This is a genomic window from Agrobacterium sp. fls2-241-TYG-188a (assembly GCF_030209845.1).
Map to the genome: position 1 here is coordinate 1,025,580 of NZ_JARVRD010000002.1, position 57,348 is coordinate 1,082,927.

55 protein-coding genes and 1 riboswitch (1 of these 56 cut by a window edge) are annotated in these 57,348 nt (G+C 56.4%); of the genes, 33 read left to right on the forward strand and 22 right to left on the reverse strand.

Translation table 11 applies throughout. The features are described from left to right. Positions 1–205 precede the first annotated feature (205 nt). From rpiA to QRN85_RS11740, 4 genes are all read left to right on the forward strand, one after another. Positions 206–904: a ribose-5-phosphate isomerase RpiA gene (gene rpiA, locus QRN85_RS11725; RefSeq protein ID WP_284758154.1), complete on the forward strand. Its 699-nt coding sequence runs from the start codon at positions 206–208 to the stop codon at positions 902–904. A gap of 17 nt (positions 905–921) precedes the next feature. Next, the gene (locus tag QRN85_RS11730; RefSeq protein WP_062589830.1) at positions 922–1,524 is read left to right on the forward strand and encodes a DUF2059 domain-containing protein; all 603 of its coding nucleotides are present in this window, start codon (positions 922–924) and stop codon (positions 1,522–1,524) included. 128 nt (positions 1,525–1,652) lie between these two features. Continuing rightward, positions 1,653–3,041 (forward strand): glutathione-disulfide reductase, encoded by a 1,389-nt coding sequence (gene gor / locus QRN85_RS11735; RefSeq protein WP_284758157.1) that lies wholly within the window; start codon positions 1,653–1,655, stop codon positions 3,039–3,041. A gap of 199 nt (positions 3,042–3,240) precedes the next feature. Then, positions 3,241–4,617, forward strand: a complete 1,377-nt coding sequence (locus QRN85_RS11740) for a class II 3-deoxy-7-phosphoheptulonate synthase (RefSeq protein ID WP_062589829.1) — start codon at positions 3,241–3,243, stop codon at positions 4,615–4,617. A 74-nt stretch (positions 4,618–4,691) separates the two neighbouring features. Here QRN85_RS11740 and QRN85_RS11745 read toward each other — a convergent pair whose 3' ends face one another. The 6 genes from QRN85_RS11745 to QRN85_RS11770 all read right to left on the reverse strand — a co-directional run bounded on the left by QRN85_RS11745 (position 4,692) and on the right by QRN85_RS11770 (position 11,319). Beyond that, on the reverse strand, positions 4,692–6,422 hold the full coding sequence (locus tag QRN85_RS11745; protein WP_284758160.1) for a pilus assembly protein TadG-related protein: 1,731 nt from the start codon (positions 6,420–6,422) through the stop codon (positions 4,692–4,694). Between the two features lies 1 nt (position 6,423). Next, entirely contained in the window at positions 6,424–6,843 is a 420-nt protein-coding gene (locus QRN85_RS11750) for a TadE family protein (protein WP_062589827.1), read from the reverse strand. Positions 6,844–7,000: 157 nt separating this feature from the next. Continuing rightward, positions 7,001–7,840 (reverse strand): RadC family protein, encoded by an 840-nt coding sequence (gene radC, locus QRN85_RS11755; RefSeq protein ID WP_062589826.1) that lies wholly within the window; start codon positions 7,838–7,840, stop codon positions 7,001–7,003. Positions 7,841–7,859: 19 nt separating this feature from the next. Then, on the reverse strand, positions 7,860–8,690 hold the full coding sequence (map, locus tag QRN85_RS11760; protein WP_162726772.1) for a type I methionyl aminopeptidase: 831 nt from the start codon (positions 8,688–8,690) through the stop codon (positions 7,860–7,862). Between the two features lie 32 nt (positions 8,691–8,722). Next, the gene (gene sfsA, locus QRN85_RS11765) at positions 8,723–9,442 is read right to left on the reverse strand and encodes a DNA/RNA nuclease SfsA (protein WP_284758163.1); all 720 of its coding nucleotides are present in this window, start codon (positions 9,440–9,442) and stop codon (positions 8,723–8,725) included. A 26-nt stretch (positions 9,443–9,468) separates the two neighbouring features. Next, entirely contained in the window at positions 9,469–11,319 is a 1,851-nt protein-coding gene (locus QRN85_RS11770) for a PHA/PHB synthase family protein (protein ID WP_284758166.1), read from the reverse strand. A gap of 127 nt (positions 11,320–11,446) precedes the next feature. Here QRN85_RS11770 and QRN85_RS11775 point away from each other — a divergent pair, with 127 nt between their 5' ends. Beyond that, positions 11,447–11,848 (forward strand): hypothetical protein, encoded by a 402-nt coding sequence (locus QRN85_RS11775; RefSeq protein WP_112963449.1) that lies wholly within the window; start codon positions 11,447–11,449, stop codon positions 11,846–11,848. 272 nt (positions 11,849–12,120) lie between these two features. Here QRN85_RS11775 and fnrN read toward each other — a convergent pair whose 3' ends face one another. Beyond that, positions 12,121–12,846, reverse strand: a complete 726-nt coding sequence (gene fnrN / locus QRN85_RS11780; RefSeq protein WP_112963450.1) for a transcriptional regulator FnrN — start codon at positions 12,844–12,846, stop codon at positions 12,121–12,123. A gap of 201 nt (positions 12,847–13,047) precedes the next feature. On the opposite strand from fnrN, the gene hemN reads away from it, so the two are divergent. The 9 genes from hemN (at position 13,048) to QRN85_RS11825 (ending at position 22,428) form a co-directional block, all read left to right on the forward strand. Then, a complete protein-coding gene (gene hemN / locus QRN85_RS11785; protein WP_113098605.1) occupies positions 13,048–14,397 on the forward strand; it encodes an oxygen-independent coproporphyrinogen III oxidase in 1,350 nt (449 codons plus the stop codon). Positions 14,398–14,511: 114 nt separating this feature from the next. Then, positions 14,512–14,796: an acyl carrier protein gene (locus tag QRN85_RS11790; RefSeq protein WP_112963452.1), complete on the forward strand. Its 285-nt coding sequence runs from the start codon at positions 14,512–14,514 to the stop codon at positions 14,794–14,796. Positions 14,797–15,004: 208 nt separating this feature from the next. Then, positions 15,005–15,484, forward strand: a complete 480-nt coding sequence (locus QRN85_RS11795) for a 3-hydroxyacyl-ACP dehydratase FabZ family protein (protein WP_062589921.1) — start codon at positions 15,005–15,007, stop codon at positions 15,482–15,484. A 228-nt stretch (positions 15,485–15,712) separates the two neighbouring features. Further along, the gene (locus QRN85_RS11800) at positions 15,713–16,909 is read left to right on the forward strand and encodes a beta-ketoacyl-ACP synthase (RefSeq protein WP_284758168.1); all 1,197 of its coding nucleotides are present in this window, start codon (positions 15,713–15,715) and stop codon (positions 16,907–16,909) included. Positions 16,910–16,921: 12 nt separating this feature from the next. Then, positions 16,922–18,208, forward strand: coding sequence for a beta-ketoacyl-ACP synthase (locus QRN85_RS11805; RefSeq protein ID WP_113170627.1), 1,287 nt, complete (start codon positions 16,922–16,924; stop codon positions 18,206–18,208). 53 nt (positions 18,209–18,261) lie between these two features. Further along, positions 18,262–19,290 (forward strand): zinc-binding dehydrogenase, encoded by a 1,029-nt coding sequence (locus tag QRN85_RS11810; RefSeq protein ID WP_113093237.1) that lies wholly within the window; start codon positions 18,262–18,264, stop codon positions 19,288–19,290. A gap of 11 nt (positions 19,291–19,301) precedes the next feature. Then, the gene (locus tag QRN85_RS11815; protein ID WP_502870779.1) at positions 19,302–20,225 is read left to right on the forward strand and encodes a lipid A biosynthesis lauroyl acyltransferase; all 924 of its coding nucleotides are present in this window, start codon (positions 19,302–19,304) and stop codon (positions 20,223–20,225) included. A 254-nt stretch (positions 20,226–20,479) separates the two neighbouring features. After that, on the forward strand, positions 20,480–21,172 hold the full coding sequence (locus QRN85_RS11820) for a PAS domain-containing protein (RefSeq protein WP_113093238.1): 693 nt from the start codon (positions 20,480–20,482) through the stop codon (positions 21,170–21,172). A 479-nt stretch (positions 21,173–21,651) separates the two neighbouring features. Continuing rightward, positions 21,652–22,428, forward strand: coding sequence for a PAS domain-containing protein (locus QRN85_RS11825; protein ID WP_284758171.1), 777 nt, complete (start codon positions 21,652–21,654; stop codon positions 22,426–22,428). Positions 22,429–22,430: 2 nt separating this feature from the next. Here the strand turns inward: QRN85_RS11825 and QRN85_RS11830 are convergent, their stop codons facing one another. Beyond that, positions 22,431–23,225 (reverse strand): TSUP family transporter, encoded by a 795-nt coding sequence (locus QRN85_RS11830; protein WP_284758852.1) that lies wholly within the window; start codon positions 23,223–23,225, stop codon positions 22,431–22,433. Positions 23,226–23,432: 207 nt separating this feature from the next. On the opposite strand from QRN85_RS11830, the gene QRN85_RS11835 reads away from it, so the two are divergent. From QRN85_RS11835 to QRN85_RS11850, 4 genes are all read left to right on the forward strand, one after another. Beyond that, complete coding sequence (locus tag QRN85_RS11835; RefSeq protein ID WP_284758173.1) at positions 23,433–24,392, forward strand: nucleoside hydrolase; 960 nt, start codon at positions 23,433–23,435, stop codon at positions 24,390–24,392. Between the two features lie 290 nt (positions 24,393–24,682). Next, a complete protein-coding gene (locus QRN85_RS11840; RefSeq protein WP_062589809.1) occupies positions 24,683–25,903 on the forward strand; it encodes an LL-diaminopimelate aminotransferase in 1,221 nt (406 codons plus the stop codon). Between the two features lie 63 nt (positions 25,904–25,966). Then, complete coding sequence (locus tag QRN85_RS11845) at positions 25,967–27,277, forward strand: homoserine dehydrogenase (protein ID WP_284758175.1); 1,311 nt, start codon at positions 25,967–25,969, stop codon at positions 27,275–27,277. Positions 27,278–27,473: 196 nt separating this feature from the next. Then, positions 27,474–27,983: a GNAT family N-acetyltransferase gene (locus QRN85_RS11850; protein ID WP_284758177.1), complete on the forward strand. Its 510-nt coding sequence runs from the start codon at positions 27,474–27,476 to the stop codon at positions 27,981–27,983. Here the strand turns inward: QRN85_RS11850 and QRN85_RS11855 are convergent. Next, on the reverse strand, positions 27,980–28,330 hold the full coding sequence (locus tag QRN85_RS11855; RefSeq protein WP_284758179.1) for a DUF1294 domain-containing protein: 351 nt from the start codon (positions 28,328–28,330) through the stop codon (positions 27,980–27,982). The genes QRN85_RS11850 and QRN85_RS11855 overlap by 4 nt on opposite strands. 120 nt (positions 28,331–28,450) lie before the next feature. Here QRN85_RS11855 and gatB point away from each other — a divergent pair, with 120 nt between their 5' ends. The 5 genes from gatB (at position 28,451) to QRN85_RS11880 (ending at position 32,176) form a co-directional block, all read left to right on the forward strand. Continuing rightward, positions 28,451–29,953, forward strand: coding sequence for an Asp-tRNA(Asn)/Glu-tRNA(Gln) amidotransferase subunit GatB (gene gatB / locus QRN85_RS11860; protein ID WP_284758181.1), 1,503 nt, complete (start codon positions 28,451–28,453; stop codon positions 29,951–29,953). A gap of 156 nt (positions 29,954–30,109) precedes the next feature. Beyond that, a complete protein-coding gene (locus tag QRN85_RS11865; RefSeq protein ID WP_284758853.1) occupies positions 30,110–30,607 on the forward strand; it encodes a GNAT family N-acetyltransferase in 498 nt (165 codons plus the stop codon). After that, positions 30,604–31,077 (forward strand): GNAT family N-acetyltransferase, encoded by a 474-nt coding sequence (locus QRN85_RS11870; protein ID WP_284758183.1) that lies wholly within the window; start codon positions 30,604–30,606, stop codon positions 31,075–31,077. Before QRN85_RS11865 ends, QRN85_RS11870 begins: the two co-directional genes overlap by 4 nt. A gap of 109 nt (positions 31,078–31,186) precedes the next feature. Then, positions 31,187–31,585: an NADH:ubiquinone oxidoreductase subunit NDUFA12 gene (locus QRN85_RS11875; protein ID WP_062589804.1), complete on the forward strand. Its 399-nt coding sequence runs from the start codon at positions 31,187–31,189 to the stop codon at positions 31,583–31,585. A gap of 147 nt (positions 31,586–31,732) precedes the next feature. Further along, positions 31,733–32,176, forward strand: coding sequence for a DUF2155 domain-containing protein (locus QRN85_RS11880; RefSeq protein WP_062589803.1), 444 nt, complete (start codon positions 31,733–31,735; stop codon positions 32,174–32,176). 60 nt (positions 32,177–32,236) lie between these two features. Here the strand turns inward: QRN85_RS11880 and aat are convergent, their stop codons facing one another. From aat to QRN85_RS11905, 5 genes are all read right to left on the reverse strand, one after another. Further along, positions 32,237–32,848, reverse strand: a complete 612-nt coding sequence (gene aat, locus QRN85_RS11885) for a leucyl/phenylalanyl-tRNA--protein transferase (protein WP_284758185.1) — start codon at positions 32,846–32,848, stop codon at positions 32,237–32,239. Between the two features lie 3 nt (positions 32,849–32,851). Then, positions 32,852–34,195, reverse strand: a complete 1,344-nt coding sequence (gene accC / locus QRN85_RS11890) for an acetyl-CoA carboxylase biotin carboxylase subunit (RefSeq protein ID WP_062589801.1) — start codon at positions 34,193–34,195, stop codon at positions 32,852–32,854. Between the two features lie 12 nt (positions 34,196–34,207). Beyond that, positions 34,208–34,693 (reverse strand): acetyl-CoA carboxylase biotin carboxyl carrier protein, encoded by a 486-nt coding sequence (accB, locus tag QRN85_RS11895; protein WP_062589800.1) that lies wholly within the window; start codon positions 34,691–34,693, stop codon positions 34,208–34,210. A gap of 27 nt (positions 34,694–34,720) precedes the next feature. Beyond that, complete coding sequence (gene aroQ, locus QRN85_RS11900) at positions 34,721–35,158, reverse strand: type II 3-dehydroquinate dehydratase (protein ID WP_062589799.1); 438 nt, start codon at positions 35,156–35,158, stop codon at positions 34,721–34,723. A gap of 127 nt (positions 35,159–35,285) precedes the next feature. Next, complete coding sequence (locus QRN85_RS11905; RefSeq protein ID WP_062589798.1) at positions 35,286–36,053, reverse strand: DsbA family protein; 768 nt, start codon at positions 36,051–36,053, stop codon at positions 35,286–35,288. A 169-nt stretch (positions 36,054–36,222) separates the two neighbouring features. On the opposite strand from QRN85_RS11905, the gene QRN85_RS11910 reads away from it, so the two are divergent. The 4 genes from QRN85_RS11910 to QRN85_RS11925 all read left to right on the forward strand — a co-directional run bounded on the left by QRN85_RS11910 (position 36,223) and on the right by QRN85_RS11925 (position 39,637). Next, entirely contained in the window at positions 36,223–37,380 is a 1,158-nt protein-coding gene (locus QRN85_RS11910; protein WP_062589917.1) for a pyridoxal phosphate-dependent aminotransferase, read from the forward strand. Between the two features lie 36 nt (positions 37,381–37,416). Beyond that, positions 37,417–38,121 (forward strand): SDR family oxidoreductase, encoded by a 705-nt coding sequence (locus QRN85_RS11915; protein ID WP_284758191.1) that lies wholly within the window; start codon positions 37,417–37,419, stop codon positions 38,119–38,121. 175 nt (positions 38,122–38,296) lie between these two features. Further along, entirely contained in the window at positions 38,297–38,674 is a 378-nt protein-coding gene (locus QRN85_RS11920) for a response regulator (protein ID WP_062589796.1), read from the forward strand. A 129-nt stretch (positions 38,675–38,803) separates the two neighbouring features. Then, positions 38,804–39,637: a response regulator gene (locus tag QRN85_RS11925; RefSeq protein ID WP_062589795.1), complete on the forward strand. Its 834-nt coding sequence runs from the start codon at positions 38,804–38,806 to the stop codon at positions 39,635–39,637. Positions 39,638–39,643: 6 nt separating this feature from the next. Here the strand turns inward: QRN85_RS11925 and QRN85_RS11930 are convergent, their stop codons facing one another. The 3 genes from QRN85_RS11930 to QRN85_RS11940 form a co-directional block, all read right to left on the reverse strand. Then, positions 39,644–40,249 carry a carboxymuconolactone decarboxylase family protein gene (locus QRN85_RS11930; protein ID WP_284758194.1) on the reverse strand — a complete coding sequence of 202 codons (606 nt, stop codon included), beginning with the start codon at positions 40,247–40,249 and terminating at the stop codon, positions 39,644–39,646. Positions 40,250–40,321: 72 nt separating this feature from the next. After that, entirely contained in the window at positions 40,322–41,878 is a 1,557-nt protein-coding gene (locus QRN85_RS11935; RefSeq protein WP_284758196.1) for a phospholipase D family protein, read from the reverse strand. Positions 41,879–41,919: 41 nt separating this feature from the next. Continuing rightward, complete coding sequence (locus tag QRN85_RS11940) at positions 41,920–42,108, reverse strand: hypothetical protein (protein WP_062589792.1); 189 nt, start codon at positions 42,106–42,108, stop codon at positions 41,920–41,922. A 99-nt stretch (positions 42,109–42,207) separates the two neighbouring features. Further along, a riboswitch (cobalamin riboswitch) is annotated at positions 42,208–42,387 on the forward strand. 71 nt (positions 42,388–42,458) lie between these two features. Between QRN85_RS11940 and bluB the strand changes: the two genes are divergently transcribed. Further along, complete coding sequence (gene bluB, locus QRN85_RS11945) at positions 42,459–43,145, forward strand: 5,6-dimethylbenzimidazole synthase (RefSeq protein WP_284758198.1); 687 nt, start codon at positions 42,459–42,461, stop codon at positions 43,143–43,145. A gap of 7 nt (positions 43,146–43,152) precedes the next feature. Here the strand turns inward: bluB and QRN85_RS11950 are convergent, their stop codons facing one another. Together QRN85_RS11950 and QRN85_RS11955 are read right to left on the reverse strand one after the other, a co-directional pair. Continuing rightward, a complete protein-coding gene (locus QRN85_RS11950) occupies positions 43,153–44,259 on the reverse strand; it encodes a DUF2865 domain-containing protein (protein WP_062589790.1) in 1,107 nt (368 codons plus the stop codon). 149 nt (positions 44,260–44,408) lie between these two features. Continuing rightward, positions 44,409–46,724, reverse strand: coding sequence for an NADP-dependent malic enzyme (locus tag QRN85_RS11955; protein WP_284758199.1), 2,316 nt, complete (start codon positions 46,722–46,724; stop codon positions 44,409–44,411). 216 nt (positions 46,725–46,940) lie between these two features. On the opposite strand from QRN85_RS11955, the gene QRN85_RS11960 reads away from it, so the two are divergent. Further along, complete coding sequence (locus QRN85_RS11960) at positions 46,941–47,771, forward strand: UDP-2,3-diacylglucosamine diphosphatase (RefSeq protein WP_062589788.1); 831 nt, start codon at positions 46,941–46,943, stop codon at positions 47,769–47,771. Positions 47,772–47,785: 14 nt separating this feature from the next. Here the strand turns inward: QRN85_RS11960 and dgcA are convergent, their stop codons facing one another. Next, on the reverse strand, positions 47,786–48,769 hold the full coding sequence (dgcA, locus tag QRN85_RS11965) for an N-acetyl-D-Glu racemase DgcA (RefSeq protein ID WP_284758200.1): 984 nt from the start codon (positions 48,767–48,769) through the stop codon (positions 47,786–47,788). Positions 48,770–48,911: 142 nt separating this feature from the next. Between dgcA and QRN85_RS11970 the strand changes: the two genes are divergently transcribed. From QRN85_RS11970 to QRN85_RS11985, 4 genes are all read left to right on the forward strand, one after another. Next, positions 48,912–50,072, forward strand: a complete 1,161-nt coding sequence (locus QRN85_RS11970) for an ABC transporter permease (RefSeq protein WP_284758202.1) — start codon at positions 48,912–48,914, stop codon at positions 50,070–50,072. A gap of 9 nt (positions 50,073–50,081) precedes the next feature. Continuing rightward, positions 50,082–50,915, forward strand: coding sequence for an ABC transporter ATP-binding protein (locus tag QRN85_RS11975; RefSeq protein ID WP_062589785.1), 834 nt, complete (start codon positions 50,082–50,084; stop codon positions 50,913–50,915). A gap of 2 nt (positions 50,916–50,917) precedes the next feature. Continuing rightward, positions 50,918–52,288: an MCE family protein gene (locus QRN85_RS11980; protein WP_112963469.1), complete on the forward strand. Its 1,371-nt coding sequence runs from the start codon at positions 50,918–50,920 to the stop codon at positions 52,286–52,288. A gap of 86 nt (positions 52,289–52,374) precedes the next feature. Then, entirely contained in the window at positions 52,375–52,926 is a 552-nt protein-coding gene (locus QRN85_RS11985; RefSeq protein WP_502870780.1) for an ABC-type transport auxiliary lipoprotein family protein, read from the forward strand. 62 nt (positions 52,927–52,988) lie between these two features. Here QRN85_RS11985 and QRN85_RS11990 read toward each other — a convergent pair whose 3' ends face one another. Together QRN85_RS11990 and QRN85_RS11995 are read right to left on the reverse strand one after the other, a co-directional pair. Next, positions 52,989–53,426, reverse strand: a complete 438-nt coding sequence (locus tag QRN85_RS11990) for a PACE efflux transporter (RefSeq protein WP_284758205.1) — start codon at positions 53,424–53,426, stop codon at positions 52,989–52,991. A 171-nt stretch (positions 53,427–53,597) separates the two neighbouring features. Further along, positions 53,598–57,348, reverse strand: partial view of an apolipoprotein A-IV repeat region-like domain-containing protein gene (locus QRN85_RS11995; RefSeq protein ID WP_284758206.1) — the 3' portion only. The gene runs 2,939 nt beyond the window's last position; 3,751 of the gene's 6,690 nt are visible here — the last part of the coding sequence; the start codon falls outside the window, past its right edge — the gene reads right to left on this strand; it ends in the stop codon at positions 53,598–53,600.

Sequence of the window (57,348 nt, forward strand, 5' to 3'; positions counted from 1 at the left end):
AATGCCTCACAATGAGAAGGGTAGGTCTCTCCAAGGCTAAGCATTGACACGAAGATTTGCAATGAAACCTTTGGATCGTCACCTCATGCATTCCGAGGGGGCTTTTGTTTGGCAGTCGACCCGTGTAAACAGCACGCCAGCGTCCGGCTCCGAGAGTGGACCCGACGCGGATTGAGTTGTTGTTACACCCGGAGTTTGCAGCCGCATGGATGCCCGCCAAATGAAGATCAAGGCCGCAGAAGCGGCGTTGTCCCATGTCGAAGACGGAATGCGTCTTGGAATTGGTACCGGGTCTACGGCAGAAGAATTCGTCCGGCTTCTGGCGGAAAAAGTATCGGCAGGGCTGCGGGTTCAGGGCGTTCCAACATCCGAGCGGACGGCTCGTCTTTGTGTGGAACTTGGCGTGCCCCTCCAGTCCCTCGATGACCTTCCGGAACTGGATCTCACGATCGACGGTGCCGATGAGGTCGACCACGCCTTGCGGCTGGTGAAGGGTGGCGGCGGCGCGCTGCTTCGCGAAAAGATCGTTGCCGCAGCATCGACACGCGTCATCGTGATTGCAGATCAGAGCAAGGTCGTCGACACACTGGGCGCGTTTCCGCTACCAATAGAGATCAACATATTCGGTCAGGTCGCAACCCGCATTGCAATTGAAAAAGTGGCGTCGAGGCTTGGCCTTTCCGGCGTTATGACATTGCGTTCGCTGGAGGATGGACCCTTTAAAACCGACGGCGGACACCTTATTCTCGACGCATCTTTTGGCCGTATTCCTGATGCAGAAGCACTGGCACGCGAGCTGAACGCCATACCGGGTGTTGTCGAGCACGGACTTTTCATTAATCTGGCATCGCTTGCCATTATCGCCGGGCCGGATGGCGCGCGCGTGATGCAGGCGAAAATATAACAGGAGCGAGAGATTTCATGATCAACCTTGCGGGACTCGGCAAAGCTGCCGCTGCTTCGATCCTCATTTCCGGTATCGTCTTCGGTACCACAGTTCGGGCGCAGGAAATTTCCGAAGAGCATGTTGCCGCTGCCAAGCAGGCTATCGCCGCTCTAGGCGTCACGGATCGTTTTGACAACATCCTGCCGGGCCTTGCCGAGCGACTGAAGGCTGAACTCATCCAGGCCTCGCCAAACGTCCAGGACGCAATCACCGAGACTGTCGATGCGAAGGCTTTGGAGCTTGCGCCTCGCCGTGCCGACCTTGAGCGCGAAGCTGCCCTGACCTATGCGCGAGCTTTCTCGCTGGAAGAACTCAAGGCTATCTCGACATTCTACGGTAGTGAAACCGGCAAGAAGCTCTTGAAGGATGGTCCGATTGCAACGCGCGAACTGATGAAGGCTGCTGATATCTGGGCTGCGGGCATCAACCGCGATCTGAACACATCGAGCATGAGCGAGCTTCAGAAGGTTGCCGGTGCTGATCTTCAGCCTCTGCCAGCCAACAGCGCCAATGTCGGTGGCGCGCCCGGCGCACCTGCTGCTGCAGGCGCTGCACCTGCAGCCAAGCCAAAGCAGTAAGACTTTTCCCAAGGTCAGAATTTTTCAAAGCCCGGATGACAGTCCGGGCTTTTCATTTGTGTGCGGCAACACCTATATGAATGCCCAACGATATGGCCTGCGCCACCATCTCTTTCAGAGGCTTTTCCATGACATCCTATGACTATGATCTCTTCGTTATTGGCGGCGGTTCCGGCGGCGTCCGGAGTGCCCGCGTAGCCGCGTCGCTCGGCAAGCGCGTTGGTATCGCGGAAGAATATCGCTATGGCGGAACCTGCGTCATCAGAGGCTGTGTGCCGAAGAAGCTGTTCGTCTGTGCCTCGCAATTTCCCGAGCATTTCGAAGACTCCGCCGGCTTCGGCTGGACTGTGGGCGAGAGCAGCTTCGACTGGAAAAAGCTGGTCGCTGCAAAGGACAAGGAAATCGAGCGTTTAGAGGGGCTTTATCGCAAGGGCCTGGAGAATGCCAAGGCAGAGATATTCAACAGCCGTGCCGAACTTGTCGATGCGCATACCGTCAAACTCGTGCAAACGGGGAAAACCGTGACGGCGGAACGCATCGTCATCGCCGTGGGCGGCACACCGAATCCGCACGTGTCACTGCCTGGGCATGAGCTTACAATTTCTTCCAATGAGGCCTTCGACCTTCAGGAATTGCCAAGTTCGATCTTGATTGCCGGCGGTGGTTATATCGCTGTCGAATTCGCCAATATCTTCCACGGTCTCGGCGTCGAGACGACGCTGATTTATCGCGGCAAGGAGATACTTTCCCGCTTCGACAACGACATGCGGCAGGGTCTGCATGCGGCAATGGTCGAAAAGGGTATCCGCATCATCCTGGAAGATGTGATCCACGAGGTGAAGGAAGACGAAGCCGGTGGACTTGTGGCGCACACCAAGCAGGGACATTCCCTGAATGTGGGGCAGGTGATGCTGGCGCTTGGCCGCGATCCCAACACGCAAGGGCTTGGCTTGGAGAATGCGGGCGTTGCCATCAATGATCGGGGCGCGATCATCGTTGACGAATACTCCCGCACCAACGTACCCAGCATCTTCGCACTCGGTGATGTCACCGATCGGGTACAGCTGACGCCGGTCGCCATTCATGAAGCGATGTGCTTTATTGAGACCGAGTTCAAGAACAACCCCACCAAGCCTGATCACCACCTCATCGCGACCGCGGTGTTCTCGCAGCCTGAAATTGGCACCGTCGGCATTTCCGAGGAGGAAGCCGCTGCCAAATTCGAGGAAATCGAAGTCTACCGCGCACAGTTCCGGCCAATGAAGGCAACGCTTTCCGGTCGCTCGGAAAAGACGATCATGAAGCTCATCGTCAATGCAGCGGATCGCAAGGTCGTCGGCGCCCATATCCTTGGTCATGAGGCAGGCGAAATGGCCCAGCTTCTTGGCATCATCCTCAAGGCCGGCTGCACCAAGGACGACTTCGACGCCACCATGGCCGTCCACCCGACCGCATCCGAAGAACTGGTAACGATGTATTCGCCGAGCTACCGGATCAAGAACGGGGAAAGAATCTAGGTTCGCAACTTCTGACGGGATTTGAGTGCGAAAATTAAATCGGTTAGATTCGTTTTTCTCACTCGAATTGGCGGAAAATCCGGCTAAACGGCGCGGCGCTTCAAGGATCGGCTTTGCAAAGGTCGCCCTTGAAGCTATAAGCCGCGCAACTTTAGAGATCGCCAATAACGACAGAGTTGGCCTTAACCAGGTGGAAGACATGGCACAGAATTGGACGCCCGGTAGCTGGAGACACAAACCGATCCAGCAGGTTCCCGAATATCCGGATGCGGCAGCACTTTCGGCAACGGAAGCGACGCTTGCAACCTATCCGCCGCTGGTTTTTGCGGGTGAAGCGCGGCGCCTGAAAAAGCAGCTTGCCAGTGTTGCCGAAGGCGAAGCCTTCCTGCTTCAGGGTGGGGATTGCGCAGAGAGCTTCCTTGAGCACGGCGCTGACAATATTCGTGACTTCTTCCGCGCGTTTTTGCAGATGGCGGTCGTTCTGACCTATGGCGCGCAGCTTCCCGTGGTGAAGGTTGGCCGTATCGCTGGCCAGTTTGCCAAGCCACGCTCGTCGAACATCGAAACACTGGATGGCGTCAGCCTTCCGTCTTACCGTGGTGACATCATCAACGGTATCGAGTTCAACGAAGCATCGCGCATTCCAAGCCCTGAGCGCCAGCTGGACGCATACCGCCAGTCGGCTGCTACACTGAACCTTCTGCGCGCCTTCGCTATGGGTGGTTATGCCAATCTCGAAAACGTGCACCAGTGGATGCTCGGTTTCGTCAAGGATAGCCCGCAGGCGGACCGTTATCGCAAGCTTGCCAGCCGCATTTCCGAAACCATGGACTTCATGAAGGCCATCGGCATCACTGCGGAAAACCAGCCCAGCCTGCGCGAAACCGATTTCTTCACCAGCCACGAAGCGTTGCTGCTCGGCTATGAAGAAGCCTTGACCCGTATCGACTCGACATCGGGCGACTGGTACGCGACATCGGGCCACATGCTGTGGATTGGTGATCGTACGCGCCAGCTTGACCACGCCCATGTGGAATATTTCCGTGGCATCAAGAACCCGATCGGTCTGAAGTGCGGCCCGTCCTTGCAGCCGGACAATCTGATCGAGCTCATCGATGCGCTGAACCCATCCAACGAAGCCGGCCGTCTGACGCTTATCTGCCGCTTTGGTCATGACAAGGTTGCCGAGAGCCTACCGAAGTTGATCCGTGCCGTGGAAAAGGAAGGGCGCAAGGTCGTCTGGTCCTGTGATCCTATGCATGGCAACACGATCACGCTCAATCACTACAAGACGCGTCCATTCGAGCGCATTCTGTCGGAAGTCGAAAGCTTCTTCCAGATCCACCGCGCCGAAGGCACCCATCCAGGTGGCATCCACATCGAGATGACCGGCAAGGACGTGACCGAATGCACCGGTGGTGCGCGTACCGTTACTGCCGATTCGCTATCTGACCGCTACCACACGCATTGTGACCCGCGTCTCAACGCCGACCAGGCGCTGGAACTGGCCTTCCTGCTGTCCGAGCGCATGAAAAGCGGCCGTGACGAAAAGCGTATGGCTGTCGTCAACGGCTGATCGAGATCAATGAAAGCGAAAAGCCGTCGGAGCGATCCGGCGGCTTTTTTACGTTTTGGCAGAAACGCAAATGTTTATTGGACAAGGGCAGGATGCATACAGCGAAGATCAGTGACGCGAACATCTGCCGCGCCGAGCTTTACGCCCAGAACAAGCAAAGTGTTGTAAAGCAGGGTATCGATCGGCGTCGTCGCGGCTGAGAGTGTTTCCGAGAGTGCCGCCTGGACGGTCGCGTTGGAGCCGAGCGAGATAAAGAGAAGGTTGATATCAAGATCAGCATTTTTGAGAAGCGTCTTAATCAGTGAAGTCGAAGCGTCTTTTGTCGATATTGTCTTCGACAAGGCTTGGTCAATCTCACTTTGCCGGAAGGTAAGTTTCGTCTTTGTCAGGTTGGCGCTGTCCACATGGGACAATCCGCTCACCTTGAGAACGAGAGAGTCGACGATGGCCGTTCTGGTTACCCTTGGATCTTTGCCAAAATTGTTGAAGGCTGCCATATCCACCTGACCGAGGGAGAGTTCTGCGATGCCCGGCACCACCTCCACATCCACTGAGCCTGTGCCATTGGCACTGCAGCGAACGTCAGACAATTTCGCTTCGCCTGTCGCAACTTCCACATAAAGGGGAATATTGACGGTAAGCCCCAGCAGCGCCTTCAAGCCATCGACCTTGGTGTTGATGGACAGGCGCGTTTGAGCCGTTCTGACGATGGTGCCTGTTGCGCCCACGGCAAGCGGGGGCGTGCCAACCGGGGGCTCACCGATTGCCAGCGTCAGCTGGGTTGAGGCAAGTCCCGGTACAGTGATGCCAGTGTCGAGTGAAAGCTGCTTACCGCCATTGGCAGCCGTGGCCGCGGCGGAAATGAGATCGAAAACGCCGGCTTGCAGGTTGAGATTTTCTGCAGTCCCTATCTTCTTATCGAGAATGGGTTCCAACGCCATCAACCGTTCAAGCCGAAGCTTGACCGTTGTCTTGTTGACCAGCTTTTCGAGAGACTTTAGCGCAGTGTTGACAGCAGGTTTTCCCCCAGACGCCTTGTTCAGTGCAGCCAGAAATTTGCTGTAGGTAATCTCGGTTTGAAGAACATCTCGGTAGGTGCCCGCCGTCAGGTTGATATCGCTAGCCAGCGCGTCGACAACGGCCAGTGCGTTCACGTCAGCGGAAACCAGTGCCTGATAGTCCATCAGATTTAACGATATGTCTGTTCCCAAGAGCCCGCCGAGCAGGCCGTTCAGGAGACCGTTGTTCAAGCTTGCCAGGCGCGTGCCTATCGAAAAGGCTGCCAGCTTCTGGGCTGCAGCCGTGCCTGTCGCGCTGATCGTTGGTGATTGTGCGAAACTGCTGGCAAAATAGATGCGGCCCTTTTCAACGATGTTGACCTTCACAGCATTGTAGGGTGTCGCATTGGGAACGAAGCGTTGCCCCACAGCTATGCTGGCGTCGGGATAATATCGGCCTTTGACTATTTCGGCATAGCCATCGGTCGTTGAGAAAACGGTGTCTGGATCGAATGTGACGGTTCCGCTTGTCGTCAAGAGGGTGGAGTTCAACTTGACGCCCAAATTCTCATTGTTGATCTGAAAAAACTGCAGCACGGCCCGTTCGGGGTTGATTGCTGACGCCGCCGATACCGCCGCAAGATCAGCGGTGTTTTGCAACTGCCGCTTTTGCAGGGTGAGCGAACCATAATCCACACCCAGGGCCAGAACCCCCATGATGAGCGGGGAGGTGATGGCCGCCATGACAGCTATATTTCCGGAGCGATCCGAGGCGAGATGCCTGAACAAGGTCGTCCATTTCGGCATGTCATACTCCCCCGATACGGATTGTCGAAAAGCGGCGGATTGTCTTGTCAGGAAGGGCGTAGGTATAGAGGCTCCAGATCGGCAGTTCCGTGGCGTCATATTCGACGGTCACCGTGAACTGCGTTACGTTGAAAGGATCGCTGTCTACGGAAACATTCAGGTGGTTCTTGTCGAGGAAGACGTAATTCAGCGCGCTTTTGTCGATGAAGTCTTTGGCAAGGGCTTGCCGCTCAGGGGTGCTCATGCCAGCAATTGCTGTGCGAGCAGCATCTGCGGCGACCTGTTGCACCGCATAGGCCGCTGTCAGATAGATGCCGTAGGCAATCATGGTCAAAATCACGAGTATGAAGACCGGAGCGACGATGGCAAATTCGACCGCTGCTGATCCAGATCGATTACGGAAGATGTTTGCCATTCCCATGATGGCGCCCCCTGAAAATATGTTATTTTCGAAAAGGCTAAAACACGGAAATTGATTTTCTGTTAAGGAAAAGATTTCAACCCAGGGGCACATGCGCAAAAAAAATGCAAATGGCGGAACTTTTTTTGGGCTGGGTCGTTTTCGGGCGGCGTAGCCGTCAGATCAGCCGTAGGCCCTTGAAGCTAACGTGCCCATCCTTCCCGATTATGATGTGATCATGCACGGCAATTCCCAGTGGTTTTGCCGTGTCGACAATTGTCTTGGTCATGTCGATATCGGCTCGGGACGGGGTCGGATCTCCACTGGGATGATTGTGGACGAGGATGATCGCGGTGGAGGAAAGCTCGAGCGCCCGTCTCACGACTTCCCGGGGATAGACCGGCGTGTGATCAACAGTTCCTTGCCCCTGGACTTCATCTGCGATCAGCACATTTCTCTTGTCGAGAAATAGAATACGAAACTGCTCTCGTGATTCATGCGCCATTGCCGCATGGCAATAGTCAATCACAGAAGACCATGATCCCAACACCTGCTTGTTTCTGATTTCGCTTTTCAGCATCCGTTGTGATGCAGAGGCGATGAGCTTGAGATCGAGCGCAACCGCTTCCCCGACTCCTTTTACCTCTTGTAACAAGGCAACAGGCGCTCCCATGACGCCACCGAACGTGCCGAAGCGAGCAATCAGTGCCTTCGCAATTGGTTTTGTGTCACGCCGGGGAATGAGGCGGAACAGAAGAAGCTCCAGCAACTCATAGTCAGCCAGGGCTGCGTCGCCATTGTCGCGATATTTGGCACGGAGACGCTCACGATGACCGAGATAGTGGGCCCCATCGGCGTCAGGGGCAGGCGTCAACTCGCCCTTCATCTTCTTTGCGACCTGCCTGGGCTCAGCAAAAAAGCCGCGCTCATCCATGACTTCCGCAAGATCGTTGCTGTCGCCTTCCACGCCTGTTTCCGAATTGAACAACGTCGTCTGATCAGCGGGGCTTTTGGCCATTGGCATCGTCTCTCAAAAATTAGAGCGGCGGTAGTCCAGGGCGGTGGAGACCACCTGGCGAAAGTGTGAAAATCTCGCAGCCTGTTGCTGTCACGCCCACAGCATGTTCGTACTGGGCGGAGAGTGAGCGGTCCCGCGTGACTGCGGTCCATCCATCGGAAAGGACTTTCACATTTGGCTTGCCGAGATTGATCATCGGCTCGATCGTAAAGATCATGCCCTCGCGGATTTCGGGACCGTCGCTCTCCTTGCCATAGTGGAGAATGTTCGGCGTATCGTGAAACAGACGCCCCACGCCGTGCCCGCAGAAATCAGTAACGACTGAGCAACGCTCGGCTTCCGCATAGGCCTGGATTGCCGCGCCGATTGCCCCGGTGCGAACGCCCGGCCTTACCGCCGCAATGCCACGCATCAGGCACTCATAGGTCACTTCCAGAAGACGCTCCGACGCACGCTTGATCTGGCCGACGGGGTACATGCGGCTGGAGTCGCCGTACCAGCCGTCCAGAATATAGGTCACGTCAATATTGACGATGTCGCCTTCGCGCAGGGGTTTATCATCCGGAATGCCGTGGCAAACAACATGGTTGATGGAGGTGCAGACGGACTTGGTATAGCCGCGATAATTCAACGTGGCGGGAAGGGCGTCGTGATCCATCCCGAATTCGAAGACGAACCGGTCGATCGTATTGGTCGTGACGCCGGGTTTGACAAGGCTGGCCAGTTCATCAAGGCAGCGCGCCGTCAACTGACTGGCCTTGCGCATTCCTGCAAAATCCTCTGCGTTATACAAGCGAATAACGCCGGTATTTTTCATGGGTGCCGATGCTGCGTCGATGTAGGTGACCATTATAAAGCTTTCTTGTCCTTCAATGCTTTGTTTCATAAAGCAGCAGGGTGCCGGTCGTCTATTGCAACCATCTCGTTTGCTACGATTTCCTGTGCCGAAACGCTACATTTCATGGCGTAGGCCTCTACGCCACGCTTCCTGGCATGGTGGAATGCGACGGAGTAGGCGGGGTCCAGGTCATCGCAGATCCGGAAAAGGTCGCAGTCTGACCGCTGGATGACGTAGAGCATGACCGCGCGATACCCTGCCTGCGCTGCGTCGCCCAACTCTTCCAGATGCTTGACGCCCCGTTTGGTGGCCGTGTCGGGAAACTCTGCGAGCCCTTTCTGCCGAGTGAAATGTACATTCTTCACCTCGACATAGGCATCAGGCCTGCCATTTGCAGACAGGAGAAAGTCGATTCGCGAATTTTTGCCGTATCTTTGTTCGCGTTTTATTGTCGAATACCCGGCAAGAGATGGAATGGCCGCCGCGCCCAGCGCCTCCTGCACAAGTTTGTTGGGCATGGAGGTGTTGATGCCAACAATCGTCCCGTCCGCCTCCACGAGTTCAAGCATGTATCGATGCTTGCGTGTGGCGCTTTCGTGCTGTGACAACCATATGCGTGAGCCTGGCGTCGTCAGACCGCGCATCGACCCGGTGTTGGGGCAGGAACCTGTGATGGCCGTGCCATCTTCCAGCACCGCATCGAAAAGAAAGCGTTTATAACGGGAAACAAGTGTCGCGGGGACAAGTGGCGAATCAAACAACATGCCGCAGTGTCGTGTTCGCGGGTTTCTTATTCAAGAACATAGGTTCCGGGCGCGTCGCAAAGCGGTGTCAGGGCTCCTTCGCCGGGTATGCGGGCGGCAACCTGTTGTGTGTTGTGAGACGCAAGCCATTCCTGCCAGTGCGGCCACCACGAGCCCTTGTGAGCATCTGCGGACTGCTGCCAGTCATCGAAGTCACCTTCGGGTGACAAGTTGCGTGTCCAGTACTGGTACTTTTCCGCGTCCGGTGGATTGACCACACCGGCGATGTGGCCCGAAGCGCTGAGCACGAACTCTACCGGTCCGCCAAACAGGCCAGCACCAGTAAAGACCGATTTTGCCGGTGCGATGTGGTCTTCCCGGGCAGCGAGATCATAAACCGGGATTGTGACATCGCTCAGCTTGATGACCTTTCCAGCAACCTTCATCCGGCCTTCAGCGAGATTGTTCTCCAGATAGCAGTTTCGCAGATAGAAGGAATGGTTGGCCGCTGCCACGCGGGTGGAATCAGAATTCCAGTAGAGAAGATCAAAAGGCGGCGGCTGTGCCCCCCGCAGATAGTTATCCACCACGTAAGGCCAGACGAGATCGGATGCTCGGAGCATATTGAAGACACTGGCCATGATGGCGCCATCCAGATATCCGACCGCCTTCATATGAACATCGAGAGCCGCCAGTTGCTGCTCATCGATAAAGACCTTCAGATCGCCGGCATGGGTAAAATCCGTCTGGGCGGCAAGAAACGTCGCGGTCTTGATGCGGTGGTCGCTCGTCTGGGCGTGCAGGGCAAGAGTGGAGGCGAGCAGGGTTCCGCCAATGCAATATCCCACCGCGTTGACGTCATTTTCGCCTGTCGCCTGTTTGATGCTATCAAGGGCGAATTGGATTCCCTCTTCAATATAGTCATCCCAGCTTTTGTCCGCATGACGGCTGTCCGGATTGACCCATGAGATCATGAAAACGCTGTGGCCCTGATCGACGCACCATTTCACGAAGGATTTTCGCGCGTTGAGATCGAGAATGTAGAATTTGTTGATCCAGGGCGGAATGATCAGCAGCGGCTCTTTCCACACCGTTTCCGTTGATGGCGTGTATTGGATGATTTCGCACAGTTGGCTGCGGGCTATGACCTTGCCGGGCGTCACCGCGAGATTCTGGCCGATGACGAACTTGCTGTAATCCGTCTGGCGCAGTTTGATGTTGCCATTGCCAGCGGCCATGTCTTCGGCCAGTTGCGCCATGCCCTTGACGAGATTGGCACCGCTGGTTGCCACCGTCTCACGAAAGACCTGCGGGTTGGTAAAGGCGAAATTGGCGGGTGAAATCGCCTCCGTGACTTGCCGCATGTAAAAACGGGCCTTCTGCCGCGTCTTCTCATCCAGACCTTCTGCCTCGCTGACCATTTTTTCCGCCCAGGCGGCCGTTGCGAAGTAAATCTTCTGCAAGAGATCGAAGAACGGGTTCGTCTGCCAGGCCTCATCGGCAAATCGTTTGTGGGTGGTTTGGGCGCGCTCCTGCGCCTTGGTATCGTCCTGCCCGGAGGAATATTGTGAAAGCGATTTTTGCCAGATGTCGAAATAGCTCGAAAGAAGATGCGTTTGCGCCTCGATGGACCGTTTCGGCTCGGCCATCCAGTATTCGGCGACATCCGACATGGTCCGGACGAGATCGCTCATCGGGCTGGCAGAGGTCGGTGGAATCTCGCCACGCTCACGCGGTGCCAGCCATTCCGACGCCGCCTTGCCAAGATTTTCCAGAGCCCGCGCGACGTTCATGGCAAAAGCCTGAGGATCCCGCACGATATAGGCTTCGGCCGATTCGGCGGTAGAGCCCTCGGGCTTCTCCCCCTTGTCGTTCACTTCGCCATTCGTGCCCGCCATACATTGCCCTCCGGCGCATTTTTGTGTTTGCACATTCTGCATGAAAACGAATACAAGTTCCAGCAAAGCGACGCTCCGGATTCCGGCGTCCGGCATTCGAAGACTACGTTACAGGCGGGGCATAGACATGGGCAAGCATCTCGAACGCGTAAGAGCGGTAACCGCCCTGTCGATCTGCGGCATTCTTTTGCCACTGATAGGCGGATGCAGGAATCTCGATCCGGTGGTTGCGCCTGCGAATATGAAGCGCCCGGCAGCCCAGGTCGTCGGTCCGAGAACTGTCGATTCGTCGCCAGTTGCACAGAAGCGCGACACGGGAACCTATCCAACATTTGCAACGCCGATGACGGCTGCCTTGCCGCAAATGGAAAATGACGAAGCCAACACGATGGAGACGTCGATGACCCGGCTCGGCAATGCGCGCAGCAAGGGGCAGATTTCCGAAGCGGAATATAAGCGCCGTGTCGCGGAACTGCGCGCACTTTCGGCCCAGCAAAACCCCACGGCCACGCCTGCGGCGTCCCAGTGAGGCTTCGGTTAACGGCGCGTAAAAGCGCCTGATTGAATCCTAACCGTTCGGGTAAGCGCCGGATTACCGCGTTCCTTAAGCCAGCATAGTAAAGTTGGACGTATAATGCCCCCTAATGGCACAGAGTGTCGGTGGCGCTGGGGGGCGTGAAAAATGAAATGCTTCTTTGTCTGTCTGGTGTTTGCCGCTACGCTGTTCAATGCAGCGCAAGCTAAGGCGCCCTATGTGATGGCCGTTCATCTCGGCCATCCAACTTGAGCGCCTTTTTAGACTCAGTCGTTGCCCGCTGCAAAGTTCAGCGCAGCCATGTCTGGCACCGTGATGTGGCGGTTATTCTCGATCTGGATAATGTTGTCCTTGCGCAGCTTTGTCATCTGGCGGCTGACCGTTTCAATGGTCAGACCCAGAAAGTCTGCAATGTCGGCGCGTGACAGCGGCAAGTCGAAGCAGGATTTGTCCGTTTTTTCGGGGTCGATATGAGTTGCGATCAAATAGAGGAAGCTTGCAACTTTCTCCTGAGCGGATTTACGACCGAGCGTGAGCATCCAATCGCGTGCTTCATCCAGTTCCTTAAGCGACTGGCTGTGAAGCTTGCGCTCCATCCCGGGCACACTGCTGACCATCCTGTCTATGACACGACGAGGAAAGCTGCAGATTTCAAGATCCGTAGCCGCTTCGGCACTCATGCTGCTTTCGGCTATGAAGGGCCGCCCAAGAAAATCAGGAGCGAACTGCAAACCGACGATCTGTTGACGACCGTCCGACATCATTTTTGAAAGCTTTACGACGCCCCTCAATATATTGGCGTAATAGGGAACCTGCTCACCCTGTCCAAGCAGTTCCGTACCCTGATCAATCTTCTTTCGTGCCGAGTGTCGATTGAGTTCCGCCAGTTGCTCGGGAACCAATACCCCACACAATCCACCATGCCGTGCTTCGCACGCACGGCACACGACAGGAATTTCTGAATTATGTACGTTTCGTTGCAGCGTATCCATCGTTCAAGTTCCGATCAAAAGATCAAGGCAATGAAATGCAACTCTCACGATGTGCTCTCGCTCGCCCCGATAAGCCGATATCCCCCTCGGCTTTTATTGCTCGATGTTTACACCGGGACTTGATCGAAGTCAAAGTTGCAAACTGTCGCAGGTTGTATCGCTGGTCGCAGAATTGATACATGCCAAGGGGGGAAACACACCGTGACAGAGCACCTCATTCGGAAATATGCCAATCCCGTACCGCGTTACACGAGCTATCCGACAGCTCCGCATTTTCACGAGGGGGTTGATTCGCAGGTCTATGAGACATGGCTCCACGCCATCGACGCTGAAAACCGGATTTCGCTTTATCTGCACATTCCCTATTGCGACCGTCTTTGCTGGTTTTGTGCCTGTCACACCAAGCATACGCTAAAGTATGAACCCATAGCGGCGTACCTGAAGTCGTTGCACCGCGAGATCAAGAAGGTCGGCGGCATCGTCTCCAAGGATGCAAGGGTCACCGCCGTGCATTTCGGTGGTGGTTCACCCACGATGCTTAAGCCGGAGGACATGATTGCGCTGATGGACTGTCTTCGCTCGTCCTTCTCCTTTGGCTCGGATGTTGAAATCAGTGTCGAGATGGACCCGAACGATCTGGATGAAGAGCGTTATGATGCTCTTGCTGCCATCGGCATGACGCGAGCAAGTCTGGGGGTTCAGGACTTCGATCCCAAGGTTCAGCGGACGATCAACCGTCTCCAGAGCTTCGAGCAAACCAAAAGCGTGGTCGATGCAGTCCGGGCGAGGGGCGTGCATTCCGTCAACTGCGACATTCTCTATGGATTGCCGCACCAGACGACGGAGACCCTGCGCGATACCGTCCGGCAGATTGTCTCGCTTGATCCGGACCGCGTTGCGCTTTTTGGATACGCGCACGTGCCCTGGATGAAGAAGCATCAGACCTTGATACCGGAAAAGGCGCTACCTGATGTAGCGGAGCGTTACCGTCAAATGACGACAGCTACCGAAATGCTGATCGCTGCCGGATATGTCAGCATCGGCATCGACCATTTTGCCAAGGCCACCGACACGCTGGCGATAGCCTTGAAAGACGGCGCACTGAAGCGGAATTTCCAGGGCTATACGGATGACTGCGCGGATGTGCTGATAGGGCTGGGGGCTTCGGCAATCGGCAAGCTGCCTCAAGGTTACGTCCAGAACATGCCTGCCACCGGCGAATATGAACGGATGGCGGATGGTGACGATCTCTGTGTCGTGCGCGGCATCGAACTGTCGCTCGACGACCGGGTGCGCGCTTTCGTCATCGAGCGCCTGATGTGTGATTTTTCGCTGGATCTCGATTCGCTGGCGAGCCTCTACGGTCCGGCCGCTTCGGTGGCGATTGCGGAAGCAAGGCAATTTGCCGAGAGCGAACGAGACGGCCTTGTGACGATGCAGGGCGATGTTTTCAGCCTGACCGATACGGGAAAACCTTTCGCAAGAAGCATCGCCGCATCCTTCGATACCTATCTCTCGAATGGCCGGGGACGCCATTCGGTTGCTGTTTGAGCAACACTTTGCGCTGAAAATTCAATGATCCACCACGAAACCATTGGCTTTTTAGAGCAAGTTGCCTATGTGGTGCGTCTGAATAGATCTAATGGATAAGACACACGAAGGATTATGGGCGTGACAGCTACATTCGACAAGGTTGCAGACATTATCGCTGACACCAGCGAAATCGACCGCGAGACCATTACGCCGGAAAGCCACACGATCGACGATCTGGGCATCGACAGCCTCGACTTTCTGGACATCGTATTTGCAATCGACAAGGAATTCGGCATCAAGATTCCGCTCGAGCAGTGGACGCAGGAAGTCAACGAAGGCAAGGTTTCGACCGAGGAATACTTCGTTCTGAAAAACCTCTGCGCCAAGATCGACGAGCTGAAGGCTGCCAAGGCCTGATTTCGGAAGACGCGATGACGGGCACACTGTATCCGTCATCGCGGCGCCGCACTGAATCGATTGCGGCCAAGTTGATGATCGCATGCGATTTTTTGCCGCGCAGAGGCGCGGCGGCTCGCTCCCGGATCACATCCGGGATGATGGACGTGTCGTGCGGCACCTCTCCGGCGCAGCCGAACCCTCCACACACCTATGTCACGGACGGAACATGCTTCTAGAATATTTTCAGATGGTGGACCGCATCGAGTCACTGGACAAGTCTGCCCGGATTCTCAAGGCGCGGTCGGTTGTTCCTGCTCAAAGCCCGGTGTTTGAAGGGCACTTTCCCGGGATGCCGCTTGTGCCTGGTGTGTTGCTCATAGAAACGATGGCGCAGGTCTCGGGAATGCTCGTTCTGGCAATGACCGATTTTGCAGCCATGCCTTTTCTCATGAGCGTTGATGGCGCCAAGATGCGCACCTTTGTAGAGCCAAATGCCGTTCTCGACATTGAGGCCTATCTGGAGCACGACGGTTCTGGATTTGCCGTGACGAAGGCGAAAATCACATCCGATGGCAAGAAGGTTTGTGACGCACAATTGAAGCTCAGAACCATGCCCTTCAGCGATATTCCCCTTGGCCCCATCGTGCGCAAGCGTGCGGAAGAGGTGGGCCTGATGGCCGCGATTGCGGCCGACCAGTCCGTCTGACCCGGTTTTATGTGACGCGGGCAGGGTGGTACTGGTCCTGACCAATCTCGCTCTCCTGCGTCCCAACTGCTTATAATTGACGAAAACTCATGCGTTGGGCGCGGTCTTTGGGCCTTCGCCATTGCAAAGCCGCATCGTGGGCATTATTCCGCATGGCACACGCGGTAACATACCGTTTTGGAAAGCTCGCCGGACCAAATCTGATCGGCAGGCGACGAAGGATGACAGATGATGAAATCTGACAATGATGTGGTGATCACCGGGGTCGGTATCGTAACGTGCCATGGCGTCGGTGTGGATGCCCATGTTGCGCTTCTTTCTGCAAAGGCAGCCCCTGATCCAATCGTCGAGACTGAGAAATTCGCGCCCTATCCCATTCACCCATTGCCAGAGATTGACTGGTCGAGCCAGATTGGCCGCAAGGATCAGCGGCAGATGGAAAACTGGCAGCGGCTCGGCGTTTTTGCAGCCGGTCTCGCGCTCGATGACGCCGGGTTGAAGGAAGATGCTGAAGCCTGCGGCACGATGGACATGATCGTGGCTGCCGGCGGTGGCGAGCGCGATATCAATGTCGATACGTTGATTGTGGATGAGGGCCTTAAACGCAACGACCGTGAGGTCATGTTGAATGAGAAGCTGACCACCGAACTGCGTCCAACGCTGTTTCTTGCCCAGCTCTCCAATCTCATGGCCGGAAATATCTCCATCGTTCACAAGGTTACCGGATCATCGCGCACATTTATGGGCGAAGAGGCTGCGGGCATTTCTGCAGTAGAAACGGCGTTTCATCGCATTCGCTCGGGCGAATCCAGCCATGCGCTGGTTGGCGGCGCTTTCGCCGCAGAACGCCCTGACATGACGTTGCTGTTCGAGGCAATCGGTGCACATGCACAAGGCCAATGGCAGCCTCTGTGGTCTCGCTCCGAAGGCGAGGGCGGCGGCATGATCACCGGCTCCGTCGGCGCTTTCCTGGTGCTGGAATCCCGCAAGCGTGCCAGCGCGCGCGGTGCCAAGGTCTATGCGCGCATTGACGCCATCGAGGGCGATCGTGGCAGCCGTGAAGACGGAAAGTTCGAGACCCGGCTCGAGCGTTTGCTGGCCCCTGCAAGGGATGGCGCTGAAACGGTGATTTTCTCCGGTGCAAGTGGCTATGACGCGGTAACCACGCGGGAGCGCGACGTTCTCTCAAAGGCTTTGCCTGCATCGGCCATCCGTGGCTTCGGTGGTGTCACCGGGCATGGACTTGAGGCGCAATTTCCGCTGGGGCTCGCCTTGGCGGCACTTGCGCTGGAAAGCGGCGCTGCGGTTCCAGCGTTTGACCCGGCATTTGAAAAGGCTGCAACCTCCGCACCGGCACAGGCCGTGGTGACGGCAGTCGGCCATGTTCGCGGCGAAGGCGTTGCCGTTCTTTCCAGAGATGTGTGAGGAGTAGACACCATGGCGTCCAGCAATTTCAAGGACCACCTCGGTCGCCCCATCGTTGCCGTTACCGGCATGGGCATCATCACATCGCTTGGCCAAGGGCTTCAGGACAACTGGGCAGCCTTGACCTCGGGCAAATCCGGCATTCACAAGATCACCCGTTTCCCGACGGAAAACCTTTCGACGAAAATCTGCGGCACGGTCGATTTCATCGACATTCCCAAGCCGAACTCGGTCGAGCGTTCCTTCGCCTTCGCGCGGGAAACCACGATCGAAGCTCTGGCGCAGGCTGGCCTTTCCGGTGACTTCAACGGACCACTCTTTCTGGCAGCTCCTCCCATCGAGCCCGAATGGAGCGCGCGCTTTGAGTTGGCTGACCGTTCGCCACCGGCTGCAAGGCCGGGCGATGCCTATGATCGCTTCATGGCCGCTCTTCGCGAACGTCCAGACCCGCAATTCCAGGAAGCGGCGCTGTTTGGCGCTATTTCCGAGCGTTTGGCCGATCGTTTCGGCACGCGTGGTCTGCCCGTTACGCTGTCCACTGCCTGCGCTTCCGGCGCAACGGCCATTCAGCTTGGTGTGGAGGCCATTCGGCAGGGTCGCACAGACCGGGCGCTAACGGTGGCTACAGACGGTTCAGTCAGTGCGGAAGCATTGATCAGGTTCTCGCTACTGTCGGCGTTGTCGACCCAGAACGATCCGCCAGAAAAGGCTTCTAAGCCATTCAGCAAGGATCGTGATGGATTTGTGATTGCAGAAGGCGCAGCCACGCTTGTTCTGGAATCGCTTGAAGCTGCCGTGGCTCGCGGTGCGAAAATCCTCGGCGTCATCAAGGGAGCCGGTGAGAAGGCCGACAGCTTCCATCGCACGCGCTCCTCACCGGACGGCGGCCCTGCGATTGCTACCATCCATGCTGCTCTCGCTGATGCGGGTGTTGCTGCAGCCGATATTGGCTACATCAATGCGCATGGCACCTCGACTCCGGAAAACGACAAGATGGAGTACAGCTCGATGCTCGCCGTCTTCGGCGAAGGGCTTAAATCCATTCCCGTATCGTCCAACAAATCGATGATTGGCCACACATTGACTGCGGCGGGTGCGGTTGAAGCCGTATTCTCGCTGCAAACCATGTTGACCGGGACATTGCCGCCAACCATCAATTACAACAATCCGGATCCGACAATTGCGCTGGATGTTGTGCCGAACGTGAAGCGGGATGCGCAGGTCAGCGCTGTCCTTTCGAACTCCTTCGGTTTCGGTGGACAGAACGCAAGCCTTGTCATGACGCGGGAACCCGCTTAATCGGTGTTCCAGTTTAAAAACAAAAACAACGCCTTCGGGCGAAGGACTTCATTATGCGCGCCTTGCAACTCGTAGATGATCGTAAGCTTGAAAAAGTTGAACTGCCCGAACCCGAGGCGCCGGCGCCCGGTGAGGTGACGCTGCGCGTCAAGGCGGTGGCTTTGAACCATATCGATGTCTGGGGCTGGCGTGGTATGGCCTTTGCCAAGCGCAAGATGCCGCTGACAATCGGCGCGGAAGCCTCGGGCGTGGTTGAGGCAATCGGTCCGGGCGTTTCCAATGTTCTGCCGGGTCAGCTGGTTTCCATCTATGGCGCACGCACCTGTGGGCTCTGCCGCCACTGCGTCGAGGGTCGCGACAACCTCTGCGAAAACGTTGCCGGTGTTCATGGCTTCCACTTGGACGGCTTCGCTCAGGAAAAGATGAATATTCCAGCCCGTCAGCTCGTTCCGGCACCGCCTGGCGTTGACGCAATTGGCGCGGCTCTTGCCCCGGTAACATTCGGTACCGTCGAGCACATGTTGTTCGACAATGCCAAGCTGCAGCCAGGCGAGACCATTCTCATTCACGCAGGCGGTTCCGGTATCGGCACTGCGGCAATCCAGCTCGCCAAGAAAATGGGCTGCACCGTCATCACCACCGTTGGCTCTGATGACAAGATCGAGCGCGCCAAGGCGCTGGGTGCTGACCATGTCATCAATTACCGCACAGACCGGTTCGAGGGCGTTGTCCGCAAGCTGACGAAGAAGAAGGGCGTGGACGTTGTCTTCGAACATGTGGGCAAGGACACCTGGGCAGGCTCCATGTTCTCGCTGAAGCGCGGCGGCCGTCTGGTGACTTGCGGCTCCACCTCAGGCGTGTCGACGGACATCAATCTGATGATGCTTTTCCAACAACAGCTCAAACTGCTCGGATCCTTCGGATGCCGGATGGAAAACATGGCCGATGCCATGCAGAAAATGGCACGGGGCCTCGTCCACCCGGTTATCGATACGGAAGTGACATTCGACACGATCGAGAAGGCGCTGGAGCGGATGGAAACCCGTCAGGTCTTCGGCAAAATCGTTCTTCGGATGGACTGACGCCATTGAAGATGTTCATTACGCGCGTCGTTCTGGCGCTCGAAAATTTCCGCCAGTGGTTTAACGCGACGCTCGCCTTCAGCGTTCTTAATCTGCTGAAGCTTGCACCTGCGGACCCCGCAATCCGTTTTGCGGACCGAGTCGCGCGGAAAATCGGTCCCAGAACGCCGCGTCACAAGCTGATGCTGTACAATCTCAAGCGCGCCTATCCGGAAAAGACGGAGCACGAGCAGGAGGAGATTGCGCTCGACAGCTGGGGCAATATGGGACGCCTGGCTGCGGAATATGTTTTTCTGGACCGCCTCTTCGATTTTGATCCGACCAAGACCGAGCCGGGACGCATCGAGGTTGTTGGAACCGATACCTTTCTGGAGTTGCGCGACAATCCGCGTCCATTCATCGTTTTTACCGCCCATACCGGCAACTTCGAGCTGTTGCCCGTCGCTGGCTCCGCTTTCGGCCTGGATACGACGGTGCTGTTCCGCCCGCCGAACAATCCCTATGTGGCGGAGAAGGTCTTCAATTTCCGCAAGGAACGCATGGGCAATCTCGTACCGTCGCATGCTGGCTCTGCTTTTGCGCTTGCCCGTCAATTGGAAAAAGGTGGCGGTGTTGGCGTGCTTGTAGACCAGAAATTTCGCAAAGGCCTGCCCACCAAGTTTTTCGGTAACGACGTCCTTACCAATCCATTGCTGGCAAAGCTTGTAAGGCAATTTGGGTGCGATGTTTTTCCTGCGCGTTGCATCCGTCTGCCAGATAACCGCTATCGGCTGGAAATTGAACCGAAAGTGGATATTCCTCGCGATGCACTCGGAAACGTCGATGTGCAGAAAACCGCACAAATGCTCAACGATAAGGTGGAAAGCTGGGTCCGGGAATATCCCGGGCAATGGCTTTGGTATCATGATCGCTGGAAAATCAAGGCAGCATTATAGGACTAGAAGATTTAATGTCTGGTCTTGGAATCATGAAAACATCTCAGGATTGTGTATGTATATTTTTCTTCACAATTTCTGGGATTTGTTAAAGACGTTCCGCGTGTGTTAATTTGTCCAATGTTGTGATGGCAGTGCTGTCTCTCGTTACGCCATTCTTCATGGTGATCGTATGTAACGGGTCTCGGGGCCGCTGAACCGGTGTAAGTTTGAAAGTGCGAGTGGCGCACAATCACCCCCGGGGGAGAGTCGAGTTGAAAGCTTTGATTGACTTGTTCTGGCAAAGATATTCGGAGCTGAAGGGAGCCGTTGATCGCAACGACGCCCAGAAGATTACTATACTGGATCGCGAGCTTGATCCTTTGCTGGAGAGTATCACAAGCTTCAAAACCAAAAGCTCGTCTGAGGTGCTTGAGCAGTTCCGCTTTGCAATCGATCTTCTGAACGAAGAGGCGGAGGACACAGGCTGCGTCCAGCGGAATTCAGAATTGCTGGGCAAGCTTGTTGATCGTTACATCGGCGCCGGACTTCCCTACGATGGAGCAACACCAGACGGTGAACCCGCATCCTGGAGCCCATACGTCATTCTCGACGAAGACAGGCTCGATGACCTCGACGAGCGGGTCTTCGTCGTCTCGCCAGGGTACCGCATCAACTACACCAACGCTTTGAATGCTCTGTGCTACGAGGCCAAGACCAACGACATTATCGGTCGTCACATTGCCGAATTCATAGGCATCCACCATTTCCAGCAGGCACTGCGCGAAAAGCTGGATGCGTGCTTCAAAGGCGAAGCTGCGAAATACACCTATGCCGAAGATATCGATGGACGCACCGTAGTGCGTTCCTACGAGATGTCTCCTTGCTATTCTCCCTCCTACAAGCTTGTCGGTGCCATCATCATCGTCAAGGAACTGGCTGACCGGCGCAACAGAGCCGTGGCCTGATCACTATGTCATTTGACATTCTGACGACAGCGCACGTTCAGCACGCGTGCGTTTGATAATTTACGATTGTCAATTTGAGGCCGTGCGTGCAGAGGCATGTTGGTGGCCATGTCGCAAATAGGCGATTTTTAGCCGCTTCAGACCAAGAAAACAGTATATTTGGCGGTCAATCTAAGTATTGTTTTGGCGGGATGTGTAACAATGTTACACAATAATCCCGGCGCTTCGTTTAAACTTGTTATAACAAATATTAATTCGATATTTTGCGCGCTATAGGTGAAAACTAGTGTATTGACGGACCAGCCAATCGTCGTGTTCATAGTCGCGAGGAATGTCGTTCCAGCGTACTCGATGCAGCGCACGCGCTTTGCTCCAAGTCGCACCTCACGCCATAGCGGAAGGTGAATTTCGACGGGTCCAACAGCAGGCAAGAATGACTGAGCCTCTGGTGAGTCGAAATTAAATAGGATTTTGCGATCGTGTCGAAGACAAGAATTCGTCTTGGGCACGAAGAACGTGTGTGTGGTGACAGGGAGGTGCCATTGCTAGGACTGTTCGACGCTTTCTCGCTCAAATGCACGCAATTGAGACAGGCTGTGGCTTGCGGATATGATGATCTTGTTCGCCTGCTGGACAAGGAACTGGAGCCAATGATCGCGGAAATTCTGGCCTACCGGGCAGAAACGCGAGAAGAAGCTCACATGCAGTTGCAATTCCTCAACGGCTTGATCCGAGATGAGGCGGATGACAAGTCCACCGTCGTGCGCCGCAGCGCAGCCATGTCCATGTTGATCGATCGGTACTTCCGCAACAGCAGCAACGGAAGAGATGGTTTTCAACAGCCGCCAGTCGGCGGCCCTCAAAGCGCTCTCCCGTTCGAAAATGTGGAGCAGCCTCTTTTCAATGAGGCTGTTCTCGACTGCTTGCCGGATCGAGTCGGTGTCATCACGCGTGACCACCGGTATTTGTATGCGAACCAGGCCAACGCCCAGTTTATCGGCAAGTCGCCTCTTTCGATGATCGGATGCCACGTCGCCGAATTCATCGGGGAGGAGAGTTTCGAGAAAATGGCGCGTCCCGCCTTCAACAGATGCTTTGAAGGCAATGTTGTGGATTACATTCACAAGGGGCGACGTGGTTGCAGCACTTTCACCACGCGTTGCCGTATGACGCCGCTACGCGGCACCAAAAATGAGATCATTGGTGCCGTCATTGTCCTGCAGGAACCAACGGCGGTGCCCGCCCTGACCGGGTAAGTTCACCCGCCAAAGATGTACCGGGCGACCTCAGCCAAGGTGCCGGAATCGATCAGCAACTTTGTTGCCATGGCGATGCAGGAAATGACCAGAAGTGGACGGATGATCTTCGCCCCGTTCTTCATAGCGAGACGAGAGCCGATCTGAGCACCCAGGAATTGGCCTAGACCCATGATCAGACCCAGCTTCCACATGATGGCGCCGCTGACTGTAAAGACAAGAAAACTTCCAAAGTTGGAGCCGAAGTTCAGAAGCTTGGTGTGGGCTGTGGCCTTCAACATGCCAAAGCCGGCAAGACCCACGAAGGCCAGCATGTAGAATGAGCCTGCGCCGGGCCCAAATATACCGTCATAGAAACCGACAAGTGGGACGATGGTCAGCCCGAACAGAATCGGTGTGATGCGGCGATGGCTGTCGAGATCGCTGAGGTTGGGTTTGAAGGCGAAATAGATCGCAATGGCGATCAAAAGAAACGGCATGATCATACGCAAGATGTCCGGTGGCACGAATGCCGCTATGATCGCGCCAACAATGCCACCCAGAAAGGCCATCAGCGCCATCGGGAACTGTTTCTTCAAGTCAACATGGCCGCGCCTGGCATAGGCAATGGTGGCCGATGCAGAACCGAACTGTGCCTGCAACTTGTTTGTCCCCAAGGCTTCAAGCGGAGGGATGCCCAGGATCAGCATGGCTGGCAGCACGATAAGACCGCCGCCTCCTGCAATCGAATCGACGAAACCAGCGAATATGGCGACAAGAAACAGCAGGAAAAACAGATTGAGCGCGACGTCTTGCAAGGCAGGAATTCCGGGAAGGAGAGGGACGGTCGCTTCTGTCACCGATCCGCTGCCTGCGCAATGATTTTTCTGGCGGGTTATCCTGATGCTTTACGACACAAAAGGACGTGCTCTAAAGCATTGCGCACAATCTCTGTCCGTTTATGCTGAGGGCAGGTGCGGCGTCTTACAGGCCGATTCCGCTGCGATGAGATTTTGAGGACAGTAATGCTTAAGGTAATTTTTGACACGGATCCCGGCATCGATGACGCCATGGCACTGCTTTTCCTACATCGCCACCCCGATATCGACCTTGTAGGCGTAACGACAGTGTTCGGCAATGCGCCGCTGGATATCACCACGCGCAATGCGCTGTTTCTCAAGCAGCAATGGAACATGTCGGCACCGGTTGCCAAGGGCGCGGGCGTGACGTTCGATCCGTCTCGTCCCGAAGGGCATTGGCCGACGTTTATTCACGGTGAAGACGGTCTGGGCAATATTGGTGTTCCTGATGTCATTCCGCTTCCGCTTGACGCGCGCCCCGCGCATCATTTCATCATCGATACGGTCAAGGCGAACCCCGGCGAGGTGACGCTGATCGCGGTGGGTCGCATGACGAACCTCGCGCTGGCCCTGAGGGAAGATCCCGATATTGCTGCCCTTGTGAAGCAGGTCATCGTCATGGGCGGCGCGTTTGACATCAATGGCAATGTGAGCCCCGCCGCAGAGGCGAACATTCACGGCGATCCAGAAGCAGCAGACCTCGTGTTCACCGCGCCGTGGCGGGTGATCGTGGTCGGTCTCGATGTCACGACCCGCACCGTCATGACATCGAAGTTCATGGCGGATATGGCACTGGAAGGAGGGCCGGATGTCCAGCTCCTGTCCGATCTGTCGCAGTTCTACATCGAGTTCTACAGTCAAAGAACGGGCGATGGCATGGTGGTCCATGACAGCTGCGCCTGCGTTTACCTCACCAATCCCGAACTGTTCGAAACCCGCAGTGGCGCAATACGGGTCGTGTGCGGAGGGCTTGCCGATGGGCAGACGATCCAGAAGCCTGATGGCGTTGGATTTCCGCCCGGCAAGTGGGATGGGCATCCCAGCCAGCTGGTGTGCACGGATATCCAGCCCGAACGTGTGCTTTCAGTCATCAAAAGCGCAATTGTACGCGGTGAGCGAGGTTGATTGAGCCAAGGCGTCGGCAAACGCTGCCGGTCGCCTTGCATTTTTGAAAAAAGTCGCGTTATGCAACAACCATTGTCACCGAAAGGTGCCGCGAGTCTTTTGGTTCGCGGCTGCCCGCTTCCTTAGGGGGGAGTGGGTAAACTTGACCCCTGCCGAAAACCAATTCGTGTTTTGCGGGCCATGCGGTACAATGAACGATACAGGTCCGATTTGTTCGTGTCGGCTGTGTTTCACATCAAAAACGAACGCTATGTGAGCCGGTTGTTCGGCTCATTTCCATGAGGAAAGAGATGGAAGAGTTTCACAAGGTCAAGCGTCTGCCGCAATACGTGTTCGAACAGGTCAACCGTTTGAAAGCGAGCGCGCGAGCGGGTGGCGCCGATATCATCGACCTTGGAATGGGTAACCCCGACCTTCCTACCCCCAAGGCCATTGTCGATAAGCTGTGCGAAGTCGTGCAGGATCCACGCACGCACCGCTATTCCTCATCAAAGGGAATTCCGGGTCTGCGCCGCGCGCAGGCGGCCTATTACGCTCGTCGCTTTGGCGTCAAGCTGAACCCCGACACACAGGTCGTGGCCACACTTGGCTCCAAGGAAGGCTTCGCCAATATGGCGCAGGCCATCACGGCTCCGGGCGATGTCATTCTTTGTCCCAACCCGACCTATCCCATTCACGCCTTCGGCTTCCTGATGGCGGGCGGTGTCATCCGTTCTATGAATGTCGAGCCGGATGAGACGTTTTTTGGCCCGCTGGAGCGTGCCGTGCGGCACTCCATTCCAAAGCCGCTGGCGCTGATCATCAACTATCCTTCGAACCCGACGGCACATGTGGCATCGCTGGATTTCTACAAGGACGTGATTGCTTTTGCGAAGAAGCACGATCTCATCGTCCTGTCTGATCTGGCCTATTCGGAAATCTATTTCGACGAGAACAATCCGCCACCATCGGTGCTTGAAGTACCGGGCGCCATGGACGTGGCCGTGGAGTTCACCTCCATGTCCAAGACCTTCTCCATGCCGGGCTGGCGTATGGGCTTTGCGGTTGGAAACGAGCGCCTGATCAGCGCCCTGACGCGCGTCAAATCCTATCTGGATTACGGTGCGTTCACCCCGATCCAGGTTGCCGCCACCCACGCGCTTAACGGCGATGGCACCGATATTGCAGAGGTTCGCAATGTCTACCGCCGCCGCCGCGATGTCATGGTCGACACATTTGGCAAGGCCGGCTTTGAAGTGCCGCCGCCAGCAGCCACGATGTTTGCCTGGGCGAAGATTCCAGAAAAATTCCGTCATCTCGGCTCGCTTGAATTCTCCAAGCTGCTGGTTGAAAAGGCCGACATCGCGGTCGCTCCGGGCATCGGCTTTGGCGAAATGGGTGACGACTATGTGCGTCTGGCCCTCGTTGAAAACGAACATCGAATTCGTCAGGCTGCGCGCAATCTCAAGCGCTTCCTGTCGACTGCGGACGAAACATTGCACAATGTGGTTTCGCTTAACGCCCACAGATAAGGGCAATCCACCAGGGTGGCCGGTTCCGGCCACCTCTTCACTCAGTAAATCAGGAATATACCAATGGCAGATTCATTGAGAATCGGCATAGCGGGACTCGGCACTGTCGGCTCTTCGCTTGTGCGCATCCTCCAGCAGAGAAGCAACGAACTTGCGATTACCTGCGGACGCGCAATTGAGATTATTGCCGTCAGCGCGCGCGACCGATCGCGCGATCGCGGCATCGATCTCAAAGGTATTACCTGGTTCGATACGCCTGAGGAACTGGCTGAAAAAGCCGATATCGACGTGTTTGTAGAACTGATGGGCGGAGCTTCCGGCGCTGCCGAAAACGCCGTCCGCGCTGCTTTGTCACGTGGTCTCCATGTGGTGACAGCCAACAAGGCACTGCTTGCGAAACACGGCGTCGAGCTTGCCGTGCTGGCAGAAGAGAAGGGGGCCTTGCTCAACTTCGAAGCGGCGGTTGCAGGTGGCATTCCCGTTATCAAGGCCCTGCGTGAATCGCTCACCGGCAACCACGTGTCGCGCATCTACGGCATCATGAATGGCACCTGCAATTACATCCTTACAAAGATGGAAAAGGAAGGCCTGTCCTTTGAGGTCTGCCTGAAGGAAGCACAGCGCCTTGGCTATGCCGAAGCGGACCCGGCTTTTGACATCGAGGGCAATGATACTGCCCACAAGCTTGCCATTCTGACCACGCTCGCATTCGGCAGCAAGATTTCCGCCGACAATATCTACCTCGAAGGCATCACCAATATTTCGATTGAGGATATCCAGGCGGCTGCGGATCTTGGTTATCGCATCAAGCTTCTGGGCGTTGCGCAGATGACGGAATCCGGCATAGAACAACGCGTTCATCCAACGATGGTGCCGCTGGACTCTGTCATCGCGCAGGTGGATGGCGTTACCAATGCTGTCGCGATCGAATCTGACATTCTTGGCGAATTGCTGATGGTTGGCCCCGGGGCAGGCGGCAATGCCACAGCTTCCGCGGTACTGGGGGATATCGCTGATATCGCCAAGAGCCGCCCCGGCGTCCAGCAGGTGCCGGTTCTGGGTCGCCCAGCGAAGTCGCTGACGGAATATCGCCGCGCCAAGATGAAGAGCCACGAAGGCGGCTACTTCATTCGCCTTACGGTCAAGGACAAGGCTGGCGTGTTTGCTTCCATCGCGACTGCGATGGCAGACAACAATATTTCGCTTGAATCGATCGTGCAGCGTCAGCGTGTCCAAGTCGAGGGCGCCCCGCAGACCATCATTCTCGTGACCCATGCGACAATGGAAGATGCAATTCGCAAGGCTGTGGCCGCGATCAAGGACAAGAAGTATCTTGTCAGTGAGCCGCAGGTCATCAGGATCGAACGCACCTGACTTCTGGCACGTGTCGCAAGCTTTAAAACCATCGGCGAAAGCCGGTGGTTTTTTCGTTCAGTGAACGCTGTCTGGCGGCTGAACAATCTTGACAGGCTGGCTTGAGAATCGGGAAATGAGCCTTTGGCTGCGGATGCAGCTTTAACACGCAATGGCGGCCCGTTATGCGGCGCCACACTCCGCGTTGGAGAGGAATGTGATCACGATTCGGTCCGCTAGGCAGGCAGACGCCCCCATCCTGTCAGCGATAGGTCTTCTGGCCTGGGCGGAAGCGAGCGCTGCGATTGGCGTGACGGAAGAACTGCGAGGCAATGCCCGCGTTGCGTTTGAGAGTTTCACGCAGTCTGCTTGGGGTGCGATTACACTTGCGGAGCTTGATGGGGCCATTGCTGGTTGGGCGGCCCGTGAAAATTTCGATGAGACGATCACGGATTTCTGGATTGCGCCGTCTTTTCAGCGCCGTGGAATCGGTAGCCAACTCCTGATCGAGGTCGAGCGGCAGATCACCGAGCGGGGATTCGCTTCTGCGAAGCTTGAAAGTCACTCGCAGAACGAAGCAGCGGTCTCATTTTTCTGCAAGCATGGATATCGCGTGAGCTGGCTGTCGGTGAAATATCTGCAGAAGCTGGACCGAGAAGTTCAGTCCATCGGTCTGGAAAAGCAAATCGTTGAATTCGAAAACGAATCCTATGGCTTCGACTTTTAAAGGCCCATGCCGAAACTTGTCAGCAGGTCCTTCCACCATTCGGGCACCAGAACGAAGCTTAAGATGGCCGCCATCTGAACGATTACAATGGCTAGGAGAATCGTCCGGAAGGGTTCTTTCTGCGTTTTGTGCCGTAGAAGACGTTGCGCAAGAACGGCACCGGCGCTCCCTCCAATAGCCGCAAGCCACAATAACGTGCTCTCTCTGATGCGGCGTCCGCCGTTTCTTGCCGCAGATTTGTCGAGCCAGTAGATGGCAAAGACCACGACGTTGAAGGCCAGGAAGAATGCGATGGCTGAGAAATATGCCACTATCGTCCCGGTAAGCGAATTCTGGAATGTGAACATCAGATCTTTCAGTCGATGGCAGAAACGATGCGATATCTCCTAGAGTGTGACAAGCCTTGCGCCAAGTGGCCAATTGTTCTACCTCACAGAGGACAGAAATCCGTATATTAAGAGCTTGATATGACCCTTGTAGACGTGCGCACACCAGACCCGAAACGCTTCATTCCCGGTGCCACCGGCGATTGGGAAATCGTCATCGGCATGGAGGTTCACGCGCAGGTTCTCTCCAATTCCAAGCTGTTTTCCGGCGCCTCCACCACGTTTGGCAATGCGCCAAACTCGAACGTGTCGCTGGTGGATGCAGCAATGCCGGGCATGCTGCCCGTGATCAACGAGGAGTGCGTGGCGCAGGCCGTTCGCACAGGCCTCGGGCTGAAGGCCAAGATCAATAATCGCTCCATCTTCGACCGGAAGAACTATTTCTACCCCGACCTGCCGCAGGGCTACCAGATTTCGCAGTTCAAGGATCCGATCGTCGGCGAAGGCAAGATCATCATCTCGCTCGGCCCCGACCGCCAGGGCAATTTCGAAGATATCGAAATCGGCATCGAGCGTCTGCACCTGGAGCAGGATGCGGGCAAGCTGATGCATGACCAGCACCCGACGATGTCCTATGTCGACCTCAACCGCTCCGGCGTGGCTTTGATGGAAATTGTCTCCAAGCCGGACATGCGTTCGTCCGACGAGGCGAAGGCCTATATGACGAAGCTGCGGTCCATCGTTCGTTATCTCGGCACGTGCGATGGCAACATGGACGAAGGCTCAATGCGCGCCGACGTCAACGTGTCCGTGCGCAAGCCCGGAGAAGCCTTTGGCACGCGTTGCGAAATCAAGAACGTGAACTCCATCCGCTTCATCGGTCAGGCGATCGAATACGAGGCACGCCGCCAGATTGCGATTCTGGAAGATGGCGGCACCATCGATCAGGAAACGCGCCTGTTCGATCCGGGCAAGGGCGAAACGCGCTCCATGCGCTCCAAGGAAGACGCGCACGACTATCGCTACTTCCCCGACCCGGATCTGTTGCCGCTGGAATTTGACGATGCCTATGTCGAGGCACTGGGCAAGGATTTGCCGGAGTTGCCAGATGACAAGAAGGCGCGCTTCGTGAGCGAGCTTGGCTTGTCTGTCTACGACGCCTCCATCCTTGTTTCGGAAAAGGCGATCGCGGATTATTACGAGCTGGTTGCTGCAGGTCGTGATGGCAAGATTGCCGCGAACTGGGTGATCAACGATCTGCTTGGCGCGCTCAACAAGTCCAGCAAGGGCATCGAGGAAACTCCGGTATCAGCCGATCAGCTCGGCGGTATCATCGATCTCATCAAGGCCAACACCATCTCCGGCAAGATTGCCAAGGATCTCTTCGAAATCGTCTGGAACGAGGGCGGCAATCCGGCAGAAATCGTGGAAAGCCGCGGTATGAAGCAGGTGACGGATACGGGCGCCATTGAAAAGGCCGTAGACGAAATCATTGCTGCCAACCCGGATCAGGTCGAGAAGGTCAAGGCAAAGCCGACACTGGCCGGCTGGTTCGTGGGTCAGGTCATGAAGGCAACGGGCGGCAAGGCCAATCCGCAGGCCGTCCAGGAGCTCGTGAAGGCCCAGCTTGGCATCGAAGAGTAAGGATTGTTCGGCGGGGTTACTCCGCTGAGCAATCAGAGAAGGAAAACATCTCTTCCGTCATTCTCGGGACAAGCCCGAGGATGACGTTGAGGAGAAGCGCAGCCAACCGAGCCGGGATTATTCCCGGCATTTTCATTTTCAGACGGAGTGAACATGGTGTTTTTCATTCGCACGGCCAGTGAGCGCGATATCGAGCCGGTGAGGGCACTCTTGGCGCGGACATGGCACGCCACCTATGACGGCATCTATGGCGCCGACAAGGTCGCTCAACTGATTGCGGAATGGCATTCTCCCAAGGCTATGAAAGAGCGCGTTGAAAAGAAGGGTGGCGAGTTTCTGATCGCGGACGATGGCAAGCGCATCGGCGGCATGGGCTTTGCCGCCATGTCCAGCAAAATGGCAAAGACCGCGTTGCTGCATCAGCTCTATGTCGATCCGCAATTCCAGCGGCAGGGCGTCGGTCGCGATATATTCGCGGAGCTCGAAACCTGTTTTCCGGATGCCGAAATCATGCGCCTGGAAGTCGAGCCGAAAAATGCGGCGGCAATTGCTTTCTACAAAGGTGTCGGCTTTGTGGAAGTTGATCGAGTGGAAAAAATGGCCGGGGTGGCTGGTTTGCCCGGGATCGTCATGGAAAAGACGCTTGCCCGATGAGTGCCGGTATCCACGACCTCGTCATTCGCTTGGCTGAGGAAAGCGATCTAGCGGCGCTCATCGCCATTTTTGCTGCCGATGAAATCGGCGGTCACGGCGACACGACGGACGACGCGGCATATCCTGACTATCTTGCTGCCTTTCGCGCCATCCGCGCTTCCGCCAATGAGGCTCTCTACGTGGCGTGTCTCGATGGAGAGATCATCGGCACGTTCCAGACGGCGATTCTCACAAAGCTTGTGGGTCGGGGTGCGTCATCTCTGAAAATACAGGCCGTGCAGACGCGGCTTGATATGCGAGGCCGGGGAATTGGCGCCATCATGATCAAGCACTGCATTGATGAAGCCCGCAAGCGCGGTGTCAAAACGATAGAATTGGGATCCAACATGGCGCGGCAAGACGCTCACCGCTTCTATGACCGGCTTGGTTTTGAAAAGCGGCATTACGGCTTCAGCATGAAATTGAAATAGTGCCGAGATTGCGGGAAATACTGGACAATCGGCCCATGGGGCGGCATAAGCTTCTGCTGTGTTGCGGACGTCATATCATCGCAGCACACTCAAGCCCGAGGAACGGATTATGAAGACTCTCCTGACGCAAATCTTCACCTGGTGGAACGGCCAGACCATTGGAACACGCTTTCATACATGGCGTTTCGGCAAGAAGGTTGGGCAGGATGAGTTGGGAAACACCTATTATGAAGGTGGCACTACATCCTGGGGAATGCCGCGTCGTTGGGTCATCTATAATGGTTATGCCGAAGCCTCGGCGATTCCGCCAGGTTGGCACGGCTGGATGCATTACCGCACCGACACGCCGCCGAGCCAGGAGAGCTACACGGCTCGTGAATGGCAGAAGGCTCATAAGCCTAATCTTACCGGCACATCGCAGGCCTATCGCCCACAGGGCTCGCTGGCTGCAACAGGTGAGCGCCCACGCGTTACTGGCGATTACGACGCATGGACGCCCGGTAGCTGAGTAAAACTGCGAGGGTGGCTGCTGCGTTCGATTGCGGTCCAATGTGCAGCTCATCGGCACCCCTGCCACCCGTTTTCGCCACAATCCGCCTGTAGGCGTTGAGCCCGCACTTGATGGTGCGGGAAATCTTTCTGGAGACGCTTCGATATGGGAAAAATCACGCGAGATCGTTTTTTGCGTGTTATGGCTGTTTCGCTGCTGGCGGTCCTGCCACTTGCCGGTGCTGTCGCTCCCGCATCCGCCGCCCGTATTGAAAATCGCGTCGCCGTCTTTTCCGGCATCGACAAGATTACTGGTCGTATCACCTCATTTGACGTCTATCTGAACGAGACAGTGCAATTTGGCGCCCTTCAGGTGACGCCGAAGGTCTGCTATTCACGAGACGACACAGAAGCGCAGAAGATCGACGCCTTCATCGAGGTCGACGAAATTACGTTGGATCGCAAGATCAAACGCATCTTCACGGGCTGGATGTTTGCCGATAGCCCCGGCTTGAATGCTGTCGAACACCCGATTTATGACGTCTGGCTGACCGGCTGCAAACAGGAATCGGATGTTCCTGCGCCAACCGCGGCCTCAAAGACGAATTGATTCTCCAAGCCGCAGGTTGAGCCTGCTTGTTTTCGGGCGATAATTCGCGCCAACTCAAACTCAGAACAATATGTCTGCCGAGTTGACAGCGGGCTCCAACAGCTTCGCATAATCCGCTTTGGGCACGTCGATTGCGCCAAACGTTTTCAGGTGTTCGGTCGTGAACTGCGTGTCGAGAAGGGTAAAGCCTTTTTTCCTCAATCGCTCTACAAGATAGACGAGGCAGATCTTCGATGCGTTGGTGCGTCTGGAGAACATGCTTTCTCCAAAAAATGCCGAGCCAAGTGAGACACCATAGAGCCCGCCCACCAGTTCCTCGCCCTCCCAGGCTTCGACGCTGTGGGCGTGACCGATTTCGTGAAGTTCAGTGTAAAGGCGACGAATGGTTTCGTTGATCCAGGTGCTGGGCCGGTTATCGACTTCGGCTGCACAACCCGCCATCACCCCTTCGAAGTCCGTGTTGAAGCGGATGTCGAACGGCTTTTTTCTGATGACTTTGGCCAGGCTTTTGGAAACATGGAAATTGTCGAGCGGGATGATGCCGCGCACCTCCGGCTCAACCCAGAACAGCTCCGGGTCGTCGGCTGCATCGGCCATGGGAAAAAGGCCGATGGAATAGGCGCGCAGCAGAATATCGACGGTTATGTCGTTATTTCTGCTGCGCCTCGCCATCAATCAGCTTTTGTCGCCGGCCAGATACTTCTCCAGCCAGTGAATGTCGTAATCGCCTTTCAGGATGTCTTCGTTCTGAAGAAGATCCTGAAACAGGGGCAGGGTGGTCTTAATACCGTCAACCACGAACTCGTCCAGCGCGCGGATCAGACGACGGATGCATTCGTCGCGATTGCGGCCGTGCACGATCAGCTTGCCGATCATGCTGTCGTAGTAAGGCGGGATCTTGTAGCCCTGATAAGCGCCTGAATCCACGCGAACGCCAAGACCGCCGGGCGTGTGGAAATAGGTCAGCGTTCCCGGAGAGGGAACGAAGGTGCGCGGATCTTCAGCATTGATTCGGCATTCGATGGCGTGGCCATTGAACTTCACCTCGTCCTGCGTCACCGAAAGTCCCTGGCCGGATGCAACGCGAATTTGCTCCTGCACAAGATCCATGCCGGTGATGGCTTCGGTTACCGGATGCTCCACCTGCAGGCGGGTGTTCATTTCGATGAAATAGAACTCGCCGTTTTCATAGAGGAACTCGATGGTGCCGGCGCCACGATACTTCAGCTTGCGCATGGCATCGGCGCAAATTTCACCGATCTTCATGCGCTGCTCGACGGTCAATGCGGGCGAATTGGCTTCTTCCAGTACCTTCTGGTGACGACGCTGCAAGGAGCAATCGCGTTCACCCAGATGAATGGCATTGCCTGCACCATCGCCAAAAACCTGCACTTCGATGTGGCGAGGCTTGCCGAGGTATTTTTCCATGTAGACGGCGTCGTTGCCGAATGCCGCCAGGGCTTCGGAGCGGGCCGTGGACACGGCTTCTTCGACTTCTGTCTCGTCCTTGGCAACCTTCATGCCGCGGCCACCACCGCCAGCGGTTGCCTTGATAAGCACAGGGAAGCCGATCTTGCGGGCGATTTCCAACGCGTTTTCTGGCTTCACTTCGCCATCCGAACCGGGAACCACGGGAATTCCGAGATCGGCTGCGGTCTGCTTGGCAGTGATCTTGTCGCCCATGATGCGGATATGGTCGGCGGTCGGTCCGATGAAGGTGATGCCGTGGGCGTCGAGAATATCGGCAAACTTGGCGTTCTCAGACAGGAAGCCGTAGCCCGGGTGAACGGCATCCGCGCCGGTAATTTCGCAGGCAGCAACAATCTGATGAATGTTCAGATAGCTGTCGCGCGATGGCGGAGGACCGATGCAGACGCTTTCATCTGCAAGGCGCACATGCATTGCGTCTGCGTCTGCCGTGGAATGGACAGCAACAGTGGGGATGCCGAGCTCCTTTGCAGCGCGCAGCACACGGAGGGCAATTTCGCCGCGATTGGCAATGAGGATCTTGGATACCATGACTGTGCGCCCTTATTCGATGACCACGAGGGCTTCACCATACTCTACAGGCTGGGAGTCGTTGACAATGATTTCCGTTACCTTGCCGGACTTCGGTGCAGGGATCTGGTTCATGGTCTTCATGGCTTCGACGATCAGCAGGGTCTGGCCTTCCTTGACCGAGGCGCCAACCTCGATGAATGGCCGTGCGCCTGGTGCCGGGGAAAGATAGGCCGTACCAACCATTGGTGACGACACGGTGTTGGCCGGGTTGCGCGCAGGTGCTGCGGGCGCGGCGGCAGCAGCCGGTGCGGCCATTGGTGCAGGCTGCGGGGCGGCAGGGGCCTGCTGGTACTGCGGCGGTGCAGCAGCATAGACCGTGGCAGGAGGGGCGGAGCGCGAAACGCGAATACGCAGATCGTCCTGCTCGACTTCGATCTCGGAAAGGTCGGTGTCGTTGAGAATGTTCGCGAGGTCGCGGATCAGTTCCTTATCGATACCGTTTTTCTTTTCAGACATGACAAACCCTATTCTGATTGTTTCTTTTTATGCCGTGATGTTTTTCAAAGCGTTGAGCGCCATGATGTAGCCGTAAGGTCCAAAGCCGCAAATCATTCCCTTTGCGGCAGGCGCTATCATCGATTTATGGCGGAATTCCTCGCGCGCATGGATGTTGGAGATGTGAACTTCCAGCACGGGAACGGAGATGGCGCGAATTGCATCATGCAGTGCAATGGAGGTGTGTCCATATGCGCCTGGATTGATGATGACGCCCGCGGCGCGCTCACCGGCCTGGTGCATGAGGTCTACAAGCACGCCCTCGTGATTGGACTGGTGACACTCGACGACGAAGCCAAGGGCCTTGCCAGCCTCTTCACATTCGTTCTCGATATCTTTCAGCGTCTTGCCACCGTAAATGCCCGGTTCCCGTTTTCCCAACATGTTGAGATTGGGTCCGTTGAGGACGAAGATCGTGTTGCTCATTTGCCGTTCCGTCAAAAAATCAGCGCCACCTATAGACCGCGCGACCGCGAAGGAAAAGCCCCGAAGCACGTAAAGCACGGGTTGTCCTAAATCTTCTGGGCTTTGGCGGTGTTTCTGGCCTGCTTTTTTAAGAGCAGGTCGCCTTTCCACAGCTGCGCATGTTGGCAATCTTTTCCTTCAGCGGCACCGCACCGACCGCACCGAAGACAGCCTCGTTGCCAATGATGTAGGAGGGCGTGCCGGTGATGCCGAGATTTGTGGCCAGCTGATAGGCTTCCTTGACCTGCTCATCATTGGGATTTGCAGCCATGGATTTGCGGATATCCGCTTCCTTGATGCCAAGCGATTGAGCGACTTCCATCGCGCTTTCTTCATTGGCGCGGCCAGAGCTGCCAAGAAGCGTTCTCTGGAATTGTGGATACTTCTCAGGTGCGATCAGCTTCACGGCATTGGAAACCTTGTGGGCCTCCAGTGATTCCGGCCCAAGGATGGGGAATTCCTTGAGGACGAAGCGCACATTCTTGTCGGTCTTCAGGATCGTGTCGACATCCGCCATGGCCCGTTTGCAATAGCCGCAATTGTAATCGAAAAATTCGACAAGCGTGACATCGCCATTGGGATTGCCGAGCGAAAGGTCATACTTCGACTGGAAAATGGTTTTCTGGTTGTCGGCGACAGCTTCCGCAGCCTTGGCATTGCGGCTTTCATACTGCTTGCGCTCAAGCGCCTCCTGAACCTCCAGCATGATTTCCGGGTTTTCGATCAGGTATTCCTTGATGAACGCGCCGAATTCCTTCTTCTGCTGATCATCCAGCGCATGTGCCGGTAGCGAGACGAATAGCGTGGAAAGAGCCGTCATGCAGGCCAGAGCCGTGGATTTGATCGAAAGCGCCATGTCTGTCCTCATAGATGCGGTTTGCGTGATGATTCCGTTATCCCACGCAATTACCGTAATTTAATTTAATTGCCATATCGCAAAGTAATCTGTCCGTTGCGATGTCGCCATTGTGATGACAGCAATAATACGGCAAATCTCCGACAGTTTTCCAAGAAAGAACATGCCTTTGATAACCTTGTCCAAGCGAAGCGCGGTTGAGCCATTTCATGCCATGGATATTCTGGCAGAAGCCAATCGTCGCAGACAGGCGGGTCGACCCGTTATTTCCATGGCGGTAGGTCAACCCTCGCACTCCGCTCCGAAGGTTGCGCTCAAGGCTGCAGAAGCTGCGCTGAAACATGGCCGCATTGGCTATACGGATGCACTGGGGCTTCGGGAGTTGCGCGAGGCGATTGCCTCCAGTTATCGCCTGCGCCACGGCGCGATTGTGGACCCGGCACGTATTGCTGTTACGACTGGTTCGTCCGCGGCATTCAATCTTGCGTTTCTGGCGCTGTTTGATGTCGGCGATGCGGTTGCGATCGCTCGACCGGGCTATCCCGCATATCGTAATATCCTCAAGGCGCTTGGGCTGAACGTTGTCGAAGTTCCCGTAACCGCAGAGACCGGTTACACATTGACCCCGGCCAGCCTTGAGCGGGCGGAAACCAAAGCCGGTTGCAAGCTCAAGGGCGTGCTGCTCGCCAGCCCAGCCAATCCTACGGGCACAGTCACGGGCCGTGAGGCGCTCAAACGTCTGATAGGCTACTGCGACAGCCGTGACATCGCCTTCATTTCCGACGAGATTTATCACGGGCTGACATTTGTTGGTGACGAGACGAGTGCCGTTGAACTCAGCGACAACGCCATCGTCATCAACTCTTTCTCCAAATATTACTGCATGACTGGCTGGCGCATTGGCTGGATGGTCCTGCCGGAAAAGCTGATCAGGCCCATAGAGTGCCTTGCGCAGAGCATGTATATTTCAGCGCCCGAACTGTCGCAGCTTGCAGCAGCGGCTGCTTTTTCCGCAGAGGAAGAACTTGACGTCTACAAGGAAAGCTATCGCACCAATCGCGATTTTCTGACCAGCCGCCTGCCGGAGCTGGGTTTGCCGTTGGCTTCGCCCATGGATGGTGCATTCTACGCCTATGTCGATACCAGCCGCTATTCCAACGACAGCATGGATTTTGCCAAACGCATGTTGGCGGAGATCGATGTCGCGGCAACGCCCGGTCTTGATTTCGATCCGCTGGAGGGTCACCGCGCTCTGCGGTTCTCCTACGCGGGTTCGGTGTCAGACATCGCCGAAGCGATTGGCCGGATTGCGGGCTGGCTCAAATAGATCAGCAGAAAACTAAGGAAGCTTGGAGGAAGCACCATGTCGACGGAAAAAGTTGCAGTCATTACGGCAGGCGGAAGCGGCATGGGTGCTGCGGTGGCGAAACGCATGGCCGCAGATGGTTACAAGGTCGCCATTCTCTCATCGTCCGGCAAGGGCGAGGCCCTGGCAAAGGAGCTTGGCGGCATCGGCGTGACCGGCTCCAACCAGTCCACCGACGACCTGCAGAAGCTGGTTGATATGACGCTGCAAAGCTTCGGCCGCATCGATGTTCTCGTAAACAGCGCGGGTCATGGTCCGCGCGCGCCCATTCTCGAAATTAGCGACGAGCAGTGGCATACCGGCTTGGACGTTTATCTGATGAACGTTATCCGCCCGACGCGCGTCGTCACACCAGTGATGATCGAGCAGAAATCTGGCGCCATCATCAACATTTCTACGGCATGGGCATTTGAGCCAAGCGAGATGTTTCCCACGTCCGCCGTTTTTCGCGCTGGCCTTGCGGCCTACACGAAAATCTTCTCCGACAAATATGCGCCTGACAATGTGCGGATGAACAACGTGCTGCCCGGCTGGATCGACAGTTTGCCCGCAACCGAGCAGCGGCGCGAGATGGTGCCTATGCAGCGTTATGGCAGAAGTGAAGAGATAGCGGCAACGGTCGCATTCCTCGCCTCTGGCGGCGCAGGTTATATTACTGGCCAGAACCTGCGCGTAGACGGTGGGCTAACCCGTTCTGTCTAAATGAAATTCCCGTAAATGTTGAATTTTTTACGTCCATCTCTGCTGGCTTTTGATGGGCCGGGAAGCCTGTTTCCACAGCTATTGAAGGAACAAGCACCCCATCGGCACGTTGTTCAATCCAAGGGTTAAGGGTTCGAAGAACTCGACGCTTGGATGTGGAAGCAGGTGACTTGATATGGGACAGAGTAATCCATTCGCCAAACAGGTGGTGCTGGTCGTTGAAGACGACCCGCTCTTACGGATGATGGCCGTCGACATGGTCGAGGATGCCGGTTTCAACGCCATCGAAGCCTGCGGTGCAGACGAGGCCGTCGAGATTCTGGAGCATCGCTCGGATGTCGACGTCCTGTTTACCGACGTGGATATGCCCGGCAGCATGAATGGCGTAGCGCTTGCCAACTGGGCAAGGGCGACAGACATGCCACTTGGCATAGTCCTCACCTCCGGCCACCATCGTCCAGACGACGACGCGCTTCCGCCGCGGAGCGTCTTCTTTTCCAAGCCTTATGATTTTCAGAAAGTGGTCGATACGCTAAAGCGCATGACGCTCTAATGTGCACTTAAGCTAAAAAGAGCTTTGAAAATCAGTAACCATAGTTGCGACACAGGTGTCGCAATTAATTATTCCGAAAATACTGTCCCATATAGTGTGTCCAAACAATTGAGGTGTTTTGGGGGCACTATGAATTTTTTGGGTATCACAGGTATGCAGTATTCAGGCGTACCGTTTGACGAAACGAGAATACTGCTGGCTGAAGACTCGAATGTCTTTACCCAGATGATTGGTGCCCGCCTGAAAGAGTTGCTTGGACTCTCAGTCGAAATCTGCAGGAACTTTGAAGAGCTGCAGGAGTGTTACGAACATTCCACCGAACCTGTTACTCTCGCTATCTCTAATATCAATCTGCCTGGTGCAGAAAACGGCGAAGCGCTCGAATATCTCATTGATCTCTCGATCCCGACAATCGTCTTTACGAGTACCTTCCATGAAGATACGCGCGAGAAGCTGATCACCAAGGAAGTTGTCGACTACATCCTGAAAGACAACGTCTTTGCCGTCGACATGCTGACGGAATCGGTTTGCCGCTTTCTGACAAACCACCGCCACCACGTCCTTATCGTCGATGATAGCCCGACTGCGCGCGCGCTTCTTTCCAGCCGCCTGAAGCGGTATAACTTCCGCGTCAGCCTTGCTGAGAGCGGTGCCAAGGCTCTGGACATTCTCAAGAACAACAAGGATATCGGTCTGGTCGTTACCGACTATAACATGCCCGATATCGATGGATTTGAGCTCACACGCCGTATTCGCACCATGCGCGGTTCTCATGAGCTGCGCATTATCGGCGTTTCTTCGTCTACGAACCGCCTGTTGTCTGCGCGCTTCCTGAAAGCTGGTGGTAACGACTTCATGCTGCGGCCCTTCATCGAAGAAGAGTTCTATTGCCGCGTCAACCAGAACCTGGACACGCTGGTACAAATCCAGGCTGCGAAGTTGCTCGGCAAAAAAGCTGCCTGATCGCCATCAGGGTAGGGCAGCTTCTGTGGGCTGCTCTACCGGACGACCTAGTGCCAGTTTCTTGGCAAGTTGGGGCCCAAGCTTTTCGACGTAGGCCGGATCCGGTTGGGTGCCCAGCGCGTCCAGTGTTTTTGAAAAGAAACAACGGGCTGCCGCCGCTGCGACAATGTCAAAGATTTCGGCGTCTGTCAGCGCGTGCGTCTTGAGCGCATCGATATCCGCCTGGGTGATCGATGTTGCATCATGGACGACCTTTGACGCAAATATCATGATTGCGCGCTCCTGTTCATCCAGTGGCGCGTTTTCTGCATTTGAAATGATGCCAACCAGTTCGTCTTCTGTAGCGCCTTCCCGAGCCAGAACAGTGGCGTGTGCCAACATGCAGTAAGAGGAGCGCAGTTCCCGCGCTGCTGCCAGCGTGATCAGCTCATAGCGGCGCGGCTCGATATTGCCTCGAAGGCTGACAAGAAGCGCACTCCAGCTTTCCATCACCTCCGGTCGATGGCCGAAAGCACGGTACATATTGGGCAAGTAGCCGTAGGTTTCTTCCGCGTTCCTGTACATTTCAGCCGTTTTGCGGCTGGTTTTTGGCTCTGGCGGCGTGATGAACATGTGACTCTCCTGCATTTCCATATTTCTAAAATGCGTGAGCGCGAAATTCGATCAGTTGTTCGCAAGCTTTTTTCAAAGCTGTGATTCAAGCGGGAGAAAGCCCATGATGCCAGCAAGCACACGACGGCTCACGCTGGCATATGGCTCGTATCGGTAATGTTGCGGCTTGCCTCTAACAAGGCCGGTCCATGTGAGGTTCTTGCGTTCGTCCAAAGCAAGCTCGAAACTCATTTCGCGGCTTGTTTCTTCCTTGAAGATTTCGTCCATTTCCCGAACCAGTTCTTCGGACGAAAAGAGAACACCCATTTCAGTGTTGAGAGACATCGAACGGGGATCGAAATTGAGAGACCCGATAAACCCGGTTTCGCCATCACGGGTAAAGGCTTTCGTATGAAGGCTTGCCTGACCCGAGCCTCGCAGGGAGAAGGACTTATGGTCATCTGCGAGCAAGCGAAGCTCATGCAGCTTGATGCCATTGACCAAGAGCGGGCGCCTGTATCGTGAATAGCCTGCATGTACTGCCGCGACATCGGTCGCGGCAAGCGAGTTGGTGAGAACGCTGACAGAAACCCCGCTTGCAGACAGGCGCGAAAGCGTTTCCACTCCCTTCTGCCCCGGTATGAAATAGGGCGATGTTATCTTAAGCTTATGCTTCGTCTCTTCCATCAGGGGCAGAAGCGTTTCCATCAGAAAGTTGCGACCGGTGCGTCGCTTTCCGGCTGCTTTCTCAGGCGGGTCGGCAACCACTTGCGCATTGTCCACCCAATGAAGATTATCGGCCGTCAGGAAGTTTCCCGAATGATGCTGCCTTTCCACCTGTGCAAGATAGGGCGAAGCGGCGTCGCCTGAGGCGAGTACATCCATGCGGCGCCGAAGTTTTGCAAGTTTGTTTGGCCTCCTTGCAAGAAGGGACCGAACAGGCACGGCAACGGCACTGTTCCAGTAGTCGTCGAAGATTTCCTCTGCCTGCGCAACGCATTCTCCGTGCGCGATAACATCGAAATCGCGGAAATTCGCGTTCTCGGCGGCGTCGAAATAGGCATCTCCAATGTTACGCCCTCCAACGATCAAAACCCGGCCATCTGCAATCCAGGCCTTGTTGTGCATACGTCGGTTGACCGAGCGGAAGCGCATGAGGAGCTCCAGCCCTCGACGAATGACGTTCTCACGTGCCTTTGTCGGGTTGAAGAGGCGCAGTTCAATGTTGGGATGGCTGTCTATGGCATGGAAGGCCCTGTCCGATATGGAGACACCCAAGTCATCCAGAAGCAGGCGAACGCGAACACCGCGGTCCGCAGCAGCGATAACCTCGCGCATCACCAGCTGTCCGGTGAGGTCGGCGTTCCACATGTAGTACATGAGATCAAGGCTACGACCTGCGGCGCGCGCGCTGCCAACGCGTACAGCAAAGGCGCCAAGATTGGATTGTATCAGGGAGATGGCGCTAGGTTCGGAATGGACCGAACTCAGGTTAATCCAGTGACGGTCGAGCGGCGTGGCATCGTGTGATTTCGGCAGGGCCGTCGAAGCAATCTTCGTGATGATTTTGTCACGGTGGCGGGATGCCATCGCAAGGCCAGCGAAAATCGCCAGGACGATCAACACTGCAAACAATGTTACGGCACTCACAGCGATCGTATTATCCGCCCTATCTTAAAGATTTAAAGGTCTCAGTGGATCTCAATGTTCCGCTTGTCAGCTTCCTGCTTGATAATGTCCTCAACCAGCTGGCGTTTCAATGAAGGGTCGCCCAGCAAATAGTCGTCTGCAAGCTCGAAGATCGACTTTGGGCGTTCCATGCGGCTCAACGTGTCGAGGTCCGAACCAATCTGCTGCCTAAGTTCGTTATAATCGTCCATTGTCTTACTCCATTTGCCTATAGAATGCACAGGTGGGCAGCACGGTTCCGCCACGTACGAAATCGGCCACCAGCGGCTTGCATCTCGATCTCATGGCTTGCATAAGCGCTCGCATCAGGTGCCCGCCCGAGGCGAGAGAATCGGGAACACGGTGAAAATCCGTGACGTGCCCAACGCTGTAAGGCCGAGGCATATTTCCACATGCCACTGAAGTTTCGGGAAGGCGGAAATGTGTTGATGAAGCCAAGTCAGAAGACCGGCCTGATACCATGGACCGAAGCGCAAGGACAGCGCCACGTTGTTACTTGGCAAGCGTTAAGCGCTATGCCATGCATTGTTGGGGAATGACGATGCCGACGGACGAACAGAAGCAGGCACTCAGGCCTGTCTGTAAATTTTCGCAGGACGAGGTCGACGCCGTCTATCGCGCCATACATGAGCGCCGGGACGTCCGCGATCAGTTCCTGCCAGACCCGTTGCCGGCTGATCTTATTGAGAGACTGCTTGGCGCCGCGCACGCTGCCCCCTCGGTCGGGTTCATGCAGCCGTGGAACTTCACACTGGTAACCGACGCGGCGACGAAAGAGCGTACCTGGGAGGCGTTTTCTCGCGCCAATGCAGAAGCGGCCGATATGTTCAAGGGTGAGAAGCAGGCGCTTTACCGAAGTCTGAAGCTCGAAGGCATTCGCAAGGCACCGCTCTCGATCTGCGTGACCTGTGATCCGACACGGGGCGGCGACGTCGTTCTTGGGCGCACACACAATCCCCGCATGGATGTCTATTCCACAGTCTGTGCCGTACAAAACCTGTGGCTGGCAGCAAGGGCGGAAGGTATCGGGGTTGGCTGGGTCAGCATCTTCCACGATGCGGACATCCGGGACATCCTCGGCATTCCCGACCATATTGAAATCGTCGCGTGGCTCTGTCTGGGCCGGGTCGACATGCTCTATCAGGAGCCGGAACTTGCGGTCAAAGGCTGGCGTCAGCGGCTGCCTATTGAAGAGCTGGTGTTCCGCGACAGGTGGGGAAGGTCTTAGCTGGCCATCACTGCTGTTGTGGCTGCGCACCCTTCAAAGCTGGATTTTTCAGATCGATTCGGCTTTGCTCCTCCGGCAGAAACTGTGGTCCAACCATGCGGACCTTGTTCTTCGCCGGATCATAATCTCGCTCGGGAATGGGCGAAGCCGTCTGTTTTTGCGGCTCTTGCGCAGGTTTTGCCGACTCTTCGTTGCCCTTCGGCTTGATCGTTGTGATGCTGGACTGATTTTGCAGCGCTGTGGACTGGGGCGCCTGATCCTGCTTCTTCTCATCATTCTGATAGGCCGCCATGTTGCAGCTGCAGGACGGTGACCTTTCGGAAGTGGGCTTGTCTCGATAGGCGAAAGCTGTCGGCATCGAAGAGTAGGGTTGGCCAGTCTTGGCAGAGACCATGTCGGAACTTTCCTGGCCCTCAAGCGCGTGATAAAAAAGTTCCGTCTGGGTGCCTGGACACATTCGCTCGCATTGCGCTGCCTGCGAGCGGAAATCCAGCGGCGTTGCGTTGGATGCGATGGGGAAAAATGCGCCGTCGCAGGTTCTCACGCATAACGTTCTAAGCCTACCTTGCATGGGCATATCGGGGTTCGGCCCATAATCGGAATAGCCGGGTTGCTCAAACGGATCACCCGGGCCGCGCATGTCAGGGTCCTGTGGCGGGTCGATGGTGGTGATCGATGGTGCCTGCTCGTCAAGACAGCCTTGCGCATCCAGAGCCGCCATAATTTGCTGTCGGTTGTTGCTGCCGCTGTTCTGCCGCCGTTCGGCAAGCATTCTGTCACGCTCCTGCGTGATCATTTCCCGGTCTTCCTGCGCCTGAACGAGCGCATCGCCGATCTCTGCGCAGAGTTCGGCATTTGGATTTCCGTAGACAATGACACTGCCTGACGAGCAGCCGTAGCCGCGCATATCATTCCTGATCCGGCGAATGAGGATATTCTGCTGCGCCAGCGCGTTCGCATATCTGCGCACCTCAGCAGTGTTGCCGATGGCCTGCCTTGGCTGCTCCAGCTGCGCGCGCAGGGAATCGCAGACGGGATCTGCCTGAGCCGAAAACGGCACGGCGAACATCAGCGTAAGCAAGGTACCAATCGCTCGGCGGCGGCGCGGGGTCAATGATACGTCCGTCTTCCTGGCCCGCCTTATGCGAGCCATCTTCTGTCGTGGGTCGCCCGCGCAATACGGACGACGCTGTTTAGCTGATGGTAACATAATGCTGCATCGCAGTGCGGCAAGCCGCACCTCAAAATTATGTTAACTCTGGCTTACTCCGACGGATTGGAGGCTTGCACCACCGCAAGGGCAGCCATGTTGACCACGCCGCGTGATGTCACTGTTGGTGACAGGATGTGGACGGGCAGGGCGGAACCAAGAAGAATCGGGCCGACATGCAAGCCTTCTGTCATGGTGCGCACAACGCCGAGCGTGATGTTTGCCGAGTCGAGGTTCGGGAACACCAGCAAATTGGCCTCGCCCGACAGGGAGCTGTTTGGCATGGCGCGCTTGCGAAGGGTCTCCGACAGGGCAGAGCCACCCTGCATTTCACCATCGATTTCCAGTTCCGGCGCGGCCTGACGTACCAGCTGAAGGGCGCGGCGCATCTTGCGTGCACTTTCTGAGTCACGCGAACCGAAGTTCGAATGGCTTGCCAGTGCAATCTTCGGCGTAATGCCGAAGCGCTTGATTTCCTTGGAGGAGAGGATCGCCAGTTCAGCGATGTCTTCCGACGTCGGTTCGTAATTTACGAAGGTATCCGTAAGGAACAGCGCACCCTGTTGTGTGATCAGCAGGCTGAGGCCTCCAAACGTATGTGCGCCTTCCTGTTTGCCGATGATCTGGTTGACGTCGCGCAGATGTCTGTCGAAACGGCCTTCCAGACCGCAGATCAATGCGTCTGCCTCACCGCGCTTGACGGAGAGAGCACCGATGACCGTGCTGTTGGTACGAACGATTGTGCGGGCAGCTTCCGGGTTGATACCGGCGCGACCGACAAGCGCAAAATAGTCATCGACATAGTCGCGGTAACGTGGATCGTCTTCCGGGTTCACGACGGCAAAATCGGTGTTTGGCCGAATGCGAAGACCGAACCGCTTCAGACGGGTTTCGATGATCTGCGGACGACCGATGAGGATCGGGATGCCAGTACCTTCTTCGAGCAACACTTGGGCAGCACGCAGCACACGTTCGTCTTCGCCTTCCGCAAAGATGATCCGCTTTTTCTCGGCTGTCTTCGCCAGGTTGAAGATCGGCTTCATGATGAAGCCGGAGCGCCAGACAAAGCGGTTCAGCTGATCGAGATAGGCGTCAAAATCGGTAATCGGACGGGAGGCGACACCGCTTGCAGCCGCTGCCCGTGCGACAGCCGGAGCAATACGCAGGATCAGCCGCGGATCGAACGGCGAGGGGATGAGGTAGTTCGGACCAAAGATTGGTGTCTCATCGCTGTAAGCTTTCGCCGCAACTTCAGAAACTTCCTCACGCGCCAGTTCAGCGATTGCGTGAACGGCAGCCATCTTCATTTCTTCGTTGATGCTTGTCGCACCACAATCCAGCGCGCCCCTGAAAATATAGGGGAAGCAGAGCACGTTGTTGACCTGATTGGGAAAATCCGAACGACCGGTGCAAATCATGGCATCCGGGCGGGCCTGGCGGGCAAGTTCCGGCATGATTTCGGGTGTAGGATTGGCGAGCGCCAGAATAAGCGGCTTTTCAGCCATGCGCGCCAGAAGTTCCGGTTTCAGCACGCCAGCAGCTGAAAGGCCGAGGAAGACGTCAGCGCCATCGATGGTCTCGTTGAGCGAGCGCTTGTCGGTCGTCTGGGCGTAGACTTCCTTCCACTCGTCCATGAGCGTGTTACGGCCATCATAGACAAGGCCCTCAATATCGTGAACCCAGATGTTCTCGCGCTTGGCGCCGAGAACGACCAGAAGATTGAGGCAGGCGAGCGCGGCAGCGCCCGCACCGGATGCCACGATCTTGACGTCGCCGATCGATTTTCCGGCGAGTTCGAGCGCGTTCGTAACCGCCGCAGCCACAATGATGGCCGTGCCGTGCTGGTCATCGTGGAACACGGGGATGTTCATCTTCTCGCGGAGCTGACGTTCCACTTCGAAGCACTCGGGCGCCTTGATGTCTTCCAGATTGATGCCGCCGAAGGTCGGCTCCAGTGCAGAAATGGTGGAAACCATGTCGTTGATGCCGGGCGCATCGATTTCGATGTCGAAAACATCGATGCCGGCGAATTTCTTGAAGAGGACCGCCTTGCCTTCCATGACGGGCTTGGAGGCCAAAGGTCCGATGTTGCCGAGGCCGAGGACCGCCGTGCCGTTCGAAATCACCGCAACCAGATTGGCACGCGCCGTGTATTGAGCCGCCGTTTCAGGATTTTCGTGAATGGCAAGGCAGGGTGCTGCAACACCGGGTGAATAGGCAAGCGCCAGATCGCGCTGGTTTCCAAGGGGCTTGGACGCCTGAATTTCAAGTTTTCCCGGGCGCGGGTAACGATGATAGAAAAGCGCCTGTTCTTCCAGATCCGCATTGGCGTTTGTGTTTTGCGTCTTGCCCGTATCCTGAGAACTCATTCTATCCACCGCTTATTTCAAGTTTCTTGGAGGCCTTTGCATACAACAATCGGCCCAGCCGTACAGCCGTTTATTTCATTCGGGAGGCGCAAAAACGGTAGTTTAGGTATCTCGGAAAAATGCAGCGTGATGGTTGTAAATCTCGGTCTGTCATCTTGCTGAAACACGAGTCTGGTTTTGCAGAGAGGAAAGTTGCCGAGACGGGGGAAGAATTCCATGGCCGCGCAAACCGAAGCCAGACAGTTCAGAACGCTTTTCATTTCCGATGTGCATCTTGGCTCTAAAGCGGCCAAAACGGATTTCCTTCTGGATTTCCTGCGCCATCATGAGGCCGATACCATCATCCTCGTTGGCGATATCATCGATGGCTGGCGTCTGCGCCGCAGCTGGTACTGGCCACAAGGCTGCAATGATGTGGTGCAGAAACTTCTTCGCAAGGCCCGCAAGGGAACACGCATCGTCTATATTCCCGGAAATCACGACGAATTTCTTCGCGAGTTTCCCGGTACCCATTTCGGTGGGATCGAAGTGGCAGAGCGGATGATCCATGAAGCCGCCGACGGCAAGAAGTATCTTGTCATCCACGGCGACGAATTCGATGTCGTGGTGCGCAACGCAAGGCTTCTGGCCTATCTCGGCGATTGGGCCTATGACGCAGCCATTGCGCTGAACGTGGCAATTGCCGCTGTACGCCGCCGCATCGGCCTTCCTTACTGGTCCTTCTCCGCCTGGGCGAAGCTGCAGGTCAAGCACGCTGTCAACTTCATCGGAGAATTTCAGCGGGTGGTCGCCGACGAAGCCCGTCGCAACAAGGTCGATGGTGTCATCTGTGGCCACATCCATCATGCTGTGATGGAGGATATCGATGGCATCCGTTACATCAACACCGGCGATTGGGTGGAAAGCTGCACGGCCATCGCAGAGAATACCGACGGCTCCTTCGAATTGATCACATGGATGAAGTCCGATGACAAGACCGAGGATAACACCGTCGGGACACTTGAGCCCGTGGTCTTCCCCAAGCTCATCGATACCTATGCGGCTTGAGCGGTAGCGTCAGTTCATCCCCACAGCTCCGGCTGCGGCGGGTGAACCATCGATCCTTCGTAGCGAAGACCCGGTTCCCTGTCCCTAGCGAGCAGGAGTGGGCCGTCCAGATCGGCAAACTCGGTGTCTTGCGCCAGCATAAGGGCGGGGGCCATGCCTAAGGATGTGCCGAGCATACAGCCAACCATGATGGTGTAGCCCAGGCGCTGCGCCTCCTTTTTCATGATCAGCGCCTCGGTCAAGCCGCCTGTCTTGTCGAGCTTGATGTTGATGGCGTCATAGCGATCACGCAGCGAAGCCAGATCTTTTGTTAGATGCACACTTTCGTCGGCGCAGATTGGAACAGTCCGCTCGATGCGCGAGAGAATATCATCTCTTCCGGCTGGCAGTGGTTGCTCGATCAGCGCGATGTCCAGTTCTCTGGCAATTTTCAAGTGATGCTCGATATTGTTGTCCGTCCAGCCTTCATTCGCGTCGATGATGATGCGCGCCTTCGGAGCTGCCGCGCGAACGGCGCGCAGGCGTGCCTCGTCATCCGGTGTCCCGGTCTTTATCTTCAATAGGGGCCGTTGCGCATTGTCCGCCGCCTGGGTGGCCATGGTCTGCGCATCGCCAAGAGAAATCGTGAACGCCGTCACGATTGGCACCGGCTTCGTTGACATCAAGGTCGAAGACACGCTCTTGCCCGTAAGTTTGGCTTCCAGGTCCCACAGGGCGCAATCCACGGCATTGCGCGCGGCGCCGGGCTTCATTGCCTGTTGCAGGTCCTCCCGCGTCAGGCCTGCCGCGATCGCCTGTTCCACGCTCATAATATCCGCAAGGACCCCCTTTATCGTTTCGCCATAGCGTTGATAGGGCACGCACTCGCCGGTTCCTCGAACACCATCCTGTTCGATTGTGCAGCGCACGACATGAACCTCCGTTCGGCTTCCGCGTGAAATGGTGAAGCTGCCTGCAACCGGAAATGTTTCAGCTGTTGCTTGAATGTAACGACGCATCAAAATTAGCCTCGGGTCTGTGCATAAACTGGTAAACGAGCGAAAAAACTCCGGATTTCGCCTCCAGTGCTGTGGCTTGGTGATCCGTCACTCGATATGAATCGTTAAGAATCTTTAATAGGCTGCATGCGCTCGGAGCAAGATGCAAGAACTCGAAACACGGCAACAGGCGCAACCGGCAGCGATCTCATCCGATGAGGACGCGAGCGGCGGGGCTGTGCGCTATGCCCTGAGCGGTTCATGGCGCAACGCCAATATAGCCTCAGTTCTTTCCGACATCGAAAAGATCGAAAAATCCAACCCCTCTGGCTCCATCACCGTTGATCTATCCGATGTCGATAACATCGATACGACGGGCGCGTGGATCTTGCGCCGTATGCGCCACAGAATGGAGCAGGCCGGCACCCAGGTCTCTTTTGAGGGCAACGAGCGAATAGAGGGCATTATCAGTGCCCTGCCTGACGAGGCACCGCTTGCACCAAAGGAATCAAACAAAAAGGGCTTGGTTGAGCGAATATTCGATCCGATCGGCAAGAATGTCATTCAGGCTGGCGCGGATTTTCTGGCTGGCATGTACATCCTCGGCTCCGCCGTGCGTGGCGCGCAGATGAAGCTTGGCCGTGGCCGAGGCGTTTCGCCGGCAGCCATCGTCAACCAGATCGATCATATGGGCGTGCGTGCGGTGCCCATCATCCTGCTCATGTCCTTCCTGATTGGCGCGATCATTGCCCAGCAGGGCGCGTTCCAGCTCCGCTATTTCGGCGCGGAAGTCTTCGTCGTGGACCTCGTGGGCATTCTTCAGCTGCGTGAAATTGGTGTTCTCCTGACGGCGATCATGATTGCTGGCCGGTCCGGCAGCGCGATCACCGCTGAAATCGGCTCCATGAAAATGCGTGAGGAAATCGACGCATTGAAGGTCATCGGGTTGAACCCGGTCGGTGTGCTCGTCTTCCCACGGCTGGTGGCGCTGACCATCGCGCTGCCGCTGCTGACCATCATCGCAAACTTCGCGGCTCTGTTCGGCGCGGCTGTGGTTTCGCTTCTATATTCAGGGATCACCTTCGAAGTCTTCGTGTCCCGTCTTCACTCCGCGGTCGAGGCTTCAACCATCGCTTCCGGCATGATCAAGGCGCCGTTCATGGCGCTGATCATCGGCATCGTCGCGGCTGTCGAGGGCATGAAGGTGGGCGGAAGTGCAGAGTCCCTGGGGCAGCACGTTACGTCGTCAGTGGTTAAATCCATCTTTGTTGTCATTCTGGTCGATGGCGTCTTTGCCATCTTCTATGCAGCCATCGATTTTTAAGGAGAGGCTGTGCAGGATTCGGAAGTAAAGAAAGACAGCAATCAGGAAGATCGGGAAGTGATCCTTTCGGTCGAAGGCGTGACCGTTGCCTTCGGCGACAAGGTTGTGCTCGATAATCTCGATCTGAATGTCTACCGCGGCGAAATTCTTGGCTTTATCGGGCCTTCCGGCGCCGGCAAGTCCGTGTTGATGCGCGCCGTTCTGCGGCTGTTGCCGCGTCAGGATGGCACGATCAAGATTCTGGGTACCGATTACGACAAGGCGACGGAAGAGGAGCGCATGGCGCTCGACACCCGCCTCGGCGTATTGTTTCAGCAGGGCGCTCTGTTTTCCGGCTTGACGGTCAAGGAAAACATCCAGCTTCCGATGCGGGAGTACCTCGATCTGCCGCAGCAGTTGATGGACGAGCTAGCAGCTCTGAAAATCGAGATGGTCGGTCTGGCAGCCGATGCGGCGGACAAATATCCATCGGAACTGTCCGGCGGCATGATCAAGCGTGCCGCACTGGCGCGCGCGCTGGCGCTCGATCCGGACCTCGTCTTTCTGGACGAGCCCACCTCCGGTCTGGACCCTATCGGCGCTGCAGAATTCGATATGTTGATCGCGCGCTTGCGTGACCAGCTTGGACTGACGGTCTATATGGTGACGCATGACCTGGACAGCCTGTTCTCGGTTTGCGACCGGATAGCCGTACTGGGCAACAAGAAAGTCGCCGTTGAAGGCACACTCGAGGAAATGTTCGATAGCGACGATCCTTGGGTTCAATCATATTTCCGCGGAAAGCGGGCTCGCGCCGTCGTCCTGCCGGATGGCACGCAACAAATTCCGGGGAGTAACGGATAGCCATGGAAACCAAGGCAAATTACACCATCGTCGGGATTTTCACGCTGATCGTGATCGCAGCCGCCTTTGGCTTCGTTTACTGGATGGCGGAATTTGGACGAGGCGGCCCAACCGCACAGCTGACCATCCGCATTCCAGGCTCAGCCAATGGCCTGTCGGTTGGCTCACCCGTGCGGTTCAACGGCATTCCCGTTGGTACGGTGCGCGGCCTTTCCATCGACCGCGATGACCCCGCATATTCGATTGCCTTTACCGAAGTGCAGGCAGACGCGCCTGTGTTTCCTTCGACACGTGCCGTGCTTGAAATTCAGGGCCTGACGGGCGCTGCCTATATCGAGCTTTCCGGTGGACGCAACAATGAAGAGCGGATCCTGCAGAAGTCGTTCGATACGGGCGTTCCCGCAGAGCTGACAGCCGACCTTTCCAGCGTAACGAACCTTCTGGCAACCGCCGACAAGATTCTTCGGAGGGCGGATGGCGCAATCGGCGAGTTGCAGGGCTTTGTGCAGGACGCGCGCGGCCCACTCACACAGACGGTTCGCAATGCCGAGAAGTTTTCCAACGCGCTTGCTTCCAACTCCGATGGTATCGAGAACTTTCTTGAAAGCCTGAGCTCGCTTTCCACCACCGTTCAGTCCGTCTCTGTCCGCCTGGATAGCACACTGACGGCGGTTGAGGATCTCGTCAAAGCTGTCGACTCCCAGAAGATTGACTCCATTCTGACCAATGTCGACAAGGTGACTGCCGATGTTGCCGCGTCTTCCGGCGGAATTCAGGATGTCATGGAAACGGTGCAGCGGACGTCACGCAATTTCGAACAGGCAAGTGCCGAGGTTCAGGTCGTCGTCAAACGTGCGGATGAGCTGCTGGCGTCTGTGGATGCAGCCAAGGTCAGCAATGCGGTGGAGGATGTGTCTGCTGCTACCGCCGATGCGAGACAGGCCATCTCGACCTTCCGTCAAATTGCTGACGATGTCGGTACGCGTCGCCCGGATATCGATCAGGCAATTGCCGATTTCACCGATATGTCACGCAAACTGAATTCCGCGTCGAGCCGTGTCGATGGAATTCTTGCGAAAGTTGACGGTCTGCTTGGAACCGATGATGCCAATTCGCTTTTTGCAAAGGCGCGGGAAACGCTGGCGTCCTTCAAGGCCGTTGCGGATAATCTCAACACACGTATCGGTCCGATTGCCGACAATCTGGCGCGGTTCTCCAGCTCAGGCCTGAAGGATTTCCAGGCGCTGATCGGCAGCACCCGTCAGACAGTGGACAATCTCAACAATACGATCACGAATTTCGATCGCGATCCGCAACGCCTGATCTTCGGCGGCGAGAACGTGAAACAGTATGATGGCCGGACAAGGCGTTGACGGGGGTTAGGAATTTGAGAGTTTTGTTGATGCGCAGGCCGGGTGTTCGCGCGGCCAAAACCGGTCTTCTTGTCGTGCTGCCGGTCATGGCTGGCTTGCTCACCGGCTGCGGTGGGAGTGCCAAGAATGATACGTTCGATCTTTCCGTGTCATCGCCGCAGGTCTCGCAGGCACCATCCCTGAAGTCGCGCCAGTTGCTGATTGCGGATCCAACCGCTTTGAAAGCGCTGGACAGCGAGAATATCGTCGTACGCCTGTCGGGCTCCGAGGTGCAATACCTCGCCAACTCACAGTGGAGCGACAAGCTGCCGCGTATGGTGCAGTCGAAGCTTGTGGAAGCTTTTGAAGATACAGGAAAGCTCGGCGGCGTCGGACGTCCGGGGCAGGGCCTCGCAATCGACTATCAGGTCGTGACCGACATCCGCGCCTTCGAAGTCGATACGACGAAGAACATTGCCTATATCGAGATTTCGGTGAAATTGCTCAACGACAAGAACGGCACGGTCAGGGCGCAGGAAGTTTTCCGCTCAAGCGCGAGGGTTAGCGGCTCCGGCAATGCAAACCTCGTAAAGGCGTTGGACAACGCGTTTGCCTCATCGTCGCGAGAGATCGTCAATTGGACGCTCCGCTCGCTTTAAGCCTGTGAATTTCCGAATTTTAAACGCCGCGTATCGAAAGATGCGCGGCGTTTCTGTTTTCGTCACTTCGTCTGCATTTCCGTTTTCCACTCGGGTAGCGGAAACAGCCGATCGTAGCACCAGTTGAAGACGAAGGCGTAGAGGACGTAGAAAAGGGCGAATGACACGTCCATGACCAGTGCATGCATGAGGGTGATGTTCAGGTACCAGGCGATGAATGGCATGAGCACGACCAGCAGGCCGAGTTCGAACAAGACTGCATGGGCAACGCGAATGACCGTCGTCTTCTGCGTCGTACCCCTGAACCGCTTCATGGCGTGGTCGAAAGCCAGATTATAGAGGTAGTTCCAGGCCGTTGCGATCGTGGCGCTGACAACGCCAACGACGCCAATATCCTCAGCGGGCACTCCAAAAACCCAGGCGCCCAAAGGTATGACAAGGATAAGGCCAATAATTTCGAAGCTGAGTGCGTGGCGGATACGATCTGCGATGGTTCGCATGGATACTCCCGAAAGTTCCGGGCCGTCCCGTATGCTGTCACCAAAATGGCCGAGGTCGTCCTCGCAACCTCCATATAAATCCTGTGATGTTTTTCTTCAAGGCATGGTGGAACAGCAAAAAAAAGCCCTCCCGGCAGAACCGGAAGGGCTGTGACTGTTCCCGACAGCGACTTAGTTGAAACGGCCAGCGGCGTGGGCAAGCATCGTATAGACCTTGCCGGTATCGGATGTCAGGTAAGACTGCGTAACCGTCCGATCGCGATCGGTCCTTGCAACATCTGCAAGCAGCTTTTCGAAATCGGAGATGTAGCGATCGACCGCAGTGCGGAATTCCGCTTCGCGCTCATACTTCCGCTTGATCTCGTCGAAGGTCTGTTGACCCTTCAGCGTGTAGAGGCGGCGGGTAAAGACGTCGCGTTCGCCTCTCTGGTAGCGACCCCAAAGCTCCACCGACGCATCATGGTCAATCGCGCGTGCGATATCGACCGAAAGGGAGTTAAGCGATTCCACCACGTGACGTGGATTGCGCGGATCCGCTGCACGGGTCTGAGGCTCGGCCGATTGTCTCGGAGCAGCAGCGCTTGCCTCCTGAGCATCACGCGACGCTCCGCGCAGGAGATCGCTGATCCAGCCACCGCCATCTTCACGACGCTGTGCCGGAGCTGCAAGGCCTGCCTGTGGCGGCACGGCACGGGTTTCAGTTGGCTGCGTGGTGCGGAACTGCGGTGCTGATGGCTGTGGCTGCGCAACCGGTTGCTGTGCAGGGCGGGCCAGAGCAGGCGAAGGCGGAACCACGGTGGACGCCGCTGGCTGAGGACGCGGCTGTTCTACGCGTGGCTGCGGCTGCGGCTGGCTCTGCGGTGCTGGCGCCTGTCTGGTTGCAGCGATGGCACGTGCAGCAGGTTCGGAGATTTCCAGTTGCTGTGTCGAGCGTCCGACGAGCTGAGAAATATCCTGAAGCGCCTTGATTTGTTCGGAAACCGCACGACGCATGGCCGCAGCACTTTCCTTCGCCTCTTCCGGCAGATCGAAGGCACCTCGTTTCAGCTCAGCACGCGTCTGGTCGAGCTCCTTGCGGATATCAACGCTGGAGCGACGGATTTCATCCGTTGCACCCGCAAACCGCGCGACCGCTTCTTCCACGGCTTCACGCAGTGTATCGCGAAGAACGGCGGCTGCGGCGGCAGACTTGTCGGTGGCGTTGCCAAGCAGCTTGTCCACATCCGAAAGCGAGGAGGCGACACCGCCGCGCAGGCGGTTGACCAGTTCGTCGGAGTATTTCTGTGCGTCCGCCATCGTGCCTTCGATAGAACGGCTTGCATCCTCACCGGCAGAGAGCAGCGCACCGCGCATATTCTGTGCCGCGAGCTGCGCGCGATTTTCTGTCTCGTCCAGCGAGCGACCGATGTGGTCAAAGGAAGAACTCAGGTTATCGCGCAGATTACCCGCAACATTGGCCGCACGCTGTTCGGCCTGTGCAAGGGTCTGTTCAACAACGCCCATGACACCCTTCATGGAGTTCTCGATTTCTTCGGAACGGGTCAGCAGGCCAACGGAAAGTGTGCGAAGTGCCTCCTGGCGTTCTTCCAGCGTTCCGACAAGGCTTGTCTGGGCTGCACTCAGCAGCTCGGAGGCCTGCGAAAGCACGGAGGAATGTTCCTCGAAGCGGCCAACGATCCCTGCAACCTGCGACAATGTCTGGCCGGAGATATTGGACAGGCGATCAATTTTGCCTTCCAGCAGGCGGCTCGAGCTCGAAACCATGTCAGCGGCGCGAGATGCGGAGTCCGAGAAGCTCGTCGCAGCAGTATTGAGCGAGTGATCGGCTGCCTTGAACTCCTGCGAGGCGCGCGCGACCGCGACATTGAGGCTGTCTACCGCGTCCGTGACGACATTTGCCATGCCGGAATGCGTTTCGGACAGCATCGTCGTGCTCTGACGGGTAGCCGATACCAGCTTGTCTGCGGCGTCTGCGCCAGCCTTGGCGTAATCGCCGATGGCCTGCTCGACCAGTTGCGCCATGCCGCTGTTGCTTTCCGCCAGCAGGCTTGCGCTCTGCTGTGCTGCAGTCACAATCTTTTCGGCAGCATTCTGACCAATCGTCGCATATTCATTGACGATAGGCTTGGCTTTTTCTTCGATGAGGCGGGACAACTCGGCAGACCGGCTTGCGAGCATGGAGTTGAGTTCGCGTGTGCGGCTGTCCAGTGTCGAGCGGATGGATTCGCCGCGGGCGTCCAGCGAGCTCTCTACGCCAGAAAGCGTTTCGGAAATTGCGCCAACCTGCGAACGGACGACAGCCTCGGCCTCCGCCACCTTGTTGACGATGGCATTGCCAGCTTCCGAGAATGTCTGGGCGACCGCTGCGGCCTGGCCCGAGAGGCGACCCTGAGCTTCGGATATACGACCGACGATATCTTCCGACCGCTGCTCGATGGCGCGGGCAAACTCGTCGTTGCGGGTCTTCATCTGCTCGGCGAAATCGGAACCCGTCTTGGCGAGGATTTCCGTCGACCGCAGGGCTTCACCATCCATGGTCTGAGTGGCGTTGACCACCGCATCCCGCAGGGTGACAGCGAGATTGGTCGCCTTGCCTTCGATGGTACGGTTGACGTTCTCAAGGCCGATATTGAGCGCGCGATCCATGGTGCCGAGACGTTCGTCGATGCGGGCCGTGCCACTGTCGAGAACACCTGCGATACGCTGCGTGGCATCGTCGCTGGTACGTACGAAATCCGCGGTCTTGCCATCGAGTGTTTCGGAAATCTTGCGGCTGGCATCTTCGATGGAAGAATTGACCGTGCTCAGATCGGCCTGGAGACGCGTCTGCAGACCGTCGATGTTGGTTTCAAGACGTGCGCCTGTTTCATCAAGGCGGGTGGAAACAGCGGTAACAGACTGCTCGACACGCTGCGAGAGTGCCTCTGCCGCGCCACCGATTTGCTGTGCGGCGTCATCCATGCGGGCGGAAACGGCACTTGCGCTGTTGCGCAGGCGCTCCTCAAGTGTCGCAACGCTGGTGTCGATCGTGCGCTGAATGGCTTCCTGCTGTGTCTCCAGAGACATTTCCAGCATACTTGCGCTCGATGCGATCGTCGTGCCGATGGACATGGCCTGTTCGGAGAGGAGATCGTTGATGCGCTCCTGAGCGGAACCCAAGGTTTCTGCGAAGGCTCCGTGGTGCTGATCGAGCGTGGTGCGAAGCTGCTCATGCGAGGAGACCAGATTGTTCTCCAGGCGTGAAACGCCATTTTCCATGGTCTCGGAGAAGCGGCCTGCGCCGCCTTCGATGGCGGTTTCGATGCGTGTCGCAGCAGTGCCGACCGTTTGTTCGATAAGCCCGCTGTTGCGCTCAACCGTTCTCGTTATCGCATCTGCCTGAACGCCAAGCATCGTATCGAGGCGAAGATGGCCAACGGACAACGCTTCTTCAAGAGTTGAAGCGGTGGAGGCAAGACGCTGCTCTGCATCGGTTACAGACTGGGTCAGTGCATGGGCGCGGTTGTCCAGCGTTTCGGTAATCCGCTCTTCAGCGCCCGAAATTGCCATGTCGATTGCAAGCGCGCGGCTGTCCATGACATCAGCGATGCGGTCTTCAACGCCGGATACAGCGTTCTGCAGGGCAGATGTACGGCTTTCCAGGGTCTCGGCGAGGCGCCCTTCCACACCGTATACGGTGTTGGTCAGCGCCTGCGCACGATTTTCCAGAGTTTCGGAAAGGCGTTCCTCGGCACCGGCGAATGCCATGTCAATGGCAAGTGTGCGGCTATCAAGCGTGTCGGCGATACGTTCTTCAACACCAGAAACGGTGCTTCTCAGGGCCGCTGTACGGCTATCCAGCGTTTCTGCGATGCGTTCTTCCGCACCGGAGAAAGCCATGTCGATGGCCATGGTACGGCTGTCGAGCGTATCTGCGAGGCGT

Bases quoted from the DNA above. Each gene is read 5' to 3' on its own strand.
- QRN85_RS11960 (WP_062589788.1), top strand. From the start codon at position 46,941: ATGGCCGCGCAAACCGAAGCCAGACAGTTCAGAACGCTTTTCATTTCC.
- QRN85_RS11925 (WP_062589795.1), top strand. From the start codon at position 38,804: ATGAATTTTTTGGGTATCACAGGTATGCAGTATTCAGGCGTACCGTTT.
- bluB (WP_284758198.1), top strand. From the start codon at position 42,459: ATGCCGACGGACGAACAGAAGCAGGCACTCAGGCCTGTCTGTAAATTT.
- map (WP_162726772.1), bottom strand. From the start codon at position 8,690: ATGGTCACCTACATCGACGCAGCATCGGCACCCATGAAAAATACCGGC.
- QRN85_RS11990 (WP_284758205.1), bottom strand. From the start codon at position 53,426: ATGCGAACCATCGCAGATCGTATCCGCCACGCACTCAGCTTCGAAATT.
- QRN85_RS11745 (WP_284758160.1), bottom strand. From the start codon at position 6,422: ATGCCGAAATGGACGACCTTGTTCAGGCATCTCGCCTCGGATCGCTCC.
- QRN85_RS11775 (WP_112963449.1), top strand. From the start codon at position 11,447: ATGGGCAAGCATCTCGAACGCGTAAGAGCGGTAACCGCCCTGTCGATC.
- QRN85_RS11790 (WP_112963452.1), top strand. From the start codon at position 14,512: ATGGGCGTGACAGCTACATTCGACAAGGTTGCAGACATTATCGCTGAC.
- aroQ (WP_062589799.1), bottom strand. From the start codon at position 35,158: ATGAGCAACACGATCTTCGTCCTCAACGGACCCAATCTCAACATGTTG.
- QRN85_RS11805 (WP_113170627.1), top strand. From the start codon at position 16,922: ATGGCGTCCAGCAATTTCAAGGACCACCTCGGTCGCCCCATCGTTGCC.
- aat (WP_284758185.1), bottom strand. From the start codon at position 32,848: ATGGCGAGGCGCAGCAGAAATAACGACATAACCGTCGATATTCTGCTG.
- QRN85_RS11855 (WP_284758179.1), bottom strand. From the start codon at position 28,330: ATGTTCACATTCCAGAATTCGCTTACCGGGACGATAGTGGCATATTTC.
- QRN85_RS11815 (WP_502870779.1), top strand. From the start codon at position 19,302: ATGTTCATTACGCGCGTCGTTCTGGCGCTCGAAAATTTCCGCCAGTGG.
- gor (WP_284758157.1), top strand. From the start codon at position 1,653: ATGACATCCTATGACTATGATCTCTTCGTTATTGGCGGCGGTTCCGGC.
- QRN85_RS11810 (WP_113093237.1), top strand. From the start codon at position 18,262: ATGCGCGCCTTGCAACTCGTAGATGATCGTAAGCTTGAAAAAGTTGAA.
- gatB (WP_284758181.1), top strand. From the start codon at position 28,451: ATGACCCTTGTAGACGTGCGCACACCAGACCCGAAACGCTTCATTCCC.
- QRN85_RS11970 (WP_284758202.1), top strand. From the start codon at position 48,912: ATGCAAGAACTCGAAACACGGCAACAGGCGCAACCGGCAGCGATCTCA.
- radC (WP_062589826.1), bottom strand. From the start codon at position 7,840: ATGGCCAAAAGCCCCGCTGATCAGACGACGTTGTTCAATTCGGAAACA.
- sfsA (WP_284758163.1), bottom strand. From the start codon at position 9,442: ATGTTGTTTGATTCGCCACTTGTCCCCGCGACACTTGTTTCCCGTTAT.
- QRN85_RS11985 (WP_502870780.1), top strand. From the start codon at position 52,375: ATGGCTGGCTTGCTCACCGGCTGCGGTGGGAGTGCCAAGAATGATACG.
- QRN85_RS11835 (WP_284758173.1), top strand. From the start codon at position 23,433: ATGCTTAAGGTAATTTTTGACACGGATCCCGGCATCGATGACGCCATG.
- rpiA (WP_284758154.1), top strand. From the start codon at position 206: ATGGATGCCCGCCAAATGAAGATCAAGGCCGCAGAAGCGGCGTTGTCC.
- QRN85_RS11770 (WP_284758166.1), bottom strand. From the start codon at position 11,319: ATGGCGGGCACGAATGGCGAAGTGAACGACAAGGGGGAGAAGCCCGAG.
- fnrN (WP_112963450.1), bottom strand. From the start codon at position 12,846: ATGGATACGCTGCAACGAAACGTACATAATTCAGAAATTCCTGTCGTG.
- QRN85_RS11750 (WP_062589827.1), bottom strand. From the start codon at position 6,843: ATGGGAATGGCAAACATCTTCCGTAATCGATCTGGATCAGCAGCGGTC.
- accC (WP_062589801.1), bottom strand. From the start codon at position 34,195: ATGGTATCCAAGATCCTCATTGCCAATCGCGGCGAAATTGCCCTCCGT.
- QRN85_RS11845 (WP_284758175.1), top strand. From the start codon at position 25,967: ATGGCAGATTCATTGAGAATCGGCATAGCGGGACTCGGCACTGTCGGC.
- QRN85_RS11880 (WP_062589803.1), top strand. From the start codon at position 31,733: ATGGGAAAAATCACGCGAGATCGTTTTTTGCGTGTTATGGCTGTTTCG.
- QRN85_RS11740 (WP_062589829.1), top strand. From the start codon at position 3,241: ATGGCACAGAATTGGACGCCCGGTAGCTGGAGACACAAACCGATCCAG.
- QRN85_RS11940 (WP_062589792.1), bottom strand. From the start codon at position 42,108: ATGGACGATTATAACGAACTTAGGCAGCAGATTGGTTCGGACCTCGAC.
- QRN85_RS11875 (WP_062589804.1), top strand. From the start codon at position 31,187: ATGAAGACTCTCCTGACGCAAATCTTCACCTGGTGGAACGGCCAGACC.
- QRN85_RS11795 (WP_062589921.1), top strand. From the start codon at position 15,005: ATGCTTCTAGAATATTTTCAGATGGTGGACCGCATCGAGTCACTGGAC.
- QRN85_RS11955 (WP_284758199.1), bottom strand. From the start codon at position 46,724: ATGAGTTCTCAGGATACGGGCAAGACGCAAAACACAAACGCCAATGCG.
- QRN85_RS11905 (WP_062589798.1), bottom strand. From the start codon at position 36,053: ATGGCGCTTTCGATCAAATCCACGGCTCTGGCCTGCATGACGGCTCTT.
- QRN85_RS11840 (WP_062589809.1), top strand. From the start codon at position 24,683: ATGGAAGAGTTTCACAAGGTCAAGCGTCTGCCGCAATACGTGTTCGAA.
- QRN85_RS11730 (WP_062589830.1), top strand. From the start codon at position 922: ATGATCAACCTTGCGGGACTCGGCAAAGCTGCCGCTGCTTCGATCCTC.
- QRN85_RS11915 (WP_284758191.1), top strand. From the start codon at position 37,417: ATGTCGACGGAAAAAGTTGCAGTCATTACGGCAGGCGGAAGCGGCATG.
- QRN85_RS11920 (WP_062589796.1), top strand. From the start codon at position 38,297: ATGGGACAGAGTAATCCATTCGCCAAACAGGTGGTGCTGGTCGTTGAA.
- QRN85_RS11980 (WP_112963469.1), top strand. From the start codon at position 50,918: ATGGAAACCAAGGCAAATTACACCATCGTCGGGATTTTCACGCTGATC.
- QRN85_RS11930 (WP_284758194.1), bottom strand. From the start codon at position 40,249: ATGTTCATCACGCCGCCAGAGCCAAAAACCAGCCGCAAAACGGCTGAA.
- QRN85_RS11870 (WP_284758183.1), top strand. From the start codon at position 30,604: ATGAGTGCCGGTATCCACGACCTCGTCATTCGCTTGGCTGAGGAAAGC.
- accB (WP_062589800.1), bottom strand. From the start codon at position 34,693: ATGTCTGAAAAGAAAAACGGTATCGATAAGGAACTGATCCGCGACCTC.
- QRN85_RS11800 (WP_284758168.1), top strand. From the start codon at position 15,713: ATGATGAAATCTGACAATGATGTGGTGATCACCGGGGTCGGTATCGTA.
- dgcA (WP_284758200.1), bottom strand. From the start codon at position 48,769: ATGCGTCGTTACATTCAAGCAACAGCTGAAACATTTCCGGTTGCAGGC.